Raw genomic sequence first — 56,198 nt, 5'->3', positions numbered from 1 at the left:
CGGCCTCGCTCCAGTCGAGCGGGCTGAACACGCTGGCCAGCAGGTTGCAGCTGGCGTCGGCCAGCGGCACGCGGGCCATGCTCGCCACCAGCCAGCTCAGCTGCGGGGCGCGCTTGCAGGCGCGCTTGACCGCCTCGCGGGAGATGTCCAGGGCGTAGCCGTCGGCATCCGGCAGGCCGTGGCCGATCTGCTGCGTGTAGTAGCCCTCGCCGCAGCCGATATCCAGCCAGCGAGCCGGCGCGCGTTCGGCCGCGAGCTGGGCCAGGCGTGCGGCCAGCGGCGCGTAGTGGCCGCCGTCGAGAAAGCGTCGGCGTGCTTCGACCATGGCCTGGTTGTCGCCCGGATCGCGGCTGTTCTTGTGCTGCACCGGCAACAGGTTGAAGTAGCCCTGGCGGGCGCGGTCGAAGCTGTGCCGGTTGGCGCAGGCCAGGCCGCTGGCGCTGGGTTCGAGCGCGGTCTGGCAGAGGGGGCAGATCAGCATGCGAGGAGCTTGACCATGGTCTGGTAGTAGACCTCGGTGAGCAGGTCCAGATCACTGGCCAGTACGCGTTCGTTGATCTGGTGGATGGTGGCGTTGACCGGGCCGAGCTCGACCACCTGGGTGCCGAGGGTGGCGATGAAGCGCCCGTCCGAGGTACCGCCGCTGGTCGACGGGGTGGTCTCGCGACCGGTCACGCTGCGGATGCTGGCGGCCACGGCGTCGAGCAGGTCCCCGGGCTGGGTGAGGAACGGCAGGCCGGACAGCGCCCACTCCAGGTGGTAGTCCAGGCCATGCTTGTCGAGGATGGCGCTGACGCGCTGCTGCAGGTCTTCGACGCTGGATTCGGTGGAGAAGCGGAAGTTGAACACCGCCTTCAGCTCCCCCGGAATGACGTTGGTGGCGCCAGTGCCGGCGTTGAGGTTGGAGACCTGGAAGCTGGTCGGCGGGAAGTAGTCGTTGCCGTGGTCCCAGTGCTCGGCGGCCAGCTCGGCCAGGGCCGGCGCTGCCAGGTGAATCGGGTTCTTCGCCAGGTGCGGGTAGGCCACGTGGCCCTGCTTGCCGTACACGGTGAGGGTGCAGCCGAGCGAGCCGCGACGGCCATTCTTGACCACGTCGCCGAGCAGGGTAGTGCTCGAGGGTTCACCGACGATGCACCAGTCCAGACGCTCGCCGCGCTCGCGCAGGCGCTCGACCACGGCCTTGGTGCCGTGCTGCGCCGGGCCTTCCTCGTCGCTGGTGATGAGGAAGCTGATGGCGCCCTTGTGTTGCGGATGGTCGGCGACGAAACGCTCGACGGCGATGATCATGCTGGCCAGGCTGCCCTTCATGTCGGCGGCGCCACGGCCGCAGAGCATGCCGTCCTCATCCACGCGCACGTCGAACGGCTGGTACTGCCAGGCGTCCAGCGGGCCGGTGGGCACCACGTCGGTATGCCCGGCGAAGCACAGCACGGGGCCGTCGCCACCACGCCGGGCCCAGAAGTTCTCCACCTCTTCGATGCGCATGCGCTCCACCTCGAAGCCGCAGGCGGCGAGGCGGCGCATCATCAGTTCCTGGCAGCCTTCGTCGACCGGGGTGACGGACGGACGGCGGATCAGGTCGAAGGCGAGTTCCAGAGTCGGGGTGAGGGGGGCGGTCATTGCGGCTCCGATGCGGCGGCTGGCGTGAAGGCTGGCCATCTTAAAGCAAAAGTCGTTACCAATCAGGTCATCCGGCGCCTGGGCGGATGCATTCACGCGCCGGCCGCATGGCACCGACCGACGGCTGACCTGCCTTTCGGGGTTGGGTGGGCAAGGTGCTATCTCTATAATGCGCGCCGTCCAGCAGGGGGATAGATGAATACAGACGATCAGCGCTTTGGCGGAATAGCCCGGCTTTATGGCCAGGAGGGTTACCAGCGCCTGGCTGCGGCGCATGTGGCCGTGGTCGGCATCGGTGGCGTCGGCTCCTGGGCTGCGGAAGCCCTGGCGCGCTCCGGCGTGGGCGAGATTTCCCTGTTCGACCTGGATGATGTGTGCATCACCAACACCAATCGTCAGGTGCACGCCCTCGAGGGCGCGGTGGGCAAGGCCAAGGTCGACGAGATGGCCGCGCGCATCCGTGCCATCAACCCGGCGTGCGTGGTGCATGCGGTGGCCGACTTCGTCACCCGCGAGACCATGGCCGAGTACATCACCGAGCAGCTCGATGGCGTGATCGACTGCATCGACAGCGTGCCGGCCAAGGCCGCGCTGATCGCCTGGTGCAAGCGGCGCAAGATCCAGATCGTCGCCACCGGCGGTGCGGGTGGCCAGGTCGACCCGACGCAGATCCAGGTCACCGACCTGAACAAGACCTTCAACGACCCGCTGGCGGCCAAGGTGCGCAGCATGCTGCGTCGTGACTACGGCTTCTCCCGTACGCCGGGGCGCACCTACAGCGTGCCGTGCGTGTTCTCCACCGAGCAGCTGCGCTATCCCAAGCCGGACGGCAGCGTCTGCCAGGCCAAGGGCTTCGTCGGTGAGGGGGTAAGGCTGGACTGCGCGGGCGGTTTCGGTGCGGTGATGATGGTCACCGCCAGTTTCGGCATGGCCGCCGCCGCCAGGCTGGTGGACAAGCTGGTCGCCGGCGCCCGGCGCCCGGCAGAGCGCAAGGCTGCTGGTTGAGGGCGTTGCGCGTTGCGCATTTGACTATGCTGGATAAACGGAAAAGGTGCAGCAAACGAACACAGGGAAGCATCGAACGTCATTCGTAGTAGAGGTGATTTTGTGTCTTACCGGTTTGAGCGCGTCTTTCGCAAAGGGCGCAGGGCACGGATGCTCGCCTCCCTGACGCTGCCTGTCTGGCTCCTGCTGCTGGCCCCGGTGCAGGCCGAGCCGCAGACCCTGCGCATCGGCACCGGTGACTGGGCGCCCTATGTCGATCAGCAGCGCGCCGATGGCGGGGCCCTGGCGCGGCTGGTCAGTGCGGTGTTCGCCGAGGCCGGCTATCGGGTCGAATACATCTTTCATCCCTGGGACCGCAATGTGCTGATGCTGCAGCAGGGGCAGCTGAGCGCGATCATGCCCTACAGCTGCAGCCCCAGCCGTCTCAATTACGGCGTTTGCAGCGATCCGCTGGTGCGCGGCGAGGTGGTCCTGTTCCATCGCGTCGACCAGGCGTTCGACTGGCAGAAGGTCGACGACCTGTTCAACTATCGCATCGGCACGACCCTGGGTTACTCCTACGGGCCGGAGTTCGACGAGGCGCTGGCCGGCGGTCGCCTGATGGTGCAGCAGAGCGGCAAGGAAGACACCAGCTTCCGCCTGCTGGAACTGGGGCGCATCGACCTGCACCCACAGGATCGTGCGGTAGGCTATGCCATGTTGCGCCAGCTGTTCCCCAAGGACGCCAGTCATATCACGCACCATCCGCGCTACCTGAACAAGGAGCCGCTGCGCCTGCTGTTTCGCAAGGATGACGCCGAAGGGGCGGAGCTGTTGCGCCTGTTCAACGCCGGGCTGCAAGCTTTTGCCAAGCGCGGTGACCTGGAGCGTCTGCAGCAGGCCCTGAACTCGGGCAATGCCGACAGCTGGCAGCCGAGTACCTCACATCACGTTGCGCAGGACTGAGCGACGCTCGTCCTGCGCCTGCCAAGGATTTTCATGCTCAACAACGATGTGCTGCGCAGCTTGCGCTATCTGCTGAACGTCAACGACAGCAAGCTGGAGGCCTTGTGCCGGCTGGCCGATTACCCGGTGGAGCCCGGGCTGATCTCGGCCTGCCTGCTGCGCGAGGACGAAGCCGGGTACCGCGCCTGCAGCGACGTGCTGCTCGCCCATGTCCTCGAAGGGCTGGTGTTCCACAAGCGGGGCAGGGACGACAGCCGTCCGCGCCAGGCGGTGGAGAAGCGCCTGAGCAACAACATCGTGCTGAAGAAACTGCGCGTCGCCTTCGAGCTGCGTGACGACGACATCCAGGCCATCCTGCAGGCCGCCGACCTGCCGATGACCAAGGCCGAGCTCGGGGCGCTGTTTCGTGCACCGGGGCACCGGCACTACCGCGAGTGTGGCGACCAGATCCTGCGTAACTTCCTGCGTGGGCTGACCCAGCGCGAGCGCGCTCAGGCCTGAGCCAGGGCTGGCCTGGCAGGGGCAAGCAGTTCGTAGCCCGGATGCAATCCGGGGCAACAGGCTCAGCCCGTCAGCTCGGCCATGCGCCGCAACACGGCATGCAGGCCGTTGCTGCGCGAGGGCGACAGCTGGCGTTGCAGGCCCAGCTGGCTGAACCAGTCATTCAGATCGAGCTGTGACAACTCGTTGCTGCTCAAGCCTTCGACGCGCGCCAGCAGCACGGCCAGCAAGCCGCGCAGCAGACGTGCATCGCTGGTCGCGCGGAAGCGCCAGTGGCCTTCATGCTGCTCGGCGACCAGCCAGACCAGGCTCTCGCAGCCGTGCACGCGGTTGGCCTCGCTGCGCTCGGCGTCGCTTAGCGGCGCCAGACGCTCGCCCCATTGCATCAGCAGGCGGGCGCGCTGCTCCCAGCCGTGGCAGGTGGTAAAGGCGTCGAAAGCTTCCTGAGCGGCGTTGGGCAAGCTCATTCCCGATCTCCCCCTGAACCCGTAGGAGCGGCTTCAGCCGCGATCGCGGCTGCAACGGCGTGCCGCCCAGCCGCTCCTGCGGAAAACCGGGGCACGCTCACCGCAACAGCTCCAGGGCGTTGTCCAGTGCGGCGAAGAAACGCTGCAGGTCGTCGCCGTCGCTGTACAGGCCGAGCGATACGCGGATCGCGCCGCCAAGGCCGAGCTGTTTCATCAGCGGCATGGCGCAGTGATGGCCGGCGCGCACGGCGATGCCCTGTTCGCTGAGCAGGTGGGCCAGGTCGGCGTTGTGCACGCCGTCGATGCAGAAGCTGGCCAGCGCCGTCTGCGGCGCGCCGAGCAGGCGCATGCCGGAGCGTGCCTGCAGGCCGCTCAGCAGGGCGCTGTGCAGGGCGCTCTCGTGGGCCGCCACGGCATTCGTATCCAGGGCGCCAAGCCAGCGCAGCACGGCGCCGAAGGCGATCACCGCGCTGACCGCCGGGGTGCCGGCTTCGAAACCCAGCGGCGCCGGACGGAAGCTGGCCTGCTGGTAGTCGGCGTCCTGCACCATCTCGCCGCCGAACTGCCAGTGCTGCAGCCGGGCCAGGGCTTCGCCGCGGCCGTAGAGCAGGCCGACGCCATCCGGGCCGTACAGCTTGTGCGCCGAGCAGACGTAGAAGTCGCAGCCCAGCGCCTGCACGTCGGGGCGCTGATGCACCGCGCCCTGGGCGCCGTCCACCACGCTCAGCGCGCCCTGGGCGCGGGCCATGGCCAGCAGCTGCGGCAGCGGCTGCCAGCGGCCGAGCACGTTGGACAGCTGGGTCACGGCCAGCAGGCGGGTGCGCGGGCCGATGCACGCGGCAGCCTGTTCCAGGTCGACGCTGCCGCTGGCGTCCAGCGGCAGCACGACCAGCTCCAGGTTGCGACGCCGGGCCAGTTGTTGCCAGGGCAACAGGTTGGCGTGGTGTTCGGCGGCGCTGATGACGATCTGCCCGTCGCCCGGCAACTGCGACTCGAGGCCATAGGCGAGCAGGTTGAGTGATTCGGTGGTGCCGCGGGTGAAGATGATCTCCTCCGCGCTGGTGGCGTTGAGCCACTGCGCGGCGTCCTGGCGGCTGGCCTCGAAGGCGCGGGTGGCGCGTTCGCCGGGCAGGTGCTGGGCACGGTGCACGTTGGCTGCGCCTGTGGCGTAGTAGCCGAGCAGGGCGTCGAGCAGTACCTGCGGCTTCTGCGCGGTAGCGGCGCTGTCGAGGTAGGTCTGGCCTTCGGCTTCGAGGGCGAGAATGCCGGGGAAGTCGGCGCGCCAGGGGGAGATGAGAGCCATGAGCTTCGAGCCGCAAGCTGCAAGTTCGAGCCGTCTCGTCGCCGGCTCGTGACTTGCAGCTTGGCGCTGCCTCTTAATTGTGAGCGTGCAGGGCTTCGTTCAGCTCGATGGCCGACTTGTGGGTCTTGCACTCCACGGCGCCGGTCAGCGAGTTGCGGCGGAACAGCAGGTCGGCCTGGCCGGCCAGCTCACGCGCCTTGACCACCTTGACCAGGGCATTGCCCTCGTCGAGCAGGTTCACCTTGGTCCCGGCGGTGATGTACAGGCCGGCTTCCACGGTGTTGCGGTCACCCAGCGGGATGCCGATACCGGCGTTGGCACCGATCAGGCAGCCTTCGCCGACGCTGATGATGATGTTGCCGCCGCCGGACAGGGTGCCCATGGTCGAGCAGCCTCCGCCCAGGTCCGAACCCTTGCCGACGAATACGCCCGCGGAGACGCGACCTTCGATCATGCCCGGGCCTTCGGTGCCGGCGTTGAAGTTGACGAAGCCTTCGTGCATCACGGTGGTGCCTTCGCCGATGTAGGCGCCCAGGCGCACGCGGGCGCTGTCGGCGATACGCACGCCGGCCGGTACCACGTAGTCGGTCATTTTCGGGAACTTGTCCACGGAGAACACTTCCAGCAGCTCGCCCTTCAGGCGTGCTTCCAGCTGACGCTCGGCCAGCTCGCCGAGGTCGACGGCGCCCTGGCTGGTCCAGGCCACGTTGGGCAGCAGCGGGAAGATGCCGGCCAGGCTCAGGCCGTGCGGCTTGACCAGTCGGTGCGACAGCAGGTGCAGCTTGAGGTAGGCCTCCGGCGTGCTGCTCGGTGCGGCGTCTTCGGCGAGGAAGGTGGCGACCAGCGGGTTGTGGCTTTCGGCCAGGCGGGTCAGCAGCGCGGCCTGGGCGCTGTCCACGCCTTTCAGGGCCTCGGCTAGGTCGGCCGCCTGGGCGGTGGTGAAGGCGATGGCCTGGTTGCCGCCCTGGTAGCCGAGCTTCTCGGCGGCCTTGGCGACCAGCTCGGCTGCCGGGTTGAGCAGGGGCTGCGCGTAGAAGACTTCCAGCCAGTTGCCCTGGCGATTCTGGGTACCGACGCCAAAGGCGATGCTGAAGAGGGTGGTGCTCATGATATGGGTTCCTTGCAACGAAATCGGGTGAGGTATCAGGCCAACGCGGCTTGGTAGTTATCCGGTTTGAAGCCGACCAGGGTCTTGTCGCCCAGGTCGAGCACCGGGCGCTTGATCATCGAGGGCTGGGCCAGCATCAGCTCGATGGCCCCGGCCTGGTCGAGGTCGCTTTTCTGGGTGTCGTCCAGCTTGCGGAAGGTGGTGCCGGCGCGGTTGAGGATGGTTTGCCAGCCATGCTCGTTGCACCACTTCTCCAGGCTCGCACGGTCGATTCCGGCGCTCTTGTAGTCATGAAAGGCATAGTCGACCTGGTGCTCTTCGAGCCAGGTTCTGGCCTTTTTCATCGTGTCACAGGCCTTGATGCCATACAGGACGTAACTCATTGATCTTCCTCTGATGAGTGGCGTGCCGGAAGCTCCGGGAAATACGGCGGGCCATTATGCCACGTCATATCGCGGCTGGGCGGTGGCTGTCGCTGCGAAGTGTTACGGCGCTAGAATCGCAGCCTCCCGCCCGTTCCCGCCGGTTTCGCGCCATGCAATTGCTCTACACCATCCTGACCATGTTGCTGGTGGTCAGTGGCACCCGTATTACCGCTCAGTTCATCCCCTTGCCGCTGCCGTTGCTGCAGATCCTGATCGGTGCGCTGCTGGCCATTCCGGTCCTGGGCATGCACGTGCGCCTCGATCCCGAGCTGTTCCTGCTGCTGTTCATCCCGCCCTTGCTGTTCGTCGACGGCTGGCGCATGCCCAAGGGGCAGTTCCGGGAGCTGCGTACGCCGATCCTGCTGCTGGCGTTCGCCCTGGTGTTCTTCACCATCCTGGGGGCCGGGCAGGTCATCCACTGGCTGTTGCCGCAGGTGCCGCTGGCGGCCTGTTTCGCCCTGGCCGCAGTGCTCTCGCCGACCGATGCGGTGGCCGTCTCGGCGATCACCCATGGGCGTTTGCCCAACACCCTGAACAACCTGTTGCAGGGCGAGGCGCTGATGAACGACGCCTCCGGCCTGGTGGCGTTCAAGTTCGCCGTGGCGGCGACGCTCACCGGGGTGTTCTCGATCACCGATGCCGGCCTGCAGTTTCTCCTGGTGGCGTTTGGCGGGCTGGCCATCGGCGTGGCGCTCAGCTACCTGCTGGGGCGGCTGCGCGCCTGGATGATCGGCCGAGGCTGGGAAGACCCCGCCCCGCATGTGCTGCTCCTGCTGCTGTTGCCATTCGCCGCCTACGTCGCCGCCGAGCACCTGGGGCTCTCCGGGATTCTCTCCGCCGTCGCGGCGGGGATGATGCAGAGCCGTCTCGATCTGCTGCCCAGGCAGACCTCGACGCGGATGCTCAACCGCAGCGTCTGGGCGTTGCTGGAGTTCACCTTCAACGGCCTGATCTTCCTGCTGCTCGGCTTGCAGCTGCCGGACATCCTCGGCGCCGCGCTGGGCGGGCACGCGACGCCCTGGCGTTTCGCGCTGCAGGCCCTGGCCATGGTGGTGGTGATCTACGCCGTGCTGATGCTGCTGCGCTTCGTCTGGGTCTACAGCTACTGGCGCATGTCCGGGGCGCTGCGCCGGTTGCGCGGCGAGCCCACGCGGTTCGCCGGGCAGTCACGCATCGCCCTCAGCGCGGTGCTGACGCTCGGTGGTGTGCGTGGGGCGGTGACCCTGGCCGGCGTGATGTCGTTGCCGTTGCTGCTCAACAGCGGCGAGGCCTTCCCCGAGCGTGACCTGCTGATCCTGATCGCTGCCGGGGTGATCCTGTTGTCATTGCTGGTCGCCAGCGTCGCCTTGCCACGCATCCTGCCGCGTCTGCCGCAGGACAACGCCGCCGTGCACGAGCGTGAGCTCAACCGCCATCGCGCGCTGATGCTGGAGTCGGCCATTCGCTACCTGGAGTCCGAGGACGAACGCGCCGCCGATGCCGAGGGCGCAATCGCTTCGGTCGAGGTGAAGGCGAGGCTGATGAGTGAGTACCGCGATCTGCTCGAGCGTGCCCGTGGTGGCGAGGAGGCGCGTGAGCATCAGCGCGAGGTCGATCGCCTGGAGTACCGCCTGCGTCTGCAGGCGCTGCGTACCCAGCGCCTGGAGCTGTATCGCATGCGCAAGGACAACGAGCTGGATGACGACATGCTGGCCGAGATCCTGCGCGACCTGGATATCGCCGAGGCGCGTTTGCACAAGAGCTGAGTCACGGATAGGCGTAGCCCGGATTGCATCCGGGCTACGGAGTCAGAGGCTCGCGGCTAAAGCCCCTCCTACAAACCAAGCAGCTGTGGGAGGGGCTTCAGCCGCGACTGCTTTTGAAGTCGTTCAGGCGCCGCGAATGAAGCGGGCGATACGCTCGGCGGCCTCGATGCACTCGGCCAGCGGCGCGACCAGGGCCATGCGCACGCGGCCGGCGCCGGGATTGACGCCGTTCACTTCGCGCGACAGGTAGGAACCCGGCACCACGGTGACGTGTTCGCTGGCGAACAGGTCGCGGGTGAAGGTGGCATCGTCACCCGGCGTGCGTGCCCACAGGTAGAAGCCGCCGTCCGGGCGCTGCACGTCCATCACCGGGGCGAGGATCTCCAGCACGGCGGCGAACTTCTCGCGGTACATGTCGCGGTTGGTGCGCACGTGGGCCTCGTCGTTCCAGGCGGCAACGCTGGCCAGCTGGGTCTGTACCGGCATGGCGCAGCCATGGTAGGTGCGGTACAGCAGGAAGTGCTTGAGGATGCTGGCGTCGCCGGCCACGAAGCCGGAGCGCAGGCCGGGCAGGTTGGAGCGCTTGGACAGGCTGTGGAACACCACGCAGCGTGCGAAATCGCTGCGGCCCAGCTCGGCACAGGCGCTGAGCAGGCCGGGCGGTGGCGCGGCCTCGTCGAAGTACAGCTCGCTGTAGCATTCGTCGGCGGCAATCACGAAGTCATGCTGGTCGGCCAGGGCGATCAGCTTCTTCAGGGTCTCGACCGGGATCAGTGCGCCGGTGGGGTTGCCCGGCGAGCAGAGGAAGAGGATCTGGCAGCGTTGCCAGACCTCGGTCGGCACCGCATCGAAGTCCGGGTTGAAGCCGTGGGCCTCCAGGCAGGGCAGGTAGTGCGGCTCTGCGCCGGCGAGAAACGCCGCGCCTTCGTAGATCTGGTAGAAGGGGTTGGGGCTGACCACCAGGCCCTTGGCGTTGCGGTCGACCACGGCCTGGGTGAAGGCGAACAGGGCCTCGCGGGTGCCATTGACCGGCAGCACGTGGCGCGCGGCATCCAGCCAGCCAGCCGGCACGGCGAAGCGCCGTTCGCACCAGTTGGCGATGCTCTGGCGCAGCTCCGGCAGGCCCAGGGTGGTCGGATAGACGGCGAGCTTGTCGAGGTTGGCGGTCAGCGCCTGGGCGACGAAGTCGGGCGAGCGGTGCTTGGGCTCACCGATGGACAGCGCGATGGGCGAGCGGTCGCTGGCAGGCTGCACGTCGGCGAGCAGGGCGCGGAGCTTCTCGAACGGGTAGGGCTGCAGCTGGGCGAGGGCGTGGTTCATGATGATCCGACGGGTCCTTTGTGAGGCGGTGACAAAGCTGGCGACACTAGCACGGCAGGCCTTGCGGGGAAATTCCCTTCGTCCGTCCGATTTTCGTCCGTTTAGGTCGCGTCTGCGACGCACGCAGCGCTCAAGGCCCGGCGTCGCGCGCCGATAGCGTCGGCCTAACCCGTTCTCTCCCCCTTTTCATGGCGAACTCTGCCCATGCGCACCCTGAAATTCAGTCACAAGATCATGCTGGCTGCTTCCCTTGTGGTCATCGCGGCCTTCGCATCGTTCGCGCTGTACAACGATTACCTGCAGCGCACGGCGATCCGCGAAAGCCTGTCCAACTACCTCAATGATGTCGGTCTGGTCTCAACCGGCAACATCCAGCACTGGCTGGATGGACGCATGCAGCTGCTGGACAACCTCGCCGAGTCGGTGCAGGACGACAGCTCGCCGGCGCCCCTGCGCAGGAACCTGCAGCATCGCAGCATCGCTTCCGCCTTCCTCTATGCCTATTTTGGCCAGGCTGATGGCACCTACACCCAGTTCCCCGCCAGCGAGCTACCCGCCGGTTACGATCCTCGCCAGCGGCCCTGGTACAAGAGCGCGCAGGGCAACGGTGGCCCGGGGCTGACCGCGCCCTATCTGGCGGCCGACCCGCGTGACGGCCTGCTGATCACCATCACGCGCCCGGTCAGCGCGGGTGGCAACCTGCTGGGGGTGGTCGGCGGCGACCTGAAACTGCAGACGGTCGATGACATTCTCAACTCCTTCGACCTGGGCGGGATGGGCTATGCCTTCCTGGTCGACGAAAAGGGCACGGTGCTGGTGCACCCTGACAAGAGCCTGGTGCTCAAGACCCTGACGGAGCTGTTCCCGGGCGAGGCGCCTCGCCTGGAGTCCACGCTGCAGAGCGCGTCGGCGGTCGATGGCAGCGCCCGCCTGGTCACCTTCCTGCCGGTGCAGGGGCTGGCCGGCGTGCGCTGGTACGTCGGCCTGTCGGTCGACGAAGGCAAGGCCTTCGCTGCGCTCAGCGAGTTCCGCGTCTCTGCGCTGATGGTGACGATCATCGGTGTGGTGGCCATTCTGCTGCTGCTGGGCGCGCTGATCCGCATCCTGCTGCGCCCGCTGCACGTGATGAGCCATGCCATGGGCGGCATCGCCGAGGGCGAGGGGGACCTGACGCAGCGCCTCACGATCGCCTCCGGCGACGAGTTCGGTGAGCTGGCTGGCGCCTTCAATCGCTTCGTCGAGCGAATTCACGAGTCGATCCGCGAGGTGGCTTCGGCAACTCGTGAAGTGCATGCCCGGGTGAGCACGGTGGTGCAGGCGTCCAACGCGTCCATGGATAATTCCAGCGAGCAGGCATCGCGCACCGACAGCGTCGCGGCGGCGATCAACGAGCTGGGCGCCGCAGCCCAGGAGATCGCGCGCAATGCCGCCGACGCCTCCGTGCAGGCCAGCGATGCGCGCCGCGATGCCGAGGAGGGCCAGGGCATGGTTGACCGCACGCTGGGCTCGATGAGCGAACTGTCGGAGAAGATTCAGGCCTCCGGTCGGCACATCGAGGTGCTCAGCGAGAAGAGCAGCGACATCGGCCAGATCCTCGACGTGATCAAGGGTATCTCCGAGCAGACCAACCTGCTGGCGCTCAACGCCGCCATCGAGGCGGCGCGTGCCGGCGAGGCCGGGCGAGGTTTCGCCGTGGTGGCCGATGAGGTGCGCAACCTGGCGCAGCGCACGCAGAGTTCGGCCCTGGAAATCCAGCAGATGATCGAGCAGCTGCAAGCCGGCGCGCGTGATGCGGTGGCGACCATGGGCGAGAGTCGTCGCTTCAGTGATGACAGCGTGCGCATCGGTGGTCAGGCGGGCGAGAAGCTGGATGGCGTGACTCGCCGCATCGGCGAAATCGACGGCATGAACCAGTCGGTGGCCACTGCCACCGAGGAACAGACCTCGGTGATCGAGAGCCTGAACATGGACATTACCGAGATCAACATGCTCAACCAGGACGGCGTGCGCAACCTGCAGGCCAGCCTGAGCGCCTGTACCGAACTGGATCAGCAGGTCGGCCGGCTCAAGCAGCTGGTGGACAGCTTCAGAATCTGATCCTGGCTCATGATGTGGCGTCCGACGCCACATCATGAGCCGGGGTCAGAAGGTGATCTGCGCCGGGGTAGGGCTGCTGGGCTCGGACAGACGGCGGACGATGGTTTCCTGCAGGCGTGCGCAGAGCTCCGGGTCCGACAGCGGCTGGTTGTTGGCGTCGGTGACGAAGAACACGTCCTCGACGCGCTCGCCGAGCGTGGCGATCTTGGCGTTCTGCAGCGACAGGTCGTATTCGAGGAAGATGCGCCCGATGCGTGCCAGCAGGCCGGGGCGATCCGGGGCGGTCAGCTCGAGGATGGTCACCGGGCGCTGCGCGTCGTTGTGGATGGTCACCTGCGGCGCGAAGGCGAAGTGCTTGAGCTGGCGCGGTACCCGGCGCTGGATGATGGTCGGGTAGTCGTCGGGGTTCTTCAGGGCTTCGATCAGGCCCTCGCGGATCTGCTGGATGCGCGCCGGGTTGTTGCCGATCGAGCCGCCGTCGGCATCCAGCACCACATAGGTGTCGAGGGTGAACTGGCTGGTGGAGGTGATGATCCGCGCATCGTGAATGTTCAGGTTGAGCTGGCTCATCGCGGCCACGGTCACGGCGAAGAAGTCGTGCTGGTCCGGCGCGTAGATGAAGATCTGCGTGCCGCCTTCGAACTCGCGCTGGGTGGTTTCTTTCATCAGCACCAGCGGCCCGCCATCGTCGGGGTGCTGGAGGATGGCGTCGGTGTGCCAGGCCACGTCGCTGGCAGTATGCCGCAGGAAGTAGTCATCCCCCAGCTGGCTCCACAGCTGCTCGGCGTCGTCCGGGTCGATGCCGCCGCGCACCAGCAGGTCCAGGGCCGCGCTCTGCGTCTGGCGAATCTGCTCTTCGCGGTCCAGCGGGTTCTCCAGGCCGCGGCGCAGAGCGCGCTTGGTCTCGGTGTAGAGCTGGCGCAGCAGGCTGGCGCGCCAGGAGTTCCACAGGCTGGGGTTGGTGGCGTTGATGTCGGCCACGGTCAGCACGTAGAGGTATTCCAGGTGGGTCTGGTCGCCGACGAACTGGGCGAAGTCGTGGATCACCTGCGGGTCGGAAAGGTCCTTGCGCTGGGCGGTGGTGGACATCACCAGGTGGTGCTGCACCAGCCAGACGATCAGGGCACTGTCCCAGGCGGGCAGGTGGTGGCGACGGGCGAAGGCTTCGGCATCCACCGCGCCCAGCTCCGAGTGGTCGCCGCCACGGCCCTTGCCGATGTCGTGGTAGAGACCGGCGAGGTAGATCAGCTCCGGCTTGGGCAGGCGCTCGATGAGCTTGCTGGCCAGCGGGAATTTCTCCGCCAGCTCCGGCCAGCGGAACTTGCGCAGGTGCTTGATCAGGTTGAGGGTGTGCGCGTCGACCGTATAGATGTGGAACAGGTCGTGCTGCATCTGCCCGACGATATGGCCGAACTCCGGCAGGTAGCGGCCGAGAATGCCGTAGCGGTTCATGCGCCGCAGGTTGCGGTGGATGCCCTCGCGGCACTTGAACAGCTCGATGAACAGGCTGGTGTTGCGGATGTCCTTGCGGAAGTCGTCGTCGATCAGGTGCCTGCTGTCGCGCAGCAGGCGAATGCTGTCGGCGCGCACGCCCTTGATCTCGGGATGCTGGGCCATCAGCACGAAGATCTCGATGATGGCGAAGGGGGTGCGCTTGAAGACGTTGGGGTGGGTGACCTCGATATAGCGGTCACGCACCTGGAAGCGACTGTTCAGCGGCGTGGCCTGGCTGGTCTCGCCGGCGCGCAGGATGACTTCCTCGAAGTGCTGGTTGATCAGGTCCGACAGCTCGGAAATGGCCATCACCACCCGGTAGTACTTCTGCATGAAGTGTTCGATGCTGCGCTTGCCGTCGCCGTCCTTGTAGCCGAACAGCGCCGCGATGCGCGCCTGGTAGTCGAACAGCAGGCGGTCTTCGGCGCGGCCCGCGAACATGTGCAGGGCGTAGCGCACCTTCCAGAGAAATTCCTGGCTGGAGGAGAGCAGGGCGTATTCGCTCTCCAGCAGGAAACCCTGGCCGACCAGTGCCTGCAGGTTGAGCGTGCCGAACTGGCGGCGGGCGACCCAGAGCACCGTCTGGATATCGCGCAGGCCGCCGGGCGAACCCTTGACGTTGGGCTCCAGGTTGTATTCGGTGTCGTTGTACTTGCCGTGACGCGCCTTGCGCTCTTCACGCTTGGCCAGATAGAAGTGCTTGCTCGGCCACATCTCGTCCGTGCTGGTGACCTGCTGCATGCGCTGACGCAGGTGCTCGGGGCCTGCGATGGTGCGGCTTTCCATCAGGTTGGTGATCACCGTCAGGTCGGCGCGCGCCTCCTCGGCGCACTCATCGACCGAGCGCACGCTCTGACCGACTTCCAGGCCGATGTCCCAGAGCAGGGTGAGGAAGCCTTCGATCGATTCGCGAAAGATCTCGTGATCGCTGCTGTCGAGCAGGATCAGCAGGTCGATGTCCGAGTAGGGGTGCAGCTCGCCACGGCCGTAGCCGCCCACGGCGAGCAGGGCGATGTCGGCTTCGTCGCTCCAGGCGAAGCGTTTCCAGGCTTCCTGGAGGATCTGGTCGACGAACCAGGCGCGGTCTTCGACCAGGCGGCGGATGTCGCGGCCGGCATGGAAGCGCGCATCCAATACTTCATGCGCGCGGCGGATGGCTTTCTTGAATGCGGCGATGGGGCTGGACTTGAGCGCCAGCTCGGCCTGGAACTGACCACGGTCAAACAGTTCGGGGTCCATCTGCGGCATGCAGTGCCTTCCTTAAATACGAGTGGTGGGGTGCGCCCCGCGCGCCATTGCGCTCGGGGCGTACTCGGGCTCAGGCCGAGGTGCGGGCGATGGTGTCGTCAGCGCGCAGGGTGAAAATCTCGTAGCCGTCGGCGGTGACCAGTATGGTGTGTTCCCACTGCGCGGACAGCTTGCGGTCCTTGGTGATGGCGGTCCAGCCGTCGCCGAGCAGGCGGGTTTCCGGGCGGCCCTGGTTGATCATCGGCTCGATGGTGAAGGTCATGCCTTCCTTGAGCTCCATGCCGGTGCCGGCCTTGCCGTAGTGCAGCACCTGCGGCTCTTCGTGGAACACGGCGCCGATGCCATGGCCGCAGTATTCGCGAACCACGGAAAAACCGTTCTTCTCGGCATGCTTCTGGATCACTTCGCCGATATCGCCCAGGCGGGTGCCCGGCTTGACCAGTTCGATGCCTTTATACATGCACTCCTGGGTGATCTTGGCCAGGCGCTCGGCCCACTCGGGAACCTTGCCGACCATGAACATCTTGCTGGTATCGCCGTGGTAGCCGTCCTTGATCACGGTGACGTCGATGTTCAGCACGTCGCCGTCCTTCAGCGGCTTGTCGTTGGGGATGCCGTGGCACACCACGTGGTTGATCGAGGTGCAGATCGACTTGGGGAAGCCCTTGTAATTGAGCGGGGCGGGGATGGCCTTCTGCACGTTGACGATATAGTCGTGGCACAGGCGATCCAGTTCGTCAGTGGTGACGCCGGGCTTGACGTGCTCGCCGATCATTTCCAGCACTTCGGCGGCCAGGCGGCCGGCCACGCGCATTTTCTCGATTTCTTCGGCGGATTTGATGGTGACGGTCATGGCAGGCTCTCGGAAGGCATACAGATAAAGGCGGCTATATTAACAGCTACGAGCCGCAAGCCCCAAAAGGCAGCTTGCTGCTCCAAGCTTGTAGCTTGCGGCTGCTTTGTGTGGTATAAAACGCGCCGCTTTACGGGCACTGAGTCCGAAAGCTCAAACCCACACACGTATCGACACGGTTTCCTGGGTGCCCGCAAGGGTTGGAAGCTGGGATACGTGGAGGCCTAACCCGACTTATCAAGGAACTATCATGTCCCAAGTCAACATGCGCGATATGCTGAAGGCCGGTGTGCACTTCGGCCACCAGACCCGTTACTGGAACCCGAAAATGGGCAAGTACATTTTCGGCGCGCGTAACAAGATTCACATCATCAACCTCGAAAAAACCCTGCCGATGTTCAACGACGCGCTGTCGTTCGTTGAAAAGCTGGCTGCTGGCAAGAACAAGATTCTGTTCGTTGGCACCAAGCGTTCCGCTGGCAAGATCGTTCGCGAAGAAGCTGCTCGTTGCGGCTCGCCGTTCGTCGATCACCGCTGGCTGGGCGGCATGCTGACCAACTACAAGACCATCCGTGCTTCGATCAAGCGCCTGCGCGAGCTGGAAACCCAGTCCCAGGACGGCACCTTCGCCAAGCTGACCAAGAAAGAAGCCCTGATGCGTTCCCGTGATCTGGAAAAACTGGATCGCAGCCTGGGTGGTATCAAGGACATGGGCGGCCTGCCGGACGCTCTGTTCGTGATCGACGTCGATCACGAGCGCATCGCCATCACCGAAGCCAACAAGCTGGGCATCCCGGTCATCGGCGTTGTCGATACCAACAGCAGCCCGGAAGGCGTTGACTACATCATCCCGGGTAACGACGACGCCATCCGCGCCATCCAGCTGTACATGGGTGCCATGGCCGACGCCGTGGTCCGTGGTCGCAGCAACGCTGGCGGCGCAACCGAAGAGTTCGTCGAAGAAGCGGCTGCCGAGAGCGCCGAAGGCTAAGCGGTAACGCAAAGCATCTAGCGTTATGCGCTGTGCAAGAAGGGGGCTAGGCCCCCTTTTTGCCACTCAAAGATTTGATCGCCTGCCTGGCAGGTGAATGGTTGAAGACCTACCGAGAGGATTTTCAAGATGGCAGAAATTACTGCAGCCCTGGTTAAAGAACTGCGCGAGCGTACCGGCCAAGGCATGATGGAGTGCAAGAAGGCGCTGGTTGCCGCTGGTGGCGATATCGAGAAGGCCATTGACGACATGCGCGCTTCCGGTGCCATCAAGGCTGCCAAGAAGGCCGGCAACATCGCCGCCGAAGGTTCCATCGCCGTTCGCGTCGAAGGCGGCCGTGGCCTGATCATCGAAGTCAACTCGCAGACCGACTTCCTGGCTCTGCAGGACGACTTCAAGGCCTTCGTCAAGGACAGCCTGGACGAAGCCTTCGCACAGAACCTGACTGAAGCCGCTCCGCTGATCGCTTCCCGCGAATCCGCTCGTGAAGCGCTGGTCGCCAAGTGCGGCGAGAACGTCAACATCCGTCGTCTGACCGCTGTCTCCGGCGACACCGTTGGTGCCTACCTGCACGGCCACCGCATCGGCGTTCTGGTTGTCCTGAAAGGCGGCAACGACGAACTGGCCAAGCACGTTGCCATGCACGTTGCTGCTTCCAACCCGGCCGTCGTTTCGCCGGACCAGGTTTCCGAAGAGCTGGTTGCCAAGGAAAAGGAAATCTTCCTGCAGCTGAACGCCGAGAAAATCGCCGGCAAGCCGGAGAACATCGTCGAGAACATGGTCAAAGGCCGTATCGCCAAGTTCCTGGCCGAAGCCAGCCTGGTCGAGCAAGCCTTCATCATGGACCCGGAAGTCAAGGTCGGTGACCTGGTGAAGAAAGCCGGTGCTGAAGTCGTTTCCTTCGTACGTTACGAAGTGGGCGAAGGCATCGAGAAGGCCGAGACCGACTTCGCTGCCGAAGTTGCCGCCCAGGTTGCTGCCAGCAAGCAGTAATCAGCGGTTTCGGTGAGTGCCCCAAAGAGGCTGCCCGCTTGCGCGTGCGGCCTCTTTGCCGACTAGGGGGCAGCAAAGTAGTAGGGTTGCCGTGAAAGGTGACCATCGACGCCCTGGGGGTGTCGGACAATTGCAGCCCCGTGCTGCATACAGCATTCAAATCGCCGCAGGAGAGACTTGCAATGGCTCAGCAGACGACTGGTCGCCAACCTCGTTACAAACGCATTCTGCTCAAACTTAGCGGCGAAGCCCTGATGGGCTCGGAAGACTTCGGCATCGATCCCAAGGTGCTCGATCGCATGGCGCTGGAAGTCGGTCAGCTGGTCGGCATCGGCGTGCAGGTCGGCCTGGTGATCGGTGGCGGCAACCTGTTCCGCGGCGCCGCACTGTCCGCAGCCGGCATGGACCGGGTCACCGGTGACCACATGGGCATGCTGGCCACGGTGATGAACGCCCTGGCCATGCGCGACGCGCTGGAGCGCTCGAACATCCCGGCCATCGTCATGTCGGCCATTTCCATGGTCGGCGTCACCGACCACTACGACCGCCGCAAGGCCATGCGCCACCTCAAGACCGGTGAAGTGGTGATCTTCGCTGCCGGTACCGGCAACCCGTTCTTCACCACCGACTCCGCCGCCTGCCTGCGCGCCATCGAGATCGATGCCGACGTGGTGCTGAAGGCGACCAAGGTGGATGGCGTGTACACTGCCGACCCGTTCAAGGACCCGCATGCCGAGAAATTCGAGCGTCTGACCTACGACGAAGTGCTCGATCGCAAGCTGGGCGTCATGGACCTGACGGCCATCTGCCTGTGCCGCGATCACGCCATGCCGCTGCGTGTCTTCAACATGAACAAACCAGGCGCCCTGCTCAATGTGGTGGTGGGTGGCGCCGAAGGAACCCTGATCGAGGAGGAAGCACAATGATCAACGACATCAAGAAAGACGCCCAGGAGCGTATGAGCAAGTCCCTGGATGCGCTGGGTCGCAACCTGGCTTCCATTCGTACCGGCCGTGCCCATCCGAGCATTCTCGATAGCGTCAAGGTGCCGGCCTGGGGTAGCGACATGCCGCTGAACCAGGTGGCCGCGATCACCGTCGAGGACGCCCGTACCCTGAAGATCGTCGCGCACGACAAGAACCTCGGCGCCGCCATCGAGAAGGCCATCCTGACCTCCGATCTCGGCCTGAACCCGAGCAGCGCCGGTACCACCATTCGCGTGCCGATGCCGGCCCTGACCGAAGAGACCCGCAAGGGTTACACCAAGCAGGCGCGTGGTGTGGCGGAAGATGCCAAGGTTGCCGTGCGCAACGTGCGTCGCGATGCCCTGGCCGAGCTGAAGAAACTGTCCAAGGCCAAGGAAATCAGCGAAGACGAAGAGCGTCGTGCCGCTGACGAGCTGCAGAAGATCACCGACAAGTTCGTCGCTGACATCGACAAGGCCCTGGAGGTCAAGGAAGCGGACCTGATGGCCGTTTGACGGCTGAGCGCCCTGACATGGACAAGAACAAGCAGGCGGTGCCGCGGCATGTCGCCATCATCATGGACGGCAACAATCGCTGGGCGAAGAAACGCCTGTTGCCGGGAGTGGCAGGGCACAAGGCCGGGGTCGATGCGGTTCGCGCGGTGATCGAGGTCTGTGCCGAGTCGGGTGTCGAGGTGCTCACCCTGTTCGCCTTCTCCAGTGAGAACTGGCAGCGCCCGGCCGAAGAGGTCGGCGCGCTGATGGAGCTGTTCCTCAGTGCGCTGCGCCGCGAGGCCCGGCGTCTGCAGGACAACGACATCAGCCTGCGCATCATCGGTGATCGCTCGCGCTTTCACCCCGAGTTGCAGGCGGCGATGCGCGAGGCCGAGCTGCAGACAGCGGGCAGTCGTCGTTTCATCCTGCAGATCGCCGCCAACTATGGCGGTCAGTGGGACATCGCCCAGGCCGCTCAGCGCCTGGCGCGAGAGGTGCAAGCCGGCCACCTGCAGCCCGAGGACATCACTCCCGAGCTGCTGCAGGGCTGCCTGGCCACCGGCGATCTGCCGTTGCCCGATCTGTGCATCCGCACGGGTGGCGAGCATCGCATCAGCAATTTCCTCCTCTGGCAGCTGGCCTACAGCGAGCTGTACTTCTCCGACCTGTACTGGCCGGATTTCAAGCACGAGGCCATGCGCAAGGCGCTGGCCGATTTCGCCAACCGCCAGCGTCGCTTCGGCAAGACCAGCGAGCAGGTAGAGGCTGAGGCGCGTTCCTGATGCTCAAACAACGAATCATCACGGCACTGGTGCTGTTGCCCATTGCCCTGGGCGGATTCTTCCTGCTCGACGGCGCTGCCTTCGCATTGTTCATCGGCGTGGTCGTCTCCCTGGGTGCCTGGGAGTGGGCGCGTCTGGCTGGTCTCGAGGCGCAGGCGCAGCGGGTGGGCTATGCCGCCGTGGTCGCGGCGTTGCTTGGCGTGCTGTACCTGACGCCGGTCGTGGCCCCCTGGCTGCTGGTGGTGGCCGTGCTCTGGTGGCTGGCCGCGACCTTCCTGGTGCTGACGTACCCCTACAGCAGTCGCTTCTGGGGTGACGTGCCCCGGCGCCTGCTGATCGGTCTGTTGATCCTGCTGCCGGCCTGGCAGGGATTGGTGCTGCTCAAGCAGTGGCCGCAGGCCAACGGCCTGATCATCGCGGTGATGGTGCTGGTGTGGGGCGCGGATATCGGTGCCTATTTCTCCGGCAAGGCCTTTGGCAAGCGCAAGCTGGCGCCCAAGGTCAGCCCGGGCAAGAGTTGGGAAGGGGTGTATGGCGGTCTGGCCGCCAGCCTGCTGATCACCCTGCTGGTCGGGCTGCAGCAGGGCTGGTCATTCAAGGGGCTGGTGCTGGCCCTGGTCGGCGCTGCCCTGGTGGTGTTCATTTCGGTGATCGGCGATCTGACCGAAAGCATGTTCAAGCGCCAGTCCGGGATCAAGGACAGCAGTAACCTGTTGCCTGGGCATGGTGGCGTGCTCGATCGCATCGACAGCCTCACGGCGGCCATTCCATTGTTCGCCGCGCTGCTCTGGCTGGCAGGGTGGGGCGCGCTGTGAGTGCAGTGCAACGCATCACCGTGCTCGGCGCCACCGGGTCGATCGGGCTGAGCACGCTGGACGTGATCGCGCGTCACCCCGAGCGCTACAGGGTCTTCGCCCTCAGCGGCTTCTCGCGCCTGGCGGAGTTGCGGGTACTGTGCCTCAAGCATCGTCCGCGCTACGCCGTAGTGCCCGATGCCCAGGCTGCGCGTACCCTGCAGGGCAGCCTGCAGGCCGACGGGCTGGATACCCAGGTGCTGTGTGGTGAGGAGGGGTTGTGCGCAGTCGCCGCGGATGCCGAGGTCGACTGCGTGATGGCGGCGATCGTCGGGGCGGCGGGCCTGCGTCCGACGCTGGCGGCTGTGCAGGCCGGCAAGAAGGTGTTGCTGGCCAACAAGGAAGCGCTGGTGATGTCTGGCGCCCTGTTCATGCAGGCGGTCAGGAGCAGCGGTGCCGTGCTGCTGCCGATCGACAGTGAACACAATGCGATTTTCCAGTGCCTGCCCGGTGACTATGCCCGGGGCCTGCAGCAGGTCGGGGTTCGCCGCGTCCTGCTGACCGCATCTGGCGGGCCGTTCCGTGAAACGCCGCTGGCGGCGCTGGAACACGTGACCCCCGAGCAGGCCTGCGCTCACCCGAACTGGTCCATGGGGCGCAAGATCTCCGTCGACTCGGCGAGCATGATGAACAAGGGCCTGGAGCTGATCGAGGCGTGCTGGCTGTTCGATGCGCGCCCCGAGCAGATCGAGGTGGTGATCCACCGGCAGAGCGTGATTCATTCGCTGGTCGATTACGTCGATGGCTCGGTGCTGGCCCAGCTGGGCAATCCGGACATGCGCACGCCGATCGCGCATGCGCTGGCCTGGCCGGAGCGCATCGACTCGGGCGTGTCGCCGCTGGACCTGTTCACGGTCGGTCGCCTCGATTTCGAGCGCCCCGACGAGCAGCGTTTCCCTTGCCTGCGCCTTGCCCGCGAGGCCGTGCAGGCCGGCGGCAGTGCGCCGGCGATGCTCAATGCCGCCAACGAGGTGGCCGTCGAGGCCTTCCTGCAGGGGCGCATACGTTTCATCGATATCGCGCGTATGATTGAGTCCGTGTTGAACGCGCAACCGGTGCAGGCTGTCGAAGCGCTCGACGCGGTATTCGAGGCCGACGCGCAAGCGCGCGCGCTGGCTGGAGAATGGCTTGCCGGTCGTTGAGCGAGCCTGTGTTGACCCGACGTGCGCCAGGCCATGAGCGGCGTGTAGGGCTGGAGAAGTGAAATGAGTGGGCTGTACATGTTGGTTGGCACCCTGATCGCGCTGGGTGTGCTGGTGACCTTCCATGAGTTCGGGCATTTCTGGGTGGCCCGTCGCTGTGGGGTCAAGGTGCTGCGTTTCTCCGTCGGCTTCGGCACGCCGCTGCTGCGCTGGCATGACCGTCAGGGCACCGAATTCGTGGTGGCCGCCATTCCCCTGGGCGGCTACGTGAAGATGCTCGACGAGCGCGAGGGCAGCGTGCCGGACGAGCAACTCGATCAGGCGTTCAACCGCAAGAGCGTGCGTCAGCGCATCGCCATCGTCGCAGCCGGGCCGGTGGCCAACTTCCTGCTGGCACTGCTGTTCTTCTGGTTCGTCGCCATGCTCGGCAGTCAGCAGGTGCGCCCGGTGATCGGCGCGGTGCAGCCCGACAGCCTGGCGGAAACGGCCGGCCTGCAGGCCGGGCAGGAAATCGTCGCGGTCAATGGCGAGGCCACCACGGGCTGGGCGGCAGTCAACCTGCAGCTGGTTCGGCGCCTGGGGGAGAGCGGTACCCTGAGTCTGCGCGTGCTCGAACCCGGTTCCACCGTGGAGACCGCCAGGCAGGTGCCGCTGGACAACTGGCTGCGCGGTGTCGATGAGCCGGACCCGATCGGCTCGCTCGGCATTCGCCCCTGGCGCCCGGTGCTCGAGCCGGTTCTGGCCGAGGTCGATTCCAAGGGGCCGGCCTATGCCGCCGGCCTGAAGCCGGGCGACCGCCTGCTGGCGCTTGACGGCGAGCCACTGGCCGACTGGCAGGACCTGGTCGATCGCGTGCGCAAGCTTCCCGGCGCCGACGTGACCCTGCGCTACGAGCGCGCCGGTCAGGCGCAGGACGTGCGCCTGACCCTGGCTGCGCGGGGCGAGGGTGAGGCGCGCAGCGGCTACCTGGGGGCTGGCGTGCAGGGTGTCGAATGGCCGCCGGAAATGCTGCGCGAGGTGCGCTACGGGCCGCTCGACGGCGTTGCCGAAGGTGTCCGCCAGACCTGGGCGATGAGCCTGCTGACCCTTGATTCGCTGAAGAAAATGCTCTTCGGAGAGCTCTCGGTAAAAAACTTGAGCGGGCCGATAACCATTGCTAAAGTGGCGGGCGCTTCGGCTGAGTCAGGGCTGGGGGATTTCCTGAAATTCCTTGCATATCTGAGTATTAGCCTGGGGGTTCTCAATCTTTTGCCCATTCCCGTACTGGATGGTGGGCATCTGCTGTTCTATCTGGTCGAGTGGGTGCGTGGTCGCCCCTTGTCCGAGCGGGTTCAGGGTTGGGGGATGCAGATCGGCATCAGTCTGGTCATCGGGGTCATGTTGTTGGCGTTGGTCAACGATCTCAGCCGTCTGTAAGCATTGCTGGATTGCGTTCTTGAGATTTACAAGAAGTGTCGCCTCGAGCGGCAGCTTTTATCGTCAGTTGGAATAAGAAAGGACTTCATGAAACGTCTGCTGCTACCTGCGGTACTGTCCGCATTGATGATCGCCGAAGTTCACGCCGAGTCCTTCACCATCTCCGATATACGCGTCAACGGTCTGCAGCGGGTCTCCGCCGGCAGCGTGTTCGGCGCGCTGCCGTTGAACGTGGGCGAGCAGGTCGACGACCGCCAGTTGGTCGACGCCACCCGTTCCCTGTTCCGCACCGGCTTCTTCCAGGACATCCAGCTCGGTCGCGATGGCGATGTGCTGGTCGTCACCGTGGTCGAGCGTCCTTCCATCTCCGGCATCGAGATCGAGGGCAACAAGGCCATTACCACCGAAGACCTGCTCAAGGGCCTGAACCAGTCCGGCCTGGCGGAAGGCGAGATCTTCCAGCGCGCGACGCTCGAAGGCGTGCGTAACGAACTGCAGCGTCAGTACGTGGCCCAGGGCCGCTACTCGGCCGAGATCGAGGCCGAAGTGATTCCACAGCCGCGTAACCGCGTGGCGCTGAAGATCACCATCAACGAAGGTACCGTTGCGGCGATCTCCCACATCAACGTGGTCGGCAACACCGTCTTCTCCGACGAAGACCTGACCGACCTGTTCGAGCTGAAGACCACCAACTGGCTGTCGTTCTTCAAGAACGACGACAAGTACGCCCGCGAGAAACTCTCCGGTGACCTCGAGCGCCTGCGCTCGTACTACCTGGACCGCGGCTACATCAACATGGACATCAGCTCCACCCAGGTATCCATCACCCCGGACAAGAAGCACGTCTACATCACCGTCAACGTCGAAGAGGGCGAGAAGTACAGCGTTCGCGACGTGAAGCTCTCCGGCGACCTCAAGGTACCGGAAGAAGACGTGCGTGCGCTGCTGCTGGTCAAGGAAGGTCAGGTCTTCTCGCGCAAGATCATGACCACCACCAGCGAGCTGATCACTCGCCGCCTGGGCAACGAGGGCTACACCTTCGCCAACGTCAACGGCGTGCCGGAAGCGCATGACGAAGACAACAGCGTCTCGATCACCTTCTTCGTCGATCCGGGCAAGCGTGCCTACGTCAACCGCATCAACTTCCGTGGCAACACCAAGTCCGAGGACGAAGTGCTGCGCCGCGAGATGCGCCAGATGGAAGGTGGCTGGGCCTCGACCTACCTGATCGATCAATCCAAGGTGCGCCTGGAGCGCCTCGGCTTCTTCAAGGAAGTCAACGTCGAAACGCCGCAGGTACCGGGCACCGACGACCAGATCGACGTCAACTACAGCGTCGAGGAACAGCCTTCCGGCTCGATCACCGCCAGCGTCGGTTTCGCCCAGAACGCCGGTCTGATCCTGGGTGGCTCGATCAGCCAGAACAACTTCCTGGGTACCGGTAACAAGGTCAGCATCGGCCTGACCCGTAGCGAATACCAGACCCGCTACAGCTTCGGCTTCGTTGACCCCTACTGGACCGTCGACGGTGTCAGCCTGGGTTACAACGCCTTCTACCGCACTACCGACTACGATGAGCTCGATGTCGACGTGTCCAGCTACTCGGTGGACAGCCTGGGTGCAGGCGTCAACATCGGCTACCCGATCAGCGAGACGTCGCGCCTGACCTACGGCCTGACCGTGCAGCAGGACACTATCGACACCGGTCGCTACACCGTCGACGAGATCTTCGACTTCATCGACGCCGAGGGCGACAACTACCTGAACTTCAAGGGCTCCATCGGCTGGTCCGAGTCGACCCTCAACCGTGGCGTGCTGGCCAACCGTGGCCATTCGCAGAGCCTGGTGCTGGAAACCACCCTGCCGGGCAGCGACCTGTCGTTCTACAAGCTCGACTATCGCGGCCAGGTGTTCACGCCGCTCAGTGACAACTACACGCTGCGCTTCCATACCCAGCTGGGTTACGGCGACAGCTATGGCAGCACCGCGGAGCTGCCGTTCTACGAGCACTACTACGCCGGTGGCTTCAACTCGGTACGTGGTTTCGAGGACAGCAGTCTGGGCCCGCGCAGCACGCCGAGTACCGGTACCAAGCCCGGCACGCTGGCCGATCCGGACCAGGATCCGCTGCCGTTCGGTGGTAACGTGCTGGTGCAGGGTGGCGTGGAGATGCTGTTCCCGCTGCCGTTCGTCAAGGACCAGCGTTCGCTGCGTACCGCGCTGTTCTGGGACGTGGGTAACGTGTTCGACACCAATTGCTCGTCGAGCCAGAAGAAGATCAGCGACAGCTGCGATATCGACTTCAGCAACCTGGCCAGCTCCGTGGGTGTCGGCGTGACCTGGATCACCGCGCTCGGTCCGCTGAGCTTCAGCCTGGCCATGCCGATCAAGAAGCCGGATGATGCCGATACTCAGGTGTTCCAGTTCTCCCTGGGTCAAACCTTCTAATCTGTTTCACCGAAAGCCAACAGTTTTGTTGCAGGAGTGCATTGTGCGTAAGTTGACTCAACTGGTTCTGTTCACCGCCGCCCTGATCGCCACTCCGGCGTTCGCTGAAATGAAGGTGGCCGTACTGAACTATCAGATGGCGCTGCTCGAGTCTGATGCGGCCAAGCGTTACGCCGTCGATGCCGAGAAGAAATTCGGCCCGCAGTTGAACAAGCTCAAGACCCTGGAAAGCGACGCCAAGCGCATCCAGGACCGCATGGTCAAGGAAGGCGAGAAGATGCAGCAGGCCGAGCGTGAGCGTCTCGAGCTCGAGTTCAAGCAGAAGGCCCGTGATTTCCAGTTCCAGTCCAAGGAACTGAACGAAGCCAAGGCCATTGCCGATCGCGAGATGCTGGCCAAGCTCAAGCCGAACCTGGACAAGGCGGTCGAGGAAGTCATCAAGAAAGGCAACTTCGACCTGGTTCTCGAGCGCGGTGCGGTGATCGATGTCAAACCTCAGTACGACATCACTCGCCAGGTCATCGAGCGCATGAATCAGATGCGTTGAGCATGGCCGTGACAGTTACCCTCGGCCAGTTGGCCGAGCGCCTGGGCGCCACCCTGCGTGGCGCCGAAGGCAAGGTCATCTCGGGCCTGGCCACCTTGCAGGAGGCCGGGCCCGAACAGTTGAGCTTCCTGGCCAACGCCCAGTACCGCAAGTTCCTGGCCGAGAGCCAGGCCGGCGCGGTGCTGTTGACGGCTGCCGATGCGGAAGGCTACGCGGGTGACGCGCTGATCGTCGCCAACCCCTATCTCGCCTACGCCCAGCTGTCCCACCTGTTCGATCGCAAGCCCGTGGCGGCGGCCGGCGTGCATGCCACTGCCCAGGTCGCAGCGGATGCGCAGGTCGATCCGAGTGCCAGTATCGGTGCCTTTGCCGTGATCGAAAGTGGCGCGCGTATCGGCGCGGACGTCAGCATCGGCGCGCATTGCGTGGTCGGCGCGCGCAGCGTGATCGGTGACGGCGGCTGGCTGGCACCGCGCGTGACGCTGTACCACGACGTGCGGATCGGCAAGCGCGTGGTGATCCAGTCCGGGGCGGTGATCGGTGGCGAGGGCTTCGGTTTCGCCAACGAGAAGGGCGTGTGGCAGAAGATCGCGCAGATCGGTGGGGTGACCATCGGCGATGACGTCGAGATCGGCGCCAATACCACCGTGGACCGTGGTGCGCTGTCCGACACCCTGATCGGCAACGGCGTGAAGCTGGATAACCAGATCATGATCGCGCACAACGTGCAGATCGGCGACAACACCGCGATGGCGGGCTGTTGCGGGATTTCCGGCAGCACCAAGATCGGTCGCAACTGCATGATCGCAGGTGGTGTCGGCATGGTGGGGCATATCGAGGTGTGCGACAACGTGTTCGTCACCGGTATGACCATGGTGACGCGTTCGATCACCGAAGCGGGTGCCTATTCTTCCGGAACCGCCATGCAACCGGCAGGCGAGTGGAAGAAGAGTGCGGCACGCATTCGTCAGTTGGACGAGATGGCCAAGCGTCTGCGAGAGCTGGAAAAGCAGCTGGCCGCCGTGACCCAGACGGCGAATGTCTCATCTGATGCCTGAGCATGGCGTGCTGCCGTGCTCTTTTCTTTTCTTACAGGCTTAACCGGACATGATGGACATCAACGAAATTCGTGAATATTTGCCGCACCGCTATCCTTTCCTGCTGGTGGATCGTGTGGTGGACCTGGACGTCGAAGGCAAGACTGTTCGCGCCTACAAGAATGTCAGCATCAATGAGCCGTTCTTCAATGGCCACTTCCCCGAGCATCCGATCATGCCGGGCGTGCTGATCATCGAGGCCATGGCCCAGGCTGCCGGGATTCTCGGCTTCAAGATGATGGGCGTGAAACCGGCCGATGGCACCCTGTACTACTTCGTCGGTTCCGACAAGCTGCGTTTCCGCTCTCCCGTCACGCCGGGCGATCAGCTGGTACTGGAAGCCAAGTACCTGAGCGACCGTCGCAGCATCTGGAAATTCGAGTGCCGCGCCACTGTCGATGGCAAGGAAGTCTGCTCCGCTGAAATCATCTGTGCGGAACGCAAGCTATGAGTTCGATTGACCCTCGCGCGATCATCGACCCCAGTGCCAGGTTGGCCGACGACGTCGTCGTCGGCCCCTGGAGCATTGTCGGGCCCGATGTGGAAATCGGCGAGGGTAGCGTGATCGGTCCGCACGTGGTGCTCAAGGGACCGACCGTGATTGGCAAGCACAACCGTATCTATCAGTTTTCCTCGGTTGGCGAAGATACCCCCGATCTGAAGTACAAGGGCGAGCCCACGCGCCTGGTGATCGGTGATCACAACGTGATTCGCGAAGGCGTCACCATTCACCGTGGCACCGTGCAGGACCGCAGCGAAACCACCATCGGTGACCATAACCTGATCATGGCCTATGCCCATATCGGGCATGACAGCGTCATCGGCAATCACTGCATCCTGGTCAACAACACCGCGCTGGCGGGGCATGTATGGGTCGACGACTGGGCGATTCTGTCCGGTTACACCCTGGTGCATCAGTTCTGCCGCATCGGGGCGCACAGCTTTTCCGGCATGGGTACCGCCATCGGCAAGGACGTGCCGGCGTTCGTCACCGTATTCGGCAACCCGGCCGAAGCGCGCAGCATGAATTTCGAAGGCATGCGCCGTCGTGGTTTCTCCGCCGAAGCCATCTCCGCGCTGCGCAAGGGTTACAAGCTGGTCTACCGCCAGGGCCTGACCGTCGAGCAGGCGCTCGCCGAGTTGGCCGAGTCCGCGGCCCAGTTCCCGGAAGTCGCGATATTCCGCGACTCCATTCAGGCGTCCACACGCGGCATCACTCGCTGAATCCCATGACTAGACCTCTTCGCGTCGCACTGGTCGCTGGTGAGGCGTCCGGCGATATTCTCGGAGCGGGCCTGATGCAGGCCATCAAGTTGCGCCATCCGGACGTCGAGTTCATCGGCGTGGGCGGTGCACGCATGGAAGCCGAGGGCCTGACATCCTATTTCCCGATGGAACGCCTGGCCGTGATGGGGCTAGTCGAGGTGCTCGGTCGCCTGTTCGAGCTGCTGGGGCGTCGACGCCAGCTGGCACGCGACCTCATCGCGGCGCAGCCCGATGTGTTCATCGGCATCGATGCACCGGATTTCAACCTGGGCCTGGAGCTCAAGCTGCGCCGCGCCGGGATCAGGACCGTGCACTACGTCAGCCCGTCAGTGTGGGCCTGGCGGCAGAAGCGGGTGTTGAAGATCCGTGAAGCCTGCGATCTGATGCTGACCCTGTTTCCGTTCGAGGCGCAGTTCTACGATGCGCATCAGGTGCCGGTGCGCTTCGTCGGTCACCCCCTGGCCGATGCCATACCACAGCACGCTGACCGCGCGGCGGCACGTGACGCGCTGGATCTGCCGCATGACGAGGCCGTCGTCGCGCTGATGCCAGGCAGTCGGGGCGGCGAAGTGGCGCGTCTTGGCGAACTCTTTCTCGATGCAGCGATTCGTCTGCGTGCGCTGCGCCCGGGCATCCGTTTTCTGCTGCCATGCGCCACCCCGGAGCGCCGTGAGCAGCTCGAGCAGATGCTGGCCGGGCGCGACCTGCCGCTGACCCTGCTCGATGGTCGCTCGCACGAGGTGCTGGCCGCCTGCGACGCGGTGCTGATCGCTTCCGGCACGGCGACCCTGGAGGCCCTGCTGTACAAGCGGCCGATGGTGGTGGCCTATCGTGTGGCGCCGATGACCTATCGCATTCTCAAGCGCCTGGTGAAAAGCCCCTATATCTCGCTGCCCAACCTGCTGGCCGAGCGCCTGCTGGTGCCGGAGCTGATCCAGGATGCGGCGACCGCCGAGGCGTTGGCGCAGACCGTGGCGCCATTGATCGATGGCGGTCAGGTGCAGACCGAGGGGTTCGACGTGATCCACCGTGCACTGCGGCGCGATGCCTCGGTGTCGGCAGCCGATGCCGTGCTCAAGCTGGCAGGGCGCGGCTGATGCAGCTGGGCCTGGACTTTACCCTGGTCGAGGAACTGGTCGCCGGCGTCGATGAAGTCGGCCGTGGCCCGCTCTGCGGCGCGGTGGTGACGGCGGCGGTGATTCTCGATCCGGCTCGTCCGATCCTTGGCCTGAACGATTCGAAGAAGCTCACCGAGGCCCGCCGCGAGGCGCTGTTCGACGAGATCCGCGAGAAGGCCCTGGCCTGGTGCATCGCCCGTGCCGAGGTGGAAGAGATCGACCGCCTGAATATCCTGCATGCCACCATGCTGGCCATGCAGCGTGCCGTGGAAGGCTTGGCGGTGACGCCGAAGCTGGCGCTGATCGATGGCAATCGCTGCCCGAAACTGGCCGTGCCCAGCGCCCCGGTGGTCAAGGGGGACAGTCGGGTGCCGGCGATCGCCGCTGCCTCGATCCTGGCCAAGGTCAGCCGTGATCGCGAGATGCTCGAGATGGATCGTCTCTACCCCGGCTATGGCATCGCCGGGCACAAGGGCTATCCCACGCCGGTGCATCTCGAGGCGCTCAAGCGCCTGGGGCCGACGCCCATCCACCGGCGCTCCTTCGCTCCGGTGAGAGAGGCAGCTGCAAGCGGCCAGCTTCAGGCTCCAGGTTAAGAGCAAAGGCAGCGTAGCCCGGATGCAATCCGGGGCATGGGCGACGAACTTGCGGCTTGCAGCTTGCAGCGCACTCTTGCTGCTACAATCCGCGCTTTGTCGTTTTCACCTGCAAGGCCGCCCATGACCCAAGCTTTCGTCCATCTGCGTCTGCACACCGAATATTCCCTGGTCGATGGCCTGGTGCGGGTCAAACCGCTGATCAAGGCCGTTGCCGGGGGCGGTATGCCGGCAGTGGCAGTCACCGACATGAGCAACATGTGCTCGCTGGTGAAGTTCTACAAGACCGCCATGGGCGCTGGGGTCAAGCCGATCTGCGGCGCCGACATCTGGATGGCCAGCGCCGAGGAAGATGGCCCGCTGACCCGTCTGACCCTGCTGGCGATGAACGCCAAGGGCTATCGCAATCTAACCGAGCTGATCTCGCGGGGCTGGTCCGAAGGGCAGAGCAACGACCTGGTGATCATCCAGCGCGACTGGGTCAAGGCCGCTGCCGATGGGCTCATCGCCCTGTCCGGCGCGCGCGAGGGCGAGGTCGGCATGGCCTTGCTGGCTGCTGACGAGGCCCAGGCCGAGGCGCGCCTGCGCGAGTGGATGCAGGTGTTCCCGGAGCGCTTCTACCTGGAAGTGCAGCGCACCAGCCGTGTCGGTGACGAAGAGTACCTGCACGCGGCGGTGGCGCTGGCCGATCGTGTCGAGGCGCCGCTGGTGGCCACCAACGACGTGCGTTTCATCAAGCAGGACGACTTCGAGGCCCACGAAACCCGCGTCTGCATCGGCGAAGGCCGCACCCTGGACGATCCGCGCCGGCCACGGCACTACTCCGACCAGCAGTACCTGAAGAGCCCCGCTGAAATGTGCGAGCTGTTCTCCGACTTGCCCGAGGCACTGGAGAACACCGTCGAGATCGCCAAGCGCTGCAATATCGAGGTACAGCTCGGCAAGTACTTCCTGCCGGACTTCCCCACGCCGGGCGGCATGGGCATCGACGACTACCTGCGGCATGCGTCCTTCGAGGGCCTGGAAGAGCGCCTCGAGGTGCTGCTGCCCAAGGACACGCCGGACTACGAGGCGAAGAAGCAGGTCTACATCGACCGCCTCAACTTCGAGCTCGATATCATCATCCAGATGGGTTTCCCCGGTTACTTCCTCATCGTGATGGACTTCATCCAGTGGGCGAAGAACAACGGCGTGCCGGTCGGTCCGGGCCGTGGTTCGGGTGCGGGCTCCCTGGTGGCATACGTGCTGAAGATCACCGACCTCGACCCGCTGGCCTATGACCTGCTGTTCGAACGTTTCCTCAACCCCGAGCGGATCTCCATGCCCGACTTCGACGTCGACTTCTGCATGGATGGCCGTGACCGGGTGATCGACTACGTGGCCGAGAAGTACGGGCGCAACGCGGTGAGCCAGATCATCACCTTCGGTTCCATGGCGGCCAAGGCGGTGGTGCGTGACGTCGCGCGCGCTCAGGGCAAGTCCTACGGCCTGGCCGATCGGCTGTCGAAGATGATCCCCTTCGAAGTGGGCATGACCCTGGAGAAGGCCTACGAGATGGAGGAGCCGCTGCGCGACTTCCTCAAGAACGACGAGGAAGCCCAGGAAATCTGGGACATGTCGCTCAAGCTCGAGGGTGTGGTGCGTGGTACCGGCAAGCACGCCGGGGGGGTGGTCATCGCGCCGACCAAGCTCACCGACTTCTCGCCGATCGCCTGTGACGAGGAGGGCGGCGGCCTGGTGACCCAGTTCGACAAGGACGACGTCGAGCAGGCCGGCCTGGTCAAGTTCGACTTCCTCGGCCTGCGTACCCTGACCATCATCAAGTGGGCGATGGAAACCATCCATCGCGTGCAGAAGCGCGACGGTGCCTCCGACGAGGAACTGGTCAACATCGACTTCATCCCGCTGGACGACAAGAAAACCTACGACATGCTGCAGAAGGCGGAGACCACCGCGGTCTTCCAGCTCGAATCGCGCGGCATGAAGGAGCTGATCAAGAAGCTCAAGCCCGACTGCCTGGAAGACATGATCGCACTGGTGGCGCTGTTCCGCCCGGGGCCGCTGCAGTCCGGCATGGTGGACGACTTCATCAACCGCAAGCACGGCCGTGCCGAGCTGTCCTATCCGCACCCCGACTACCAGTACGCAGGCCTGGAGCCGGTGCTCAAGCCGACCTACGGCATCATCCTGTACCAGGAACAGGTGATGCAGATCGCCCAGGTCATGGGTGGCTATACCCTGGGTCAGGCGGACATGCTGCGCCGCGCCATGGGCAAGAAGAAGCCCGAGGAGATGGCCAAGCAGCGCGGCGGCTTCATCGAAGGTTGTGCCAACAACAACATCGACGCGGAACTGGCCGGTAACATCTTCGACCTGGTAGAAAAATTCGCCGGCTACGGCTTCAACAAGTCGCACTCCGCAGCCTATGGCCTGGTGTCCTACCAGACCGCCTGGCTCAAGGCGCACTACCCGGCGCCGTTCATGGCGGCGGTGCTCTCGGCGGATATGCACAACACCGACAAGGTGGTGATCCTGGTGGAAGAGTGCCGCAACATGAAGTTGCGCATCGACCCGCCGGATGTGAACGTCTCCGAGTTCAAGTTCACCGTCAACGACGACGGTCGCATCGTCTATGGCCTGGGCGCGGTCAAGGGCGTCGGCGAGGGGCCGGTGGAGGCCATCGTCGAATGCCGCAGCGAAGGCGGGCCGTTCAAGGACCTGTTCGACTTCTGCAATCGCGTCGACCTCAAGCGCATCAACAAGCGCACTCTGGAGGCGCTGATCCGCAGTGGCGCCCTGGATCGTCTCGGCCCCTACTACCAGGACGAGCTCAAGGCCTACCAGGCCAGCGTCGACAAGAACCGCGCCGTGCTGCTGGCCTCCATGGAGGAGGCGGTGCAGTCGGCCGAGCAGACCGCACGCAGCGCCGAGAGTGGTCACATGGACCTGTTCGGCGGCCTGTTCGGCGAGCCCGAAGCGGACATGTACGCCAACCACCGCAAGGCGCGCGAGCTGCCGATCAAGGAGCGCCTCAAGGGCGAGAAGGACACCCTGGGCATCTACCTGTCCGGTCACCCCATCGATGAGTACGAAGGCGAGATTCGTCGCTTCGCCCGCCAGCGCATCGTCGAGCTGAAGCCGGCCCGTGATACCCAGACCATCGCCGGGATGATCGTCAACCTGCGGGTGATGAAGAACAAGAAGGGCGACAAGATGGGCTTCATCACCCTCGACGACCGCTCCGGGCGCATCGAGGCCTCGCTGTTCGCCGATGCCTTCGCCAGCAACCAGGCGCTGCTGCAGAACGATGCGCTGGTGGTGGTCGAGGGGGAGGTCAGCAACGACGATTTCTCCGGTGGCCTGCGCCTGCGCGCCAAGCGCGTGATGAGCCTGGAGGAGGCGCGCACCGGCCTGGCCGACAGCCTGCGCCTGAAGGTCGCCAGTGCCGCGTTGAAGGGCGATCGTCTGCGCTGGCTGGCGGAACTGTGCAGCAAGCACAGGGGCGCCTGCCCGGTCACGCTGGACTACAGTGGTGAAGAGGCACGCGCCTTGCTTCAGTTCGGCGACGCCTGGCGAATCGACCCGGCTGACACTTTGATTCAGGCATTGCGTGACCAGTTCGGGCGCGACAACGTCTTTTTGCACTACCGCTGAATTGCGAGAGGGGAAATTCCCCCTGGCATCGGCAAAGGCACCTGCGGGTGTCGACCCGCTGCGTCCTATCCCTTAAGGTAGGGCGCCTAATGGATACAGCTCCCCGGCCACTTGGCCGTCGACGCAAGACGGATGACTATGAACCCGAATTTCCTCGACTTCGAACAGCCGATCGCCGACCTGCAAGCCAAGATCGAAGAGCTCCGCCTGGTCGGTAATGACAACTCGTTGAACATCGGCGACGAGATTGCCCGCCTGCAGGACAAGAGCAGCGCCCTGACCGAAAGCATCTTCGGCAATCTGAGCAGCTGGCAGATTGCCCAGCTCGCCCGTCATCCGCGCCGCCCCTACACCCTGGACTACATCCAGCACATCTTCACCGAGTTCGACGAGCTGCACGGTGATCGTCACTTCTCCGACGATGCCGCCATCGTCGGTGGTGTGGCGCGTCTGGCTGACCAGCCGGTGATGATCATCGGCCACCAGAAAGGCCGTGAAGTGCGCGAGAAGGTACGCCGCAACTTCGGCATGCCGCGCCCGGAAGGCTACCGCAAGGCCTGCCGCCTGATGGAAATGGCCGAGCGCTTCAAGATGCCGATCCTGACCTTTATCGACACTCCCGGTGCCTACCCGGGCATCGACGCCGAGGAGCGCGGGCAGAGCGAGGCGATCGCCTGGAACCTGCGCGTCATGGCGCGCCTGAAGACCCCGATCATCGCCACCGTGATCGGTGAGGGTGGCTCCGGCGGCGCACTGGCCATCGGCGTCTGCGATCAGCTGAACATGCTGCAGTACTCCACCTACTCGGTGATCTCGCCGGAAGGTTGCGCCTCCATTCTCTGGCGTACGGCCGAGAAGGCGCCGGACGCTGCCGAAGCCATGGGTATCACCGCCGAGCGCCTGAAGGACCTGGGCATCGTCGACCAGGTCATCGCCGAGCCGCTGGGTGGCGCGCACCGCGATCCTGCTGCCGCGTCCGAGTCGATCCGCCAGGAACTGACCAAGCAACTGGCCAGCCTGCAGGAGCACGACACCGAGGCGCTGCTCAAGCGTCGTTATGACCGCCTGATGAGCTACGGCATCGCCTGATCCATCCTGTGCAAATCACAACGGGCCTTCGGGCCCGTTGTTGTTTTAAGCTGCGTCGATGACTGCTCTCGATAATCGCCTGCGCCAGGCTCTGGGGCCCTGGCGCACCGCCTCGGCCTGGTGCGTTGCCTTCTCTGGCGGCCTGGATTCCAGCGTGCTGCTGCATCTGCTCGCCGAGCTGGCCCGGCGCGAGGCCGTGCCAGCGCTCTCGGCCATTCATGTGCAGCACGGCCTGCAACCGGTCGCTGCGGCCTGGCCTGAGCATTGCCGGCAGTTCTGCGCAGCGCTGGGTATCCCTTTGCAGGTGGTTGCGGTGCAGGTGGCGGCGCAGGCCAGCGTCGAGCAGGCGGCGCGGCAGGCGCGCTACGCGGCCTTTGCCGAGCATCTGCAGCCGGATGCGGTGTTGTTCAGTGCCCAGCACCGTGATGACCAGGCGGAGACGCTGCTGTTTCGCCTGCTGCGCGGCGCCGGTGTGCGTGGCCTGGCGGCCATGCCAGGGCAGCGCCCGCTGGGGCGGGGGACGCTGCTGCGGCCGCTGCTGGATTGCTCGCGGGCCGAACTGCAGGGCTACGCCGAGGCGCACGGGCTGAGCTGGATCGAAGACCCGAGCAACGCCGACACACGATTCAGCCGCAACTTCCTGCGCCAGCGAGTGATGCCGTTGCTGGCCGAGCGCTGGCCCCAGGCTAGCGTCGCTCTCGCGCGCAGTGCGGCGCACCTGAGCGAGGCCGAGCAGCTGTTGGGCGAGCTGGCCCGCATGGATCTTCAGGCTGCGCACGGCGAACCGGCGTTTTCCTGGCTGGCGCTGCCGTCGCTCGAGCTGTCGCTGGTAACGCAGCTGAGCGATGTGCGGCAGCGCAATCTGCTGCGTCATTGGCTGGCGCCGTTGAGTCGCATGCCCGACAGCGATCACTGGGCCGGTTGGCGGGACCTGCGCGACGCGGCCGGGGATGCGTCGCCCGTCTGGAAGCTGGCGGATGGCGAGCTGCACCGCGCCGATGGCCGCCTGTACTGGCTCAGCGCTGACTGGCTGGCGCCGCCCGTGCTGCCCGATCCTGCCATTGTGCGCATGCAGGGCACATCCGAACTGCCTGGCAACGGCCAGGTGCAGATACGGGGTGAGTTGCCTGCGGGGCGCTGGCACCTGCGCTACCGCCTGGGTGGCGAATCGCTGCTCCTGCCGGAGCGTGGCAGGCGCGACCTCAAGCGCCTGCTCAACGAGTGGCGAGTGCCGGCGTTCGTGCGTCCGCGACTGCCATTGTTGTTCGATGGCGACGAGTTGATGGCCGTGGCAAATCTGGCGCAATCAGCGTCGTTACAGGCGTGCGGCGTGCGTCTTCACTGGTCGCCGCCGATCGGCGCGCAAGGTTTGAGCTGGTAAGGCGTTTCGGGTAGACTACGCTCCCGTCTTAATACAGCTTTTGCCGACTCCCCCAGGGAGCTTGGCGGGCTTGCCATTGTTTGTTGCGAGTAATGGCGCTCCTTCGCTTTCCCCGGCGGCACTGACCGCTTAAACGCAGACTTCTAGGGTTTTTCATGACGCGCTACATCTTCGTCACGGGTGGTGTTGTTTCTTCATTGGGGAAAGGCATTGCCTCGGCTTCACTGGCGGCCATCCTGGAGGCGCGGGGCCTGAAGGTCACCATGCTCAAGCTGGACCCCTACATCAACGTCGATCCGGGCACCATGAGCCCGTTCCAGCACGGTGAGGTGTTCGTCACGCAGGACGGCGCCGAGACCGACCTCGACCTGGGCCACTACGAGCGGTTCATCCGCACCACCATGACCCAGAACAACAACTTCACCACCGGCCGCGTGTACGAAGACGTACTGCGCAAGGAGCGCCGTGGTGACTACCTGGGTGCGACCATCCAGGTCATCCCGCACATCACCGACGAGATCAAGCGTCGCATCATCAAGGGCGCCGGCGATGCCGACGTGGCCCTGGTGGAGATCGGTGGCACTGTGGGTGACATCGAGTCGCAGCCGTTCCTCGAGGCGATCCGTCAGCTGCGTGTCGAAGTCGGCGCCAAGCGCGCGATGCTCATGCACCTGACCCTGGTGCCGTACATCGCCACCGCCGGCGAGACCAAGACCAAGCCGACCCAGCATTCGGTCAAGGAACTGCGTTCCATCGGCCTGCAGCCGGACGTGCTGGTGTGCCGCTCCGATCACCCGATCGATGTGTCCTCGCGGCGCAAGATCGCCCTGTTCACCAACGTCGAAGAGCGTGCGGTGATCAGCCTGGAAGACGTCGACACCATCTACAAGATCCCGGGCGTGCTGCATGCACAGGGCCTGGATGACTTCGTCGTCGAGCGTTTCGGTCTGGAGTGCGGCAGTGCCGACCTCTCCGAGTGGGACCGCGTGGTCGATGCCAAGCTCAACCCGGAAAAAGAAGTCACCATCGCCATGGTCGGCAAGTACATGGAACTGCTGGACGCGTACAAGTCGCTGATCGAAGCGATGAGCCACGCCGGCATCCAGAACCGGACCAAGGTCAACCTGCGCTATATCGATTCCGAAGACATCGAGAACCAGGGCACCGCGCTGCTCGAAGGCGTGGACGCCATCCTGGTGCCGGGCGGCTTCGGTCTGCGTGGCGTGGAAGGCAAGATCAAGACCGTGCAGTACGCCCGCGAGAACAAGATTCCCTACCTGGGTATCTGCCTCGGCATGCAGGTGGCGGTCATCGAGTACGCCCGTAACGTGGTGGGCTGGAGCGACGCCAACTCCACCGAGTTCGACATGGCCAGCCAGCATCCGGTGGTGGGGCTGATCACCGAATGGCAGGACGCCGCAGGCAGCGTCGAGCAGCGCAGCGAAACCTCCGACCTGGGCGGCACCATGCGCCTCGGCGCGCAGGACTGTCAGCTGCAGGCCGGTTCGCTGGTGCATGACTGCTACGGCAAGGACGTGATCGTCGAGCGTCATCGTCACCGCTACGAGGTGAACAACAACCTGCTGCCGCAACTGACCGACGCCGGCCTGAAGGTCACTGGCCGTTCCGGTGACGGCGCGCTGGTCGAAGTGGTCGAGGCGCCGGATCATCCGTGGTTCGTCGCGTGCCAGTTCCACCCGGAATTCACCTCCACACCGCGTGACGGCCACCCGCTGTTCAGCGGTTTCGTCAACGCCGCGCTGGCACAGAAAGGGAAGAAGGTCTAAGGCATGGCTCAGAAGATCATCAAGGTTCGCAACATCGAGATCGCCAACGACAAGCCGTTCGTGCTGTTCGGGGGTATCAACGTACTCGAATCGCGCGACCTGGCCATGCAGGCGTGCGAGGAGTACGTGCGGGTCACCGAGAAGCTCGGTATCCCCTACGTGTTCAAGGCCAGCTTCGACAAGGCCAACCGCTCCTCCGTCACCTCCTTCCGTGGCCCTGGCCTGGAAGAGGGCATGAAGATCTTCGAGGAAGTGAAGAAGACCTTCGGCGTGCCGGTGATCACCGACGTTCACGAGCCGCATCAGGCGGCTGCCGTGGCCGAGGTGTGCGACATCATCCAGCTGCCGGCCTTCCTCTCCCGGCAGACCGACCTGGTGGTGGCCATGGCCAAGACCGGCGCGGTGATCAATATCAAGAAGGCGCAGTTCCTCGCGCCGCAGGAGATGAAGCACATCCTGCACAAGTGCGAGGAAGCCGGTAACGATCAGCTGATCCTCTGCGAGCGTGGTTCGAGCTTCGGCTACAACAACCTGGTGGTGGACATGCTCGGCTTCGGCATCATGAAGCAGTTCGAGTACCCGGTGTTCTTCGACGTGACCCATGCCCTGCAGATGCCGGGCGGTCGTGCCGATTCCGCCGGCGGCCGCCGTGCCCAGGTCACCGACCTGGCCAAGGCCGGTATCAGCCAGGGCCTTGCCGGTCTGTTCCTCGAGGCGCATCCGGAGCCGGAAAACGCCAAGTGCGACGGTCCCTGTGCACTGCGCCTGAGCAAGCTGGAGCCCTTCCTCGCTCAGCTCAAGCAGCTGGATGACCTGGTGAAGAGTTTTCCGCCGATCGAGACTGCCTGAACCGGTCGCAATCCGGTAAAGTGCCGCCCCAGAAAATCCCCCTGACCCGTGAGTCAGAGTGTGCCGCCGACCTGCCTGCGGGCAGCGGCGGTCTCGCGCAGCCCGCTGCTGCCGTCTTACCGTCAACTATTGGAGTGTTAACAAGAATGGCAAAGATCGTCGACATCAAGGGTCGTGAGGTTCTCGACTCCCGTGGCAATCCCACCGTGGAAGCCGACGTCATCCTCGAAGGTGGCATCGTCGGCAGCGCTTGCGCACCCTCCGGCGCCTCCACCGGCTCGCGCGAAGCGCTGGAGCTGCGTGACGGTGACAAGAGCCGCTACCTGGGCAAGGGCGTACTGAAGGCCGTGGCCAACATCAACGGCCCGATCCGCGACCTGCTGCTGGGCAAGGACGCGACCGATCAGCAGGCGCTGGACCGTGCGATGATCGAACTCGACGGCACCGAGAACAAGGCTTCGCTGGGCGCCAACGCCATCCTCGCCGTGTCCCTGGCTGCCGCCAAGGCCGCCGCGCAGGCCAAGGGCGTGCCGCTGTACGCACACATCGCCGACCTCAACGGTACGCCGGGCGTCTACTCCATGCCGGTGCCGATGATGAACATCATCAACGGCGGCGAGCACGCCGACAACAACGTCGACATTCAGGAGTTCATGGTCCAGCCGGTCGGCGCCAAGAACTTCGCCGATGCCCTGCGCATGGGCGCCGAGATCTTCCATCACCTCAAGGCCGTGCTCAAGGCCCGTGGCCTGAACACCGCCGTGGGTGACGAGGGTGGCTTCGCGCCGAACCTGGCGTCCAACGAAGACGCGCTGGCCGCCATCGCCGAAGCCGTGGCCAACGCCGGCTACAAGCTGGGTGACGACGTGACCCTGGCCCTGGACTGCGCCTCCAGCGAATTCTTCAAGGACGGCAAGTACGACCTGGAAGGCGAAGGCAAGGTGTTCGACGCCGCAGGCTTCGCCGACTACCTGGCCGGTCTGACCCAGCGCTACCCGATCATCTCCATCGAAGACGGCATGGACGAGTCCGACTGGGCCGGCTGGAAAGTGCTGACCGACAAGATCGGCGCCAAGGTGCAGCTGGTCGGTGACGACCTGTTCGTCACCAATACCAAGATTCTCAAGCGTGGTATCGACGAGAAGATCGGTAACTCGATCCTGATCAAGTTCAACCAGATCGGCTCGCTGACCGAGACCCTGGAAGCCATCCAGATGGCCAAGGCCGCCGGTTTCACCGCCGTGATCTCGCACCGCAGCGGCGAAACCGAAGACAGCACCATCGCCGACCTGGCCGTGGGCACTGCCGCAGGCCAGATCAAGACCGGTTCGCTGTGCCGCTCCGACCGCGTGTCCAAGTACAACCAGCTGCTGCGCATCGAAGAGCAGCTGGGTGGCAAGGCCGCGTACAACGGCCGCGCCGAGTTCCGCGGCTGACAACGGCCTGTTGCGCGTCGCTCCTGCAGCGTCAGGAACAGGTTCGGCAAGCCGCCTCAGCGCGGCCCGAAGGGGGAGTGGAGTGACTCATGCTCATTGGCTTCAGTAAACTCCGCTTCCGCACCTGTTTTTCCTGGCAGGACGCTGACTCGCAAGATCGTTTGGCTTTGGAAAAGGGCGACGCAAGTCGCCCTTTTTCGTGGGCGCCTCGTCGCCATCAGGGAACCATTGCACGGATGCAGGACCTTAAAACCCATGTCACTCATCAGTCCGCTTCTTTTCAAGCATGAACGCAGCCCCTACCATGCCGATGACTCATTTCGCGAGCCGCCGCTCCATGCGTAGTCCGTACTGGCTGTTCATCGTGCTGATCCTGTTGCTGGCCGGTCTGCAGTATCGCCTGTGGGTCGGCGAGGGCAGTCTTGCCCAGGTCAGTCGTCTGCAGCAGCAGATTGCCGAGCAGCGCGGCGAGAACGAGCGCCTGCTGGAGCGCAACCGTATCCTCGAGGCCGAGGTGATGGAGCTCAAGCGCGGCATGGAGACCGTCGAAGAGCGTGCACGCCAGGAGCTGGGCATGCTCAAAGAGGGCGAGACCCTCTACCTGCTGACCGAATGAGCGCGAGATTCTGGCTGGTGATTCCAGCCGCCGGTATCGGCGCGCGCATGGCTGCCGATCGTCCCAAGCAGTACCTGCAGGTGGCCGGTCGCAGCATTCTCGAGCACACGCTGCAGCGCTTTCTCGATCATCCCGCTCTGCGTGGGGTGGTGGTGAGCCTGGCGGCTGACGATCCGTACTGGCCTGTGCTGGCCGTCGCCAGCGATCCGCGCATCCGCCGGGCCGCCGGTGGGCGTGAGCGCGCCGATTCGGTGCTGGCCGGCCTCGAAACCCTGAAGAACGAAGGCGCGGCCGACGACGACTGGGTGCTGGTGCATGACGCTGCCCGCCCCAATCTGGCTCAGGAAGACCTGCAACGCCTGCTGGACAGCCTGGCCGACGACCCGGTCGGTGGTCTGCTGGCGGTGCCCGCCCGCGATACCCTCAAGCGTGCCGGCGCCGACGGAAGGGTGCAGGAAACCGTCGATCGCAGCGTGATCTGGCAAGCCTATACGCCACAGATGTTTCGTCTCGGTGCCTTGCGCCAGGCACTGGCGCAGGCCTTGCGGGCGCAGGTGGCGATCACCGATGAGGCGTCGGCCATGGAGTGGGCCGGACTGGCGCCGCGTCTGGTCGAGGGGCGGGCGGACAACCTCAAGGTGACCCGCCCGGAAGACCTGCAGTATCTGCAGGTCCTGTGGTCGGAGCCGCGCTGAGCCTCAGTGAGCCCAGCGCTTGGCATCCTTGCCGAGGTTGCGTTCCAGTGCATGGGTCAGCTTGTTCACCGCACCGTCGATGGCCTGCTGCAACTCGGCCGCATCGTGGGAAACCGTCAGCGGGTCGCGGCCCTTCATCCGCGCTTCCACCTTGCAGCGTTTGTCCTGTGGACCGTTCCTCAGCGCATTTTCGTCGGAGAGGTGGAGTTCGATCCGGGTGAGATGGTCTTCGTAGCGTTGCAGCTTGGCTTGCACGCGACTGCGAATGTCGTCCTTCAGGGCCATCGAGGAGGCAACGTGCTTACCGCTGTTGACCAGAACCTGCATAACCATGTCCTCATGCTGATGAGTGGCGAAGCCCCGTCGGCGGGGCTCATGGTTACGACGCTGTTGCCGCGTCCGAGTTTCTCGCCGGCTTGTGACATTCCATGACCGTTCAGCGTGGCGTCAGCTCGGCACACGGTATTCGGCGCGCTGGCTGAGGCCGGAGCGCAGGGTATCGATCAGCTGGCGGACCTTGGGGGAGAGGTGGCGCTGCTGCGGATAGAGGGCCCACACCGCCGTGTTCGGCGGGCGGTGCTGCTCCAGCAGCGACACCAGGCGCCCGCTGCGCAGGTGCTCGAGCACGTAGTAGTCCGGCAGCTGGCAGAGGCCGAAACCGCGTAGCGCGGCGTCGAGTACCGACTGACCGCTGTTGCAGCGCCAGTTGCCCTGCACGCGAACCTGGGTTTCCCGGCCGTTTTCCGCAAAGCCCCAGTGGTCGCTGCTGCCGATCAGGCAGTTGTGCCGCGCCAGTTCCGACAGCGAATGCGGGCGCCCGTAGCGCTGCAGGTACTCCGGCGCCGCGCACAGGTACATCTCGCGAGGTGCCAGGCGCGCGGCCATCAGGCGCGAGTCCTGCAGTCGTCCCAGGCGGATGGCCAGGTCCAGGCCCTCGTGGAGCAGGTCGAGCTGGCGGTTGCTCAGCTCGATTTCCACGCGCAGCTGGGGGTGGCGGGCCATGAAGTCGTTCACCAGTGGCACGATGAAGCGCTCGCCATAGGCGACGGCGCAGGTCAGGCGCAGCAGGCCCTTGGGTTCCGCCCCCAGGTCGCCAACCGCGCGCAGGGCCTCCTCGCGGGCATCCTGCAGGCGCTGGCAATGCTGCAGGAACAGCTGGCCGGCCTCGGTCAGCGCCACGCGCCGGGTGCTGCGGTAGAACAGGCGGCTTTGCAGGCGGTCTTCCAGGCGCGCCACCTGGCGACTGACCTGTGAGGTGGACAGGCCCAGGCGCTCGGCGGCGGCGCTGAACTGGCCGCATTCGGCAACGGCGACGAACTCGTCGAGTCCTTCCCAGCGATTCATGTGTTCTCCATCGGGCTGCGGGTGCCGGCTGGCGGGTGATCCGCGAGCAGCTGTCAGCAGCAGGCGGCATATTATCCCTGTGTAGCAATAATGTTTTGATATTTCTCTGATTATCTCTTTATTGGCTTGATCTAGACTGCTCGCCACGTTCACTCACGCTCAGGAGAGCTTCCATGATCAAGTCCCGCGCTGCCGTCGCATTCGGCCCCAACGAGCCGCTGAAGATCGTCGAGATCGATGTCGAGCCGCCGAAGGCCGGTGAAGTGCTGGTGCGCATCGTCGCCACCGGCGTCTGCCACACCGATGCCTACACCCTGTCTGGCCAGGATTCCGAGGGCGTCTTCCCCTGCGTGCTGGGGCACGAGGGTGGCGGCATCGTCGAGGCGGTCGGCGAGGGCGTGACCTCGGTCAAGGTCGGTGACCATGTGATCCCGCTGTACACCGCCGAATGCGGCGAGTGCAAATTCTGCAAATCGCAGAAGACCAACCTGTGCAGCTCGGTGCGTGCCACCCAGGGCAAGGGCCTGATGCCGGACGGCACCACCCGCTTCAGCTACAACGGCGAGCCGATCTATCACTACATGGGCTGCTCGACCTTCTCCGAGTACACCGTGTTGCCGGAAGTCTCGGTTGCCGTGATCCCCAAGGAAGCGCCGCTGGACAAGGTCTGCCTGCTCGGTTGCGGCGTGACCACCGGCATCGGTGCCGTACTCAACACCGCCAAGGTGGAAGAGGGCGCTACCGTGGCCATCTTCGGTCTCGGCGGCATCGGCCTGGCGGCGATCATCGGCGCCAAGATGGCCAAGGCCTCGCGCATCATCGGTATCGACATCAACCCGGCCAAGGAAGCGGTCGCCCGCGAGCTGGGCCTGACCGACTTCGTCAACCCGAAGGAGCACAGCAAGCCGATCCAGGACGTCATCGTCGAAATGACCGACGGCGGCGTCGACTACAGCTTCGAGTGCATCGGCAACGTGCAACTGATGCGTGCCGCGCTGGAGTGCTGCCACAAGGGCTGGGGCGAGTCGACCATCATCGGCGTGGCACCGGCCGGTGCCGAGATCAGCACCCGTCCGTTCCAGCTGGTCACCGGGCGTGTCTGGCGCGGCAGCGCCTTCGGTGGCGTCAAGGGCCGCAGTGAGCTGCCGGGCTATGTGGAGAAGTCGCAGAAGGGTGAAATCCCGCTGGACACCTTCATCACCCACAACATGGGTCTGGACGAGATCAACGAGGCGTTCGAGCTGATGCACGAAGGCAAGAGCATCCGTACCGTCATCCATTTCTGATAGCGGCAAGCGACGAGCTACAAGCGACCAGTGGCCTGTCGCTTGTGGCCTGACGCTGTCCGGAGGGGCTTATGGAAAACATTTCCTGCCAGAAGAGTTTCGGTGGCTGGCACAAGCGCTATCGCCACCGTTCCACCACCCTGGGTTGCGACATGGTGTTCGCCGTCTACCTGCCGCCGCAGGCCGAGCAGGGCGGCAGGCTGCCGGTGCTGTACTGGCTGAGCGGGCTGACCTGCACCGACGAGAACTTCATGCAGAAGGCCGGGGCGCAGCGCCTGGCCGCCGAGCTGGGGCTGGTGATCGTGGCGCCGGATACCAGTCCGCGTGGTGACGATGTGCCGGGTGACCCGGACAACGCCTGGGACTTCGGCAAGGGCGCGGGCTTCTACGTCAACGCTACCCAGGAGCCCTGGGCGCGCAACTACCGCATGCACGACTACGTGGTGCAGGAGTTGCCCGCGCTGATCGAGGCCAACTTCCCGGTGTCCGACCGCCGTGGCATCGCCGGCCACTCGATGGGCGGGCATGGTGCGCTGGTCTGCGCGCTGCGCAACCCGGGGCGCTATCGCTCGCTGTCGGCGTTCTCGCCGATCAGCAATCCGATGCACTGCCCCTGGGGCGAGAAGGCACTGTCACGCTACCTCGGCGAAGACCGTTCGCGCTGGAAGGAGTGGGATGCCTGTGCGCTGCTGGCCGAGGCCAGCGAACGTCTGCCGATCCTGGTGGATCAGGGCGATCGTGACGACTTCCTCGAAAACCAGCTCAAGCCCGAGGCGCTGGAGGCGGCTGCCAGGGCGGTCGGCCATCCGCTGACCCTGCGTTTGCAGCCTGGCTATGACCACAGCTACTACTTCATCGCCAGCTTCATCGAGGATCACCTGCGCCACCATGCGCAGGCACTGGCTCAGGCCTGACTCGAGCGGATTTCATCCGAGCGGGCCGGCAAACCGGTTAGAATTGCGCCCTGACTTTTTCAGGGCGTTGTTCTTTATGCGTATCGGTCATGGCTATGACGTACACCGCTTCGGCGATGGCGATTTCATCACCCTCGGTGGCGTGCGGATTCCCCACAGGTTCGGTCTCGTCGCTCATTCCGACGGTGATGTGCTGCTGCACGCACTGAGCGACGCCCTGCTCGGCGCGGTGGCGCTGGGTGACATCGGCAAGCACTTTCCCGATACCGATCCGACCTTCAAGGGCGCCGATAGCCGCGCGCTGCTGCGTCACGTGATGGGCCTGGTGCGAGCCAAGGGCTTCGCGGTGGGCAATGTCGACGCCACCATCGTCGCCCAGGCGCCGAAGATGGCGCCGCACATCGAGGCCATGCGCGCGTGCATCGCTGCGGATCTCGGCGTGCAGCTGGACCAGGTCAACGTCAAGGCCACCACCACCGAGAAACTGGGTTTCACCGGGCGTGAGGAAGGGATCGCGGTGCATGCCGTGGCCTTGCTGGTCAAGGCATGAACGAGCAGCAGCTGCTGGGCCCGCGCGCCCATGGCGAGGCCTGCGGGCGCGCCGTGCTCAAGGCCACCGCCGAGGACTTCCAGGTCGATGAAGTGCTGGACATTCCGCTCACCGGCCAGGGTGAACACCTCTGGCTGTGGGTGGAGAAGCGCGGCCTGAATACCGAGGATGCCGCCCGTCGCATCGCCCGCGCCGCGGGGCTGCCCCTCAAGGCGGTCAGCTACGCCGGCCTCAAGGATCGCCAGGCACTCACCCGGCAATGGTTCAGCCTGCACCTGCCAGGCAAGGCCGACCCCGATCTGGCGGCCGCCGAAAGCCCGGCGCTGAGCATCCTCAAGCGCGAGCGACACAATCGCAAGCTGCAGCGCGGTGCCCATTCGGCCAACGGCTTCATCCTGCGCCTGACCGCGCTGCAGGCCGACCGCGAGGCGCTGGAGCAGCGCTTGCGGCAGATCGCCGAACAGGGCGTGCCCAACTATTACGGGCTGCAGCGTTTCGGCTTCGACGGTGGCAACCTGCTGGAGGCGCGGCGCCATGCCGAGCGCGAGGAGCTGCCGGTGCAGCGCAACCTGCGTTCGCGGCTGCTGTCCTCGGCACGCAGTTACCTGTTCAACCGCGTGCTGGCCGAGCGGGTCGCCGCAGGGAGCTGGAACCAGGCGTGCGTCGGCGATCTGCTGGCCTTCACCACCAGCCGCAGCTTCTTCATGGCCGGGGAGGCCGAGTGCCAGGATCCGCGCCTGGCGATCCTCGATCTGCACCCCACCGGGCCGCTCTGGGGCGAAGGGCTGCCCCCGACCGCGCAGGCGGTGAACGAGCTGGAGCAGGCGGTCGGCAGTGAGGAGCCGGCGCTGCTCGCCTGGTTGAGCAAGGCGGGCATGGCTCACGAACGACGCATTCTGCGCCTCCCCATTCAGAGCCTTACGTGGCATTATCCGGAACCCGATATTCTGCAACTTGCATTCGTCCTGCCGGCCGGGAGTTTCGCCACCGTCGTGGTGCGCGAGCTCGTCGACCTCATGCCGACAGGGCAGACGGATACTCCATGCGAATTCTGATTTCCAACGACGACGGGGTGAACGCACCCGGTATCGCCGCGTTGCACCAGGCGCTGGCCGATTACGCCGAGTGCGTGGTGGTTGCGCCGGCCGAAGACAAGAGCGGTGCCAGCAGTGCGCTGACACTCGACCGTCCGCTGCATCCGGTGGCGCTGCCCAACGGCTTCATCAGCCTCAATGGCACCCCGACCGACTGCGTGCACCTGGGCATCAACGGCCTGCTCGAGCAGACGCCGGAGATGGTCGTCTCCGGTATCAACCTGGGGGCGAACCTGGGTGATGACGTGCTCTATTCCGGCACCGTCGCCGCTGCGCTGGAAGGGCGTTTCCTGGACAAGACGGCGTTTGCCTTCTCGCTGCTGTCGCGCCTGCCCGACAACCTGCCGACGGCTGCCTATTTCGCCCGCAAGCTGGTCGAGGCGCACGCGCAGCTCGACCTGCCACCGCGTACCGTGCTCAACGTCAACGTGCCGAACCTGCCGCTCGAGCATATCCGCGGCGTGCAACTGACCCGTCTGGGCCACCGTGCCCGCGCGCCGGCGCCGGTTAAGGCGGTCAATCCGCGTGGCAAGGAAGGCTACTGGATCGCGGCCGCGGGTGATGTCGAGGACGGCAGCCCGGGCACCGACTTCCACGCCGTGATGCAAGGCTACGTTTCGGTCACGCCGCTGCGGCTCGACCGGACGTTCAATGAAGCCCTCGAAAGTATGGACGGCTGGCTGGAGGGAATCTTCTGATGCGTGGACAGGACGACATGCAGCGCAGCGGGATCGGCATGACCTCGCAGCGCACCCGTGAGCGGCTGATTCAGCGCCTCTACGAGGAAGGATTGTCCAACGCGCGGGTGCTGGAAGTGATCCGCCGTACACCGCGCCATCTGTTCGTGGATGAGGCATTGGCGCACCGCGCCTATGAGGACACCGCACTGCCCATCGGTCACAACCAGACCATTTCCCAGCCCTACATGGTCGGCCGCATGACCGAATTGCTGCTGGCCGCCGGGCCGCTGGACAAGGTGCTGGAGATCGGCACCGGTTCCGGCTACCAGACCGCCGTGCTGGCGCAGTTGGTCGAGCGGGTGTTCTCCGTGGAGCGCATCCAGGGGCTGCAGGAGCGCGCCAAGGAGCGCCTCGTCGAACTCAGCCTGCGCAACGTGGTCTTTCGCTGGGGTGATGGCTGGGAAGGCTGGAATGCGCTGGGCCCGTACAACGGCATCATCGTCACCGCCGCCGCTGCGCAGGTACCGCAGGCGCTGCTCGACCAGCTGGCACCGGGTGGTCGCCTGGTCATACCGGTCGGCAGCGGCGACGTGCAGCAACTGTTGCTGATCGTGCGCGAGGAGGAGGGCTTTTCCCGACACGTGCTCGATGCCGTGCGTTTCGTGCCGTTACTCAACGGGCCACTGGCCTGACCGCTTTATCGTTCTGGAAGGATCCATGAAGAAACATTTCCTGCTCTACGCCAAGGGCATGGCCATGGGCGCTGCCGATGTGGTGCCTGGCGTCTCCGGCGGTACCATCGCCTTCATCAGCGGCATCTACGACGAGCTGCTGCGCTCCATCGCCAGCGTTCCCGATGCGCTTCTGTTGTTGCTGCGCGGCCGTATCAAGGACGCCTGGCAGAAAGCCAATGCGACCTTTCTGCTGGTGCTGTTCAGCGGCATTCTGACCAGCATCCTCACCCTCGCACGGCTGATCACCTACCTGCTCAAGCATCACCCGATACCGGTCTGGTCGTTCTTCTTCGGTCTGATCCTCGTGTCCACCTACCTGGTGGGGCGCGAGATCGGGCGCTGGAACTGGACGCGGGTGCTGAGTTTCCTGCTCGGCCTGGGGTTCGCCTACTGGATCACCGTGGCCGCCCCGATGCACTGGGGGAGCGACCTGCCGACCCTGTTCCTGGCGGGGGCGATCGCCATCTGCGCGATGATCCTGCCGGGAATCTCCGGCAGCTTCATCCTGCTGCTGCTGGGGCTCTACTCGGTGGTGCTGGGGGCGGTGAAGGACCTCAACCTCCTGGTGCTGGGCGTGTTCGCCGCTGGCTGCCTGCTCGGGCTGCTCAGCTTTGCCCGGCTGCTCAGCTGGCTGCTGGCGCGCTGGCGTGATCTGAGCCTGGCCTTTCTCAGTGGCCTGATGCTCGGTTCGCTGAACAAGGTCTGGCCCTGGAAGGAGACGCTCACCTGGCGTATCGACAGCAAGGGTGAGCAGGTGCCGCTGTTGCAGCACAACCTGCTGCCCGGGCATTTTGCCGAGATCAGCGGCCAGGATGCACAGCTGCTGATTGCCGTGCTGCTGGCGATTGGCGGGATCGTGCTGGTGCTGGGCCTGGAGTGGCTGGCACAGCGTCAACCCGCCGATGCTGGTCGCGCCGAATAAATACGGCACAATACGCCGTACTCGGAATCATTCAGGGAGCCATCGGGTGAGTCGCACCGTCGTTCACGTTCTGCTTCGCGCCACCATGGCGCTGCGCCTGCCACTGGTCACGCTCGCCGTTGCCGCGCTGGCCGGTTGCGTCAGTTCGCCTCCCGGTGGCGTACAGGTGGTGGAGCGCGGGCAGAACCAGGGGCGGGCGCCGGTGATCCAGCGTCAGCCCGTGCGCAGTGGTCACTACGTGGTGCAGCGCGGCGACACCCTGTACTCGATCGCCTTCCGCTTCGGCTGGGACTGGAAGGCCCTGGCTGCCCACAATGGCCTGCGTGATCCCTACCTGATCCGTGTCGGCCAGATCATTCGCTTCGACAATCGCGCCCTGGCCAGCCAGCCGGTGGCGTCGACCCCCGTTCGCAGCAGCACGCCGACAACCAGCAGGCCGGTTCAGCCTGCTACTCCCGTCACCGCGCCGCCCGCGACCAAGCCGGCCAAGCCGCCTGTCGCCAGCACGCCTGCCACGACACCTGTAACGCCCGTGAGCCGCTCGGCCAGCGGCTGGGCCTGGCCAACGCAGGGCTCGGTGATCAGCCGTTTTTCCTCAAACGGTAGTTTGAATAAAGGCATTGATATCGCCGGGGAATTAGGACAGCCTGTTTTAGCTGCGTCTGATGGGTCGGTGGTGTACGCCGGGAGTGGTTTGCGGGGCTACGGCGAATTGATCATCATCAAGCACAGCGACACCTACGTAAGTGCCTACGGTCACAACCGCAGGCTGTTGGTACGGGAGGGGCAGCAGGTCAAAGCCGGGCAAAGCATTGCCGAGATGGGATCAACAGGGGCCGACCGGGTGAAACTGCACTTCGAGATTCGCCGCCAAGGTAAGCCTGTCGATCCACTGCAATACCTGCCACGTCGTTGATCCGCCGCTGACTCGTTCCATCTCGTGGGAGGGACGGGCTCAGGTATGGCCAGGACGGTTCCGCCAGAGTCTGTTGTCGAACTCAGCTAGGGACAACAACAATGGCTCTCACAAAAAAAGAAGCGCCGGAGTTTGACGTCGACGATGAGCTGCTCCTCATGGAGCCGGGTATCGTCTTGGGCGAGGTTCAGGGCGATGAGGTGGAAGCACCGGTCGCGCGTACCAAGACCAAGAACGCCGCTCCCTCCAAGCAGCACAAGTACATCGATTACACCCGGGCGCTCGACGCCACTCAGCTTTACCTCAACGAAATCGGTTTCTCTCCCTTGCTCACTCCCGAAGAGGAAGTGCACTTCGCGCGCCTGGCGCAGAAGGGCGATCCTGCCGGGCGCAAGCGCATGATCGAGAGCAACCTGCGCCTGGTCGTCAAGATCGCTCGGCGTTACGTCAATCGCGGCCTCTCTCTGCTCGACCTGATCGAAGAGGGGAACCTGGGGTTGATTCGCGCTGTGGAGAAGTTCGATCCGGAGCGTGGTTTCCGTTTTTCAACCTATGCGACCTGGTGGATCCGCCAGACCATCGAACGGGCCATCATGAACCAGACGCGAACCATCCGTTTGCCGATTCATGTGGTCAAGGAGCTCAACGTATACCTGCGTGCGGCTCGTGAACTGACCCAGAAGCTCGACCATGAGCCTTCAGCGGAAGAAATTGCCAACCTGCTGGAAAAACCGGTGGGTGAGGTCAAGCGCATGCTTGGCCTCAACGAGCGGGTGTCCTCGGTGGATGTCTCGCTCGGTCCGGACTCGGACAAGACGTTGCTCGACACCTTGACCGACGATCGTCCGACCGACCCGTGTGAGCTGCTGCAGGACGATGACCTGTCCCAGAGCATCGACCAGTGGCTCTCGGACCTGACCGACAAGCAGCGTGAAGTCGTGGTACGCCGCTTCGGCTTGCGTGGCCATGAGAGCTGTACGCTGGAAGAGGTGGGACAGGAGATCGGTCTGACCCGCGAGCGGGTCAGGCAGATCCAGGTGGAGGCGCTCAAGCGTCTGCGCGAGATCCTCGAAAAGAATGGCCTTTCGAGCGACGCACTGTTCCAGTAGCGTTCGCCTCGATCACCAACCCGGCTTCGGCCGGGTTTTTTCTGCGTCCCCGTGTAAGTCATCACTTACAGACGCTGTCAGCGTTTGGGGTGGCTGCCTCTTGTTTTTGTCTTTTTATTTTTTAACTCATTGTTTTTGAACGTATTTTTATTTTCAGGAACTGGATGAGGGCGGTTTTTGCCGGCTTGCAGGGAAGTCTGTAGCGGCTAATATCACAACCGTGCTTAGGGATAAGCACAGGTCATCAGGACGATGATCAGGAACATCGCAAGAAGCGATTCATCAGGATGATGGGCTTGGAAATAAAGGGACTAGGGAATAAAAGTGGGCGGCGCAAGCCGCCCCTTTTTTTGCCCGCCATTCCTGCCCGCAATCCGCAAGGGGCACCCGCCACGTCAGGCGTGGCGCCGGCAACTGGCCTCCGCGATGTGCACCGCGGTGCGCCGACTGTTCCGAGCAACGCTATCCCATAATGCAAAAGACCCGCGCTTGGCGGGTCTTTGCGTTCTGCAGCGGGTTAGCGCTCCAGGTGCTGCAGCTTGTCCTTCACGCCATCCCACTCTTCGGCGTCGGCCAGGGCGTCCTTCTTCTCGGTGATGTTCGGCCAGACTTCAGCCAGGTCGGCGTTCAGCTCGATGAACTCCTGCTGATCTTCCGGCACCTCGTCTTCCGAGAAGATGGCCTGGGCGGGGCACTCCGGCTCGCACAGGGCGCAGTCGATGCACTCGTCAGGATGGATGACCAGAAAGTTCGGGCCCTCGTAGAAGCAGTCCACCGGGCAGACTTCCACGCAGTCGGTGTATTTGCACTTGATGCAGTTGTCGGTGACGACGAAGGTCATGTCTGATTCTCTCCTCGGGCGGCGGCCTGGGCCCTTTCTGTGAAGGGCTCTCAGGCGCTCTGTCAGGGGCCGCGGCTCAGGCTGTAAACCGGGCGGTCGTAAAATTGCGCGCGATTCTAGCAGTTTGTTGTATTGAGCGTTAGATCTGCGTCTTCCATGTATATAACAGTTCCAACGCTTTACGCGGAGTCAGATCATCCGGATTGATCGTATGCAATTGCTCCAGCAGCGGGTGCGGCGTGCTGGCGAACAGGTCGCTCTGCATCGGTGCTTGCGGCTGTCCGGGCTCTTGCCGAGGTCGATCGTGCGGCAGGCTGGTGGCTTCCAGGCGTGCCAGGTGCTCACGGGCGCGGCTGATCACGGTGCCGGGCACGCCCGCCAGCTGTGCCACGGCCAGGCCGTAGCTCTGGCTCGCAGGCCCCGCCTGGACGTGGTGGAGGAAGACGATGCGCTCATTGTGCTCGGTGGCCGAGAGGTGCACGTTGGCCACCACCGGCTCGCTTTCCGGAAGCACGGTCAGCTCGAAGTAGTGGGTGGCGAACAGGGTGAAGGCGCGCAGGCGGGCCAGGTGTTCGGCCGCCGACCACGCCAGCGACAGGCCGTCGAAGGTGCTGGTACCACGGCCAACCTCGTCCATCAGCACCAGGCTGCGTTCGCTGGCGTTATGCAGGATGTTGGCGGTTTCGCTCATTTCCACCATGAAGGTCGAGCGCCCACCGGCGAGGTCGTCACTGGAGCCGATGCGGGTGAAGATACGGTCGACCAGTGACAGTTCGCAGGCGGCGGCAGGGACGAAGCTGCCGATGTGCGCCAGCAGCACGATCAGCGCGGTCTGGCGCATGTAGGTGGATTTACCGCCCATGTTCGGACCGGTGATGATCAGCATGCGGCGGTTGTCGTCGAGGTCGAGGTCGTTGGCCACGAACGGTGTGGTCAGCACCTGCTCGACCACCGGGTGGCGACCCTGGTCGATGCGCATGCAGGGTTCTTCGACGAAGCGCGGGCGGTTCAGGTCGAGATTCAGCGCGCGTTCGCCCAGGTTGCTCAGCACATCCAGTTCGGCCAGCGCCGCGGCACTGTCCTGCAGCGGCGCCAGGTGACCGATCAGGCGCTCCAGCAGTTCGTCATAGAGCATCTTCTCGCGGGCCAGGGCACGGCTCTTGGCCGACAGGGCCTTGTCCTCGAATTCCTTCAGCTCCGGGGTGATGAAGCGCTCGGCGCCCTTGAGCGTCTGCCGGCGAATGTAATCGGCGGGGGCCGACTCCGCCTGCTTGGTCGGCAGTTCGATGAAGTAGCCGTGCACGCGGTTGTAGCCGACCTTGAGGTTGGCCAGGCCGGTACGGGCCTTCTCGCGTGCTTCCAGGTCCATGAGGAACTGGCCGGCGTTCTCGCTCATCGCCTGCAGTTCGTCCAGTTCGGCGTCGTAGCCGGTCTTCAGCACGCCACCGTCACGGATGACCGCCGGCGGGTTGTCGATGATGGCGCGGGCCAGCAGGTCGGCCAGCTCGGGGTAGGTGGCGATGCTGTTTGCCAGTTGCTGCAGGTGCGGCGTGTCCAGCGGGGTCATCGCCTGCTGCAGCTCGGGCAGTGCGGCGAGAGCGTCACGCAGGCGGGCGAGGTCGCGTGGACGAGCGTTGCGCAGGCCGATACGGGCAAGGATCCGCTCCAGGTCGCCGATCTCCTTGAGCTGCGGTTGCAGCGTCTCGAAACGGTAGCCGTCGAGCAGGCAGGCAATGGCGTTCTGACGCGCTTCGAGTACGGCACGATCACGCAGCGGACGGTTCAGCCAGCGCCCCAGCAGGCGGCTGGCCATGGCGGTCTGGCAGCGATCCATCACCGATTGCAGGGTGTTGTCGCGCCCGCCGGAGAGGTTGATGTCCAGCTCCAGGTTGCGGCGGCTGGCGCCGTCGAGGATCACCGTGTCGTCCAGGCGTTCGTGCCGCAGGCTGCGCAGGTGGGGCAGGGCGGTGCGCTGGGTTTCCTTGGCGTAGCCCAGCAGGCAGCCGGCGGCGCCGATGGCCAGGGTCAGGTTTTCGCAGCCGAAGCCTTTCAGGTCCTGGGTGCCGAACTGCTGGCACAGGCTCTTGAAGGCACTGTCGCGGTCGAAGTCCCAGGGCGCGCGACGTCGAGAGCCCTTGCGCTTTTCGGCCGGGAGGCCCTGTGGCCAGTCGTCGGGGATCAGCAACTCGGCGGGGTTCAGGCGTTCCAGTTCGGCCAGCAGGTTTTCCCAGCCCCTGATTTCCTGGACGCTGAAGCGGCCGCTGGTGATGTCCAGCACGGCCAGGCCGAACAGGCGCTCGTCACCCAGCACGGCAGCCAGCAGGTTGTCGCGGTGTTCGTCGAGCAGGGCCTCGTCGCTGATGGTGCCGGGAGTGATGATGCGCACCACCTGGCGCTCGACCGGACCCTTGCTGGTGGCCGGATCGCCGACCTGCTCGCAGATCACCACCGACTCGCCGAGCTTGACCAGTTTGGCCAGGTAGCCTTCGACCGAGTGGAAGGGGATGCCGCACATGGGAATCGACTGACCGGCCGACTGGCCGCGCGCGGTCAGGGTGATGTCCAGCAGCTTGGCGGCCTTCTTCGCATCCTCGTAGAAGATCTCGTAGAAGTCGCCCATGCGATAGAACATCAGCTGATCCGGGTGCTGGTTCTTCAGCTTCCAATATTGCTGCATCATCGGGGTGTGAGCGGAGAGATCGGTCATGCCGGGCCTTAGGTGCGGTGGGTGTGACGAAGCCGGGAATTTTCCCATACTTCGCCCACCGCGTGGACCCCGAATCGGCAGCGATTCGCGTTCAGTCGGTGAACGTCACCGAGAACTGGGCGACGGCTTCGACCACCCGCTGCGACTCGCTGCGTATCTCGCGAATCACCTCGCCGGCCTGGTTGGCCAGGTCCACGCCGGTGCGTGCGTGTTCGCGCGTCGTGGCCATGCTGGCCACGGCGTTACGCGTGAGGCTCTGGTTCTCCTGGACGACACCGTTGATCTCCTGGGTGGCCTGGCTGGTGCGCGAGGCCAGCTGGCGGACTTCATCGGCGACCACGGCGAATCCGCGCCCCTGTTCACCGGCGCGTGCGGCTTCTATCGCGGCATTGAGTGCCAGCAGGTTGGTCTGGTCGGCGATGCCGCGGATGACCTGGACGATGCTGGTGATCTGTTCCGACTGCTTGTTCAGGCCTTCGATCTGCTCCGCGACGTTGGCCAGTTCGCTGGCGATGTCGTTGACCACCGCGACGGTCTGCGCCACGGTGCGGGTGCCGTGATCGGCGGAGACATCGGTCTCCTTGGCGATGTCGTGGGCCAGCTGCGCGGCGGCGGCTTCGGAGTCGCGGCGCTCGACCTGGGTGGTGATGTCGCTGGCGAACTTGACGACGCCGTACACGCGTCCGTTGGCGTCGTACAGCGGGTTGTAGGTCGCACGCAGCCAGACCTGGCGGCCGTGCCTGGTGACGCGGCG

52 protein-coding genes and 1 pseudogene (2 of these 53 cut by a window edge) are annotated in these 56,198 nt (G+C 64.7%); 39 read left to right on the top strand and 14 right to left on the bottom strand.

Features of this window, described 5'->3' with window-relative positions:
• Together E4487_RS15405 and dapE are read right to left on the bottom strand one after the other, a co-directional pair.
• Window positions 1-481 carry the 5' portion of a putative RNA methyltransferase gene (locus E4487_RS15405; RefSeq protein ID WP_175253778.1) on the bottom strand. 344 nt of this gene lie to the left of the window's left edge, so 481 of the gene's 825 nt are visible here — the first part of the coding sequence; the start codon lies at window positions 479-481; its stop codon lies off the left edge, out of view.
• Window positions 475-1,620: a succinyl-diaminopimelate desuccinylase gene (gene dapE, locus E4487_RS15400; protein ID WP_134677459.1), complete on the bottom strand. Its 1,146-nt coding sequence runs from the start codon at window positions 1,618-1,620 to the stop codon at window positions 475-477. Before dapE ends, E4487_RS15405 begins: the two co-directional genes overlap by 7 nt.
• A gap of 195 nt (window positions 1,621-1,815) precedes the next feature.
• Between dapE and tcdA the strand changes: the two genes are divergently transcribed.
• From tcdA to E4487_RS15385, 3 genes are all read left to right on the top strand, one after another.
• The gene (tcdA, locus tag E4487_RS15395) at window positions 1,816-2,625 is read left to right on the top strand and encodes a tRNA cyclic N6-threonylcarbamoyladenosine(37) synthase TcdA (protein WP_175253777.1); all 810 of its coding nucleotides are present in this window, start codon (window positions 1,816-1,818) and stop codon (window positions 2,623-2,625) included.
• Window positions 2,626-2,775: 150 nt separating this feature from the next.
• Window positions 2,776-3,570, top strand: coding sequence for an ABC transporter substrate-binding protein (locus E4487_RS15390; RefSeq protein ID WP_175253776.1), 795 nt, complete (start codon window positions 2,776-2,778; stop codon window positions 3,568-3,570).
• Window positions 3,571-3,603: 33 nt separating this feature from the next.
• Entirely contained in the window at window positions 3,604-4,071 is a 468-nt protein-coding gene (locus E4487_RS15385; protein ID WP_037053711.1) for a DUF1456 family protein, read from the top strand.
• 62 nt (window positions 4,072-4,133) lie between these two features.
• Here E4487_RS15385 and E4487_RS15380 read toward each other — a convergent pair whose 3' ends face one another.
• From E4487_RS15380 to E4487_RS15365, 4 genes are all read right to left on the bottom strand, one after another.
• On the bottom strand, window positions 4,134-4,538 hold the full coding sequence (locus E4487_RS15380) for a SufE family protein (RefSeq protein WP_175253775.1): 405 nt from the start codon (window positions 4,536-4,538) through the stop codon (window positions 4,134-4,136).
• Between the two features lie 97 nt (window positions 4,539-4,635).
• The gene (locus E4487_RS15375; RefSeq protein WP_175253774.1) at window positions 4,636-5,841 is read right to left on the bottom strand and encodes an aminotransferase class V-fold PLP-dependent enzyme; all 1,206 of its coding nucleotides are present in this window, start codon (window positions 5,839-5,841) and stop codon (window positions 4,636-4,638) included.
• A 73-nt stretch (window positions 5,842-5,914) separates the two neighbouring features.
• The gene (gene dapD / locus E4487_RS15370; RefSeq protein WP_150605838.1) at window positions 5,915-6,949 is read right to left on the bottom strand and encodes a 2,3,4,5-tetrahydropyridine-2,6-dicarboxylate N-succinyltransferase; all 1,035 of its coding nucleotides are present in this window, start codon (window positions 6,947-6,949) and stop codon (window positions 5,915-5,917) included.
• A gap of 35 nt (window positions 6,950-6,984) precedes the next feature.
• Window positions 6,985-7,332: an ArsC family reductase gene (locus E4487_RS15365; protein ID WP_175253773.1), complete on the bottom strand. Its 348-nt coding sequence runs from the start codon at window positions 7,330-7,332 to the stop codon at window positions 6,985-6,987.
• Between the two features lie 152 nt (window positions 7,333-7,484).
• Here E4487_RS15365 and E4487_RS15360 point away from each other — a divergent pair, with 152 nt between their 5' ends.
• Window positions 7,485-9,119, top strand: a complete 1,635-nt coding sequence (locus tag E4487_RS15360) for a Na+/H+ antiporter (RefSeq protein ID WP_037053723.1) — start codon at window positions 7,485-7,487, stop codon at window positions 9,117-9,119.
• A 123-nt stretch (window positions 9,120-9,242) separates the two neighbouring features.
• Here E4487_RS15360 and dapC read toward each other — a convergent pair whose 3' ends face one another.
• Complete coding sequence (gene dapC / locus E4487_RS15355; RefSeq protein WP_134677464.1) at window positions 9,243-10,439, bottom strand: succinyldiaminopimelate transaminase; 1,197 nt, start codon at window positions 10,437-10,439, stop codon at window positions 9,243-9,245.
• Window positions 10,440-10,643: 204 nt separating this feature from the next.
• On the opposite strand from dapC, the pseudogene E4487_RS24910 reads away from it, so the two are divergent.
• Window positions 10,644-11,681 (top strand): annotated as a pseudogene (locus E4487_RS24910) (cache domain-containing protein); the annotation flags it as partial.
• Between the two features lie 90 nt (window positions 11,682-11,771).
• Window positions 11,772-12,536, top strand: coding sequence for a methyl-accepting chemotaxis protein (locus E4487_RS24905; RefSeq protein ID WP_371923285.1), 765 nt, complete (start codon window positions 11,772-11,774; stop codon window positions 12,534-12,536).
• Between the two features lie 45 nt (window positions 12,537-12,581).
• Here the strand turns inward: E4487_RS24905 and E4487_RS15345 are convergent, their stop codons facing one another.
• Both E4487_RS15345 and map read right to left on the bottom strand, forming a co-directional pair.
• Window positions 12,582-15,278: a [protein-PII] uridylyltransferase gene (locus E4487_RS15345; protein ID WP_037053731.1), complete on the bottom strand. Its 2,697-nt coding sequence runs from the start codon at window positions 15,276-15,278 to the stop codon at window positions 12,582-12,584.
• Between the two features lie 70 nt (window positions 15,279-15,348).
• Window positions 15,349-16,131: a type I methionyl aminopeptidase gene (gene map / locus E4487_RS15340; RefSeq protein WP_037053733.1), complete on the bottom strand. Its 783-nt coding sequence runs from the start codon at window positions 16,129-16,131 to the stop codon at window positions 15,349-15,351.
• A gap of 250 nt (window positions 16,132-16,381) precedes the next feature.
• Between map and rpsB the strand changes: the two genes are divergently transcribed.
• From rpsB to ispD, 24 genes are all read left to right on the top strand, one after another.
• Window positions 16,382-17,122, top strand: coding sequence for a 30S ribosomal protein S2 (gene rpsB / locus E4487_RS15335; RefSeq protein ID WP_037053735.1), 741 nt, complete (start codon window positions 16,382-16,384; stop codon window positions 17,120-17,122).
• Window positions 17,123-17,251: 129 nt separating this feature from the next.
• Entirely contained in the window at window positions 17,252-18,115 is an 864-nt protein-coding gene (tsf, locus tag E4487_RS15330) for a translation elongation factor Ts (RefSeq protein ID WP_037053740.1), read from the top strand.
• Between the two features lie 182 nt (window positions 18,116-18,297).
• Window positions 18,298-19,041, top strand: coding sequence for a UMP kinase (gene pyrH / locus E4487_RS15325; protein WP_037053743.1), 744 nt, complete (start codon window positions 18,298-18,300; stop codon window positions 19,039-19,041).
• Entirely contained in the window at window positions 19,038-19,595 is a 558-nt protein-coding gene (gene frr, locus E4487_RS15320; protein ID WP_037053747.1) for a ribosome recycling factor, read from the top strand. The genes pyrH and frr overlap by 4 nt, the downstream gene beginning before the upstream one ends.
• 17 nt (window positions 19,596-19,612) lie before the next feature.
• Entirely contained in the window at window positions 19,613-20,356 is a 744-nt protein-coding gene (uppS, locus tag E4487_RS15315) for a polyprenyl diphosphate synthase (protein ID WP_037053756.1), read from the top strand.
• Entirely contained in the window at window positions 20,356-21,171 is an 816-nt protein-coding gene (locus tag E4487_RS15310) for a phosphatidate cytidylyltransferase (RefSeq protein ID WP_150605834.1), read from the top strand. Before uppS ends, E4487_RS15310 begins: the two co-directional genes overlap by 1 nt.
• Window positions 21,168-22,352, top strand: a complete 1,185-nt coding sequence (gene ispC / locus E4487_RS15305; RefSeq protein ID WP_175253771.1) for a 1-deoxy-D-xylulose-5-phosphate reductoisomerase — start codon at window positions 21,168-21,170, stop codon at window positions 22,350-22,352. The genes E4487_RS15310 and ispC overlap by 4 nt, the downstream gene beginning before the upstream one ends.
• A 63-nt stretch (window positions 22,353-22,415) precedes the next feature.
• Window positions 22,416-23,768: a sigma E protease regulator RseP gene (gene rseP / locus E4487_RS15300; RefSeq protein WP_037053765.1), complete on the top strand. Its 1,353-nt coding sequence runs from the start codon at window positions 22,416-22,418 to the stop codon at window positions 23,766-23,768.
• A gap of 87 nt (window positions 23,769-23,855) precedes the next feature.
• A complete protein-coding gene (gene bamA, locus E4487_RS15295; protein ID WP_134677469.1) occupies window positions 23,856-26,216 on the top strand; it encodes an outer membrane protein assembly factor BamA in 2,361 nt (786 codons plus the stop codon).
• Window positions 26,217-26,259: 43 nt separating this feature from the next.
• Window positions 26,260-26,763, top strand: coding sequence for an OmpH family outer membrane protein (locus tag E4487_RS15290; RefSeq protein ID WP_037053771.1), 504 nt, complete (start codon window positions 26,260-26,262; stop codon window positions 26,761-26,763).
• Window positions 26,760-27,821 carry a UDP-3-O-(3-hydroxymyristoyl)glucosamine N-acyltransferase gene (lpxD, locus tag E4487_RS15285; protein WP_150605826.1) on the top strand — a complete coding sequence of 354 codons (1,062 nt, stop codon included), beginning with the start codon at window positions 26,760-26,762 and terminating at the stop codon, window positions 27,819-27,821. Before E4487_RS15290 ends, lpxD begins: the two co-directional genes overlap by 4 nt.
• 49 nt (window positions 27,822-27,870) lie before the next feature.
• The gene (fabZ, locus tag E4487_RS15280; protein WP_017363778.1) at window positions 27,871-28,311 is read left to right on the top strand and encodes a 3-hydroxyacyl-ACP dehydratase FabZ; all 441 of its coding nucleotides are present in this window, start codon (window positions 27,871-27,873) and stop codon (window positions 28,309-28,311) included.
• Window positions 28,308-29,084, top strand: a complete 777-nt coding sequence (gene lpxA, locus E4487_RS15275; protein ID WP_134677471.1) for an acyl-ACP--UDP-N-acetylglucosamine O-acyltransferase — start codon at window positions 28,308-28,310, stop codon at window positions 29,082-29,084. The genes fabZ and lpxA overlap by 4 nt, the downstream gene beginning before the upstream one ends.
• Before the next feature lie 5 nt (window positions 29,085-29,089).
• Window positions 29,090-30,223, top strand: a complete 1,134-nt coding sequence (gene lpxB, locus E4487_RS15270; protein WP_037053782.1) for a lipid-A-disaccharide synthase — start codon at window positions 29,090-29,092, stop codon at window positions 30,221-30,223.
• On the top strand, window positions 30,223-30,840 hold the full coding sequence (gene rnhB, locus E4487_RS15265; RefSeq protein ID WP_037053784.1) for a ribonuclease HII: 618 nt from the start codon (window positions 30,223-30,225) through the stop codon (window positions 30,838-30,840). Before lpxB ends, rnhB begins: the two co-directional genes overlap by 1 nt.
• 123 nt (window positions 30,841-30,963) lie before the next feature.
• A complete protein-coding gene (dnaE, locus tag E4487_RS15260) occupies window positions 30,964-34,494 on the top strand; it encodes a DNA polymerase III subunit alpha (protein WP_175253770.1) in 3,531 nt (1,176 codons plus the stop codon).
• Window positions 34,495-34,632: 138 nt separating this feature from the next.
• Window positions 34,633-35,583, top strand: a complete 951-nt coding sequence (locus E4487_RS15255; protein WP_175253769.1) for an acetyl-CoA carboxylase carboxyltransferase subunit alpha — start codon at window positions 34,633-34,635, stop codon at window positions 35,581-35,583.
• A 58-nt stretch (window positions 35,584-35,641) separates the two neighbouring features.
• Window positions 35,642-36,964, top strand: a complete 1,323-nt coding sequence (gene tilS, locus E4487_RS15250) for a tRNA lysidine(34) synthetase TilS (RefSeq protein WP_175253768.1) — start codon at window positions 35,642-35,644, stop codon at window positions 36,962-36,964.
• Between the two features lie 155 nt (window positions 36,965-37,119).
• Window positions 37,120-38,751: a CTP synthase gene (locus tag E4487_RS15245; protein WP_175253767.1), complete on the top strand. Its 1,632-nt coding sequence runs from the start codon at window positions 37,120-37,122 to the stop codon at window positions 38,749-38,751.
• Between the two features lie 3 nt (window positions 38,752-38,754).
• On the top strand, window positions 38,755-39,600 hold the full coding sequence (kdsA, locus tag E4487_RS15240) for a 3-deoxy-8-phosphooctulonate synthase (RefSeq protein ID WP_152489209.1): 846 nt from the start codon (window positions 38,755-38,757) through the stop codon (window positions 39,598-39,600).
• 146 nt (window positions 39,601-39,746) lie between these two features.
• On the top strand, window positions 39,747-41,036 hold the full coding sequence (eno, locus tag E4487_RS15235) for a phosphopyruvate hydratase (protein WP_134677476.1): 1,290 nt from the start codon (window positions 39,747-39,749) through the stop codon (window positions 41,034-41,036).
• A gap of 89 nt (window positions 41,037-41,125) precedes the next feature.
• Entirely contained in the window at window positions 41,126-41,326 is a 201-nt protein-coding gene (locus tag E4487_RS15230; RefSeq protein WP_134677477.1) for a hypothetical protein, read from the top strand.
• A 47-nt stretch (window positions 41,327-41,373) separates the two neighbouring features.
• On the top strand, window positions 41,374-41,652 hold the full coding sequence (locus E4487_RS15225) for a septum formation initiator family protein (RefSeq protein ID WP_037053844.1): 279 nt from the start codon (window positions 41,374-41,376) through the stop codon (window positions 41,650-41,652).
• On the top strand, window positions 41,649-42,347 hold the full coding sequence (gene ispD / locus E4487_RS15220) for a 2-C-methyl-D-erythritol 4-phosphate cytidylyltransferase (RefSeq protein WP_175253766.1): 699 nt from the start codon (window positions 41,649-41,651) through the stop codon (window positions 42,345-42,347). Before E4487_RS15225 ends, ispD begins: the two co-directional genes overlap by 4 nt.
• 3 nt (window positions 42,348-42,350) lie before the next feature.
• On the opposite strand, the gene E4487_RS15215 is transcribed toward ispD, so the two are convergent.
• Window positions 42,351-42,674, bottom strand: a complete 324-nt coding sequence (locus tag E4487_RS15215) for an HPF/RaiA family ribosome-associated protein (protein WP_175253765.1) — start codon at window positions 42,672-42,674, stop codon at window positions 42,351-42,353.
• Window positions 42,675-42,794: 120 nt separating this feature from the next.
• Window positions 42,795-43,691 carry a LysR substrate-binding domain-containing protein gene (locus E4487_RS15210; RefSeq protein ID WP_037053805.1) on the bottom strand — a complete coding sequence of 299 codons (897 nt, stop codon included), beginning with the start codon at window positions 43,689-43,691 and terminating at the stop codon, window positions 42,795-42,797.
• 173 nt (window positions 43,692-43,864) lie between these two features.
• On the opposite strand from E4487_RS15210, the gene E4487_RS15205 reads away from it, so the two are divergent.
• The 9 genes from E4487_RS15205 to rpoS all read left to right on the top strand — a co-directional run bounded on the left by E4487_RS15205 (window position 43,865) and on the right by rpoS (window position 51,896).
• On the top strand, window positions 43,865-44,977 hold the full coding sequence (locus E4487_RS15205; protein ID WP_037053808.1) for an S-(hydroxymethyl)glutathione dehydrogenase/class III alcohol dehydrogenase: 1,113 nt from the start codon (window positions 43,865-43,867) through the stop codon (window positions 44,975-44,977).
• Window positions 44,978-45,048: 71 nt separating this feature from the next.
• Entirely contained in the window at window positions 45,049-45,891 is an 843-nt protein-coding gene (gene fghA / locus E4487_RS15200) for an S-formylglutathione hydrolase (RefSeq protein ID WP_037053812.1), read from the top strand.
• Between the two features lie 76 nt (window positions 45,892-45,967).
• Entirely contained in the window at window positions 45,968-46,441 is a 474-nt protein-coding gene (ispF, locus tag E4487_RS15195) for a 2-C-methyl-D-erythritol 2,4-cyclodiphosphate synthase (RefSeq protein ID WP_037053815.1), read from the top strand.
• Window positions 46,438-47,496 (top strand): tRNA pseudouridine(13) synthase TruD, encoded by a 1,059-nt coding sequence (truD, locus tag E4487_RS15190; protein ID WP_175253764.1) that lies wholly within the window; start codon window positions 46,438-46,440, stop codon window positions 47,494-47,496. The genes ispF and truD overlap by 4 nt, the downstream gene beginning before the upstream one ends.
• Complete coding sequence (surE, locus tag E4487_RS15185) at window positions 47,484-48,233, top strand: 5'/3'-nucleotidase SurE (protein ID WP_037053820.1); 750 nt, start codon at window positions 47,484-47,486, stop codon at window positions 48,231-48,233. Before truD ends, surE begins: the two co-directional genes overlap by 13 nt.
• 38 nt (window positions 48,234-48,271) lie before the next feature.
• Window positions 48,272-48,907: a protein-L-isoaspartate(D-aspartate) O-methyltransferase gene (locus E4487_RS15180; protein WP_167494371.1), complete on the top strand. Its 636-nt coding sequence runs from the start codon at window positions 48,272-48,274 to the stop codon at window positions 48,905-48,907.
• A gap of 25 nt (window positions 48,908-48,932) precedes the next feature.
• The gene (locus E4487_RS15175; protein WP_037053825.1) at window positions 48,933-49,871 is read left to right on the top strand and encodes a DUF368 domain-containing protein; all 939 of its coding nucleotides are present in this window, start codon (window positions 48,933-48,935) and stop codon (window positions 49,869-49,871) included.
• Window positions 49,872-49,917: 46 nt separating this feature from the next.
• Window positions 49,918-50,787, top strand: a complete 870-nt coding sequence (locus E4487_RS15170) for a peptidoglycan DD-metalloendopeptidase family protein (RefSeq protein WP_373921536.1) — start codon at window positions 49,918-49,920, stop codon at window positions 50,785-50,787.
• 101 nt (window positions 50,788-50,888) lie between these two features.
• Window positions 50,889-51,896, top strand: a complete 1,008-nt coding sequence (gene rpoS, locus E4487_RS15165; protein ID WP_037053828.1) for an RNA polymerase sigma factor RpoS — start codon at window positions 50,889-50,891, stop codon at window positions 51,894-51,896.
• A gap of 517 nt (window positions 51,897-52,413) precedes the next feature.
• Here rpoS and fdxA read toward each other — a convergent pair.
• The 3 genes from fdxA to E4487_RS24695 all read right to left on the bottom strand — a co-directional run.
• On the bottom strand, window positions 52,414-52,737 hold the full coding sequence (gene fdxA / locus E4487_RS15160; protein WP_037053831.1) for a ferredoxin FdxA: 324 nt from the start codon (window positions 52,735-52,737) through the stop codon (window positions 52,414-52,416).
• A gap of 139 nt (window positions 52,738-52,876) precedes the next feature.
• On the bottom strand, window positions 52,877-55,444 hold the full coding sequence (gene mutS, locus E4487_RS15155) for a DNA mismatch repair protein MutS (protein ID WP_175253763.1): 2,568 nt from the start codon (window positions 55,442-55,444) through the stop codon (window positions 52,877-52,879).
• 91 nt (window positions 55,445-55,535) lie between these two features.
• On the bottom strand, window positions 55,536-56,198 hold the 3' portion of the coding sequence (locus E4487_RS24695) for a PAS domain-containing methyl-accepting chemotaxis protein (protein WP_175253762.1). The gene runs 642 nt beyond the window's last position; 663 of the gene's 1,305 nt are visible here — the last part of the coding sequence; its start codon lies beyond the right edge, outside the window; it ends in the stop codon at window positions 55,536-55,538.

Source organism: Pseudomonas sp. BMW13 (assembly GCF_013357275.1).
GTDB lineage: Bacteria > Pseudomonadota > Gammaproteobacteria > Pseudomonadales > Pseudomonadaceae > Aquipseudomonas > Aquipseudomonas khazarica.
This window is presented reverse-complemented; position numbering and strand designations above follow the sequence as displayed.

Coding starts and splice junctions, on each gene's coding strand:
- rnhB (WP_037053784.1), top strand. CDS start 30,223: ATGCAGCTGGGCCTGGACTTTACCCTGGTCGAGGAACTGGTCGCCGGC.
- pyrH (WP_037053743.1), top strand. CDS start 18,298: ATGGCTCAGCAGACGACTGGTCGCCAACCTCGTTACAAACGCATTCTG.
- E4487_RS15385 (WP_037053711.1), top strand. CDS start 3,604: ATGCTCAACAACGATGTGCTGCGCAGCTTGCGCTATCTGCTGAACGTC.
- E4487_RS15360 (WP_037053723.1), top strand. CDS start 7,485: ATGCAATTGCTCTACACCATCCTGACCATGTTGCTGGTGGTCAGTGGC.
- ispF (WP_037053815.1), top strand. CDS start 45,968: ATGCGTATCGGTCATGGCTATGACGTACACCGCTTCGGCGATGGCGAT.
- map (WP_037053733.1), bottom strand. CDS start 16,131: ATGACCGTCACCATCAAATCCGCCGAAGAAATCGAGAAAATGCGCGTG.
- E4487_RS15180 (WP_167494371.1), top strand. CDS start 48,272: ATGACCTCGCAGCGCACCCGTGAGCGGCTGATTCAGCGCCTCTACGAG.
- E4487_RS15310 (WP_150605834.1), top strand. CDS start 20,356: ATGCTCAAACAACGAATCATCACGGCACTGGTGCTGTTGCCCATTGCC.
- E4487_RS15245 (WP_175253767.1), top strand. CDS start 37,120: ATGACGCGCTACATCTTCGTCACGGGTGGTGTTGTTTCTTCATTGGGG.
- rseP (WP_037053765.1), top strand. CDS start 22,416: ATGAGTGGGCTGTACATGTTGGTTGGCACCCTGATCGCGCTGGGTGTG.
- tsf (WP_037053740.1), top strand. CDS start 17,252: ATGGCAGAAATTACTGCAGCCCTGGTTAAAGAACTGCGCGAGCGTACC.
- E4487_RS15255 (WP_175253769.1), top strand. CDS start 34,633: ATGAACCCGAATTTCCTCGACTTCGAACAGCCGATCGCCGACCTGCAA.
- tcdA (WP_175253777.1), top strand. CDS start 1,816: ATGAATACAGACGATCAGCGCTTTGGCGGAATAGCCCGGCTTTATGGC.
- fabZ (WP_017363778.1), top strand. CDS start 27,871: ATGATGGACATCAACGAAATTCGTGAATATTTGCCGCACCGCTATCCT.
- frr (WP_037053747.1), top strand. CDS start 19,038: ATGATCAACGACATCAAGAAAGACGCCCAGGAGCGTATGAGCAAGTCC.
- surE (WP_037053820.1), top strand. CDS start 47,484: ATGCGAATTCTGATTTCCAACGACGACGGGGTGAACGCACCCGGTATC.
- E4487_RS15375 (WP_175253774.1), bottom strand. CDS start 5,841: ATGGCTCTCATCTCCCCCTGGCGCGCCGACTTCCCCGGCATTCTCGCC.
- bamA (WP_134677469.1), top strand. CDS start 23,856: ATGAAACGTCTGCTGCTACCTGCGGTACTGTCCGCATTGATGATCGCC.
- E4487_RS15225 (WP_037053844.1), top strand. CDS start 41,374: ATGCGTAGTCCGTACTGGCTGTTCATCGTGCTGATCCTGTTGCTGGCC.
- tilS (WP_175253768.1), top strand. CDS start 35,642: ATGACTGCTCTCGATAATCGCCTGCGCCAGGCTCTGGGGCCCTGGCGC.
- eno (WP_134677476.1), top strand. CDS start 39,747: ATGGCAAAGATCGTCGACATCAAGGGTCGTGAGGTTCTCGACTCCCGT.
- dapE (WP_134677459.1), bottom strand. CDS start 1,620: ATGACCGCCCCCCTCACCCCGACTCTGGAACTCGCCTTCGACCTGATC.
- mutS (WP_175253763.1), bottom strand. CDS start 55,444: ATGACCGATCTCTCCGCTCACACCCCGATGATGCAGCAATATTGGAAG.
- ispD (WP_175253766.1), top strand. CDS start 41,649: ATGAGCGCGAGATTCTGGCTGGTGATTCCAGCCGCCGGTATCGGCGCG.
- rpsB (WP_037053735.1), top strand. CDS start 16,382: ATGTCCCAAGTCAACATGCGCGATATGCTGAAGGCCGGTGTGCACTTC.
- E4487_RS15380 (WP_175253775.1), bottom strand. CDS start 4,538: ATGAGCTTGCCCAACGCCGCTCAGGAAGCTTTCGACGCCTTTACCACC.
- E4487_RS15175 (WP_037053825.1), top strand. CDS start 48,933: ATGAAGAAACATTTCCTGCTCTACGCCAAGGGCATGGCCATGGGCGCT.
- dapC (WP_134677464.1), bottom strand. CDS start 10,439: ATGAACCACGCCCTCGCCCAGCTGCAGCCCTACCCGTTCGAGAAGCTC.
- uppS (WP_037053756.1), top strand. CDS start 19,613: ATGGACAAGAACAAGCAGGCGGTGCCGCGGCATGTCGCCATCATCATG.
- E4487_RS15345 (WP_037053731.1), bottom strand. CDS start 15,278: ATGCCGCAGATGGACCCCGAACTGTTTGACCGTGGTCAGTTCCAGGCC.
- lpxA (WP_134677471.1), top strand. CDS start 28,308: ATGAGTTCGATTGACCCTCGCGCGATCATCGACCCCAGTGCCAGGTTG.
- dapD (WP_150605838.1), bottom strand. CDS start 6,949: ATGAGCACCACCCTCTTCAGCATCGCCTTTGGCGTCGGTACCCAGAAT.
- E4487_RS15215 (WP_175253765.1), bottom strand. CDS start 42,674: ATGCAGGTTCTGGTCAACAGCGGTAAGCACGTTGCCTCCTCGATGGCC.
- lpxB (WP_037053782.1), top strand. CDS start 29,090: ATGACTAGACCTCTTCGCGTCGCACTGGTCGCTGGTGAGGCGTCCGGC.
- truD (WP_175253764.1), top strand. CDS start 46,438: ATGAACGAGCAGCAGCTGCTGGGCCCGCGCGCCCATGGCGAGGCCTGC.
- fghA (WP_037053812.1), top strand. CDS start 45,049: ATGGAAAACATTTCCTGCCAGAAGAGTTTCGGTGGCTGGCACAAGCGC.
- E4487_RS15210 (WP_037053805.1), bottom strand. CDS start 43,691: ATGAATCGCTGGGAAGGACTCGACGAGTTCGTCGCCGTTGCCGAATGC.
- E4487_RS15230 (WP_134677477.1), top strand. CDS start 41,126: ATGCTCATTGGCTTCAGTAAACTCCGCTTCCGCACCTGTTTTTCCTGG.
- E4487_RS15390 (WP_175253776.1), top strand. CDS start 2,776: ATGCTCGCCTCCCTGACGCTGCCTGTCTGGCTCCTGCTGCTGGCCCCG.
- dnaE (WP_175253770.1), top strand. CDS start 30,964: ATGACCCAAGCTTTCGTCCATCTGCGTCTGCACACCGAATATTCCCTG.
- E4487_RS15365 (WP_175253773.1), bottom strand. CDS start 7,332: ATGAGTTACGTCCTGTATGGCATCAAGGCCTGTGACACGATGAAAAAG.
- E4487_RS24905 (WP_371923285.1), top strand. CDS start 11,772: ATGGATAATTCCAGCGAGCAGGCATCGCGCACCGACAGCGTCGCGGCG.
- rpoS (WP_037053828.1), top strand. CDS start 50,889: ATGGCTCTCACAAAAAAAGAAGCGCCGGAGTTTGACGTCGACGATGAG.
- fdxA (WP_037053831.1), bottom strand. CDS start 52,737: ATGACCTTCGTCGTCACCGACAACTGCATCAAGTGCAAATACACCGAC.
- kdsA (WP_152489209.1), top strand. CDS start 38,755: ATGGCTCAGAAGATCATCAAGGTTCGCAACATCGAGATCGCCAACGAC.
- E4487_RS15205 (WP_037053808.1), top strand. CDS start 43,865: ATGATCAAGTCCCGCGCTGCCGTCGCATTCGGCCCCAACGAGCCGCTG.